This is a genomic window from Photobacterium rosenbergii (assembly GCF_003026455.1).
GTDB lineage: Bacteria > Pseudomonadota > Gammaproteobacteria > Enterobacterales > Vibrionaceae > Photobacterium > Photobacterium rosenbergii.
The window spans coordinates 1,324,960-1,382,630 of sequence record NZ_PYMB01000001.1 but is presented as its reverse complement, the minus strand read 5'-3'; the positions used below and the strand labels follow the sequence as shown (position 1 = coordinate 1,382,630).

Annotated in this window: 42 protein-coding genes and 1 pseudogene (2 of these 43 only partly in view); 22 read left to right on the top strand and 21 right to left on the bottom strand. The window is 44.8% G+C overall.

Going from position 1 to position 57,671, the window contains the following annotated elements; all coding sequences use genetic code 11:
- The 11 genes from C9J01_RS06460 to C9J01_RS06410 form a co-directional block, all read right to left on the bottom strand.
- Nucleotides 1–1,393 carry the 5' portion of a CehA/McbA family metallohydrolase domain-containing protein gene (locus tag C9J01_RS06460; protein WP_107297255.1) on the bottom strand. It extends 26 nt beyond the left edge of the window, so 1,393 of the gene's 1,419 nt are visible here — the first part of the coding sequence; its start codon is at nucleotides 1,391–1,393; the stop codon falls past the left edge of the window.
- Nucleotides 1,394–1,411: 18 nt separating this feature from the next.
- Complete coding sequence (locus C9J01_RS06455; RefSeq protein ID WP_107297254.1) at nucleotides 1,412–2,620, bottom strand: serine hydrolase domain-containing protein; 1,209 nt, start codon at nucleotides 2,618–2,620, stop codon at nucleotides 1,412–1,414.
- Nucleotides 2,610–5,768, bottom strand: a complete 3,159-nt coding sequence (locus tag C9J01_RS06450; RefSeq protein WP_107297253.1) for an efflux RND transporter permease subunit — start codon at nucleotides 5,766–5,768, stop codon at nucleotides 2,610–2,612. Before C9J01_RS06450 ends, C9J01_RS06455 begins: the two co-directional genes overlap by 11 nt.
- Nucleotides 5,768–7,066, bottom strand: a complete 1,299-nt coding sequence (locus C9J01_RS06445; protein ID WP_107297252.1) for an efflux RND transporter periplasmic adaptor subunit — start codon at nucleotides 7,064–7,066, stop codon at nucleotides 5,768–5,770. The genes C9J01_RS06450 and C9J01_RS06445 overlap by 1 nt, the downstream gene beginning before the upstream one ends.
- Before the next feature lie 2 nt (nucleotides 7,067–7,068).
- Nucleotides 7,069–8,490, bottom strand: a complete 1,422-nt coding sequence (locus C9J01_RS06440; RefSeq protein ID WP_107297251.1) for an efflux transporter outer membrane subunit — start codon at nucleotides 8,488–8,490, stop codon at nucleotides 7,069–7,071.
- A gap of 94 nt (nucleotides 8,491–8,584) precedes the next feature.
- On the bottom strand, nucleotides 8,585–10,081 hold the full coding sequence (locus C9J01_RS06435) for a sulfatase family protein (protein ID WP_158264497.1): 1,497 nt from the start codon (nucleotides 10,079–10,081) through the stop codon (nucleotides 8,585–8,587).
- A 49-nt stretch (nucleotides 10,082–10,130) separates the two neighbouring features.
- Nucleotides 10,131–11,441 (bottom strand): anaerobic sulfatase maturase, encoded by a 1,311-nt coding sequence (locus C9J01_RS06430; protein ID WP_107297249.1) that lies wholly within the window; start codon nucleotides 11,439–11,441, stop codon nucleotides 10,131–10,133.
- Between the two features lie 307 nt (nucleotides 11,442–11,748).
- Nucleotides 11,749–13,158 (bottom strand): sulfatase, encoded by a 1,410-nt coding sequence (locus C9J01_RS06425; RefSeq protein ID WP_158264496.1) that lies wholly within the window; start codon nucleotides 13,156–13,158, stop codon nucleotides 11,749–11,751.
- 56 nt (nucleotides 13,159–13,214) lie between these two features.
- Nucleotides 13,215–14,630, bottom strand: coding sequence for a sulfatase-like hydrolase/transferase (locus C9J01_RS06420; protein WP_107297247.1), 1,416 nt, complete (start codon nucleotides 14,628–14,630; stop codon nucleotides 13,215–13,217).
- A 70-nt stretch (nucleotides 14,631–14,700) separates the two neighbouring features.
- Nucleotides 14,701–16,167 (bottom strand): putative glycoside hydrolase, encoded by a 1,467-nt coding sequence (locus C9J01_RS06415; RefSeq protein ID WP_107297246.1) that lies wholly within the window; start codon nucleotides 16,165–16,167, stop codon nucleotides 14,701–14,703.
- A 43-nt stretch (nucleotides 16,168–16,210) separates the two neighbouring features.
- Complete coding sequence (locus C9J01_RS06410; protein WP_107297245.1) at nucleotides 16,211–16,552, bottom strand: hypothetical protein; 342 nt, start codon at nucleotides 16,550–16,552, stop codon at nucleotides 16,211–16,213.
- 588 nt (nucleotides 16,553–17,140) lie between these two features.
- On the opposite strand from C9J01_RS06410, the gene C9J01_RS06405 reads away from it, so the two are divergent.
- From C9J01_RS06405 to C9J01_RS06385, 5 genes are all read left to right on the top strand, one after another.
- Nucleotides 17,141–18,115: a hypothetical protein gene (locus C9J01_RS06405; RefSeq protein WP_146157064.1), complete on the top strand. Its 975-nt coding sequence runs from the start codon at nucleotides 17,141–17,143 to the stop codon at nucleotides 18,113–18,115.
- A gap of 462 nt (nucleotides 18,116–18,577) precedes the next feature.
- Nucleotides 18,578–20,317: a sulfatase family protein gene (locus C9J01_RS06400; protein ID WP_107297243.1), complete on the top strand. Its 1,740-nt coding sequence runs from the start codon at nucleotides 18,578–18,580 to the stop codon at nucleotides 20,315–20,317.
- A gap of 199 nt (nucleotides 20,318–20,516) precedes the next feature.
- Nucleotides 20,517–21,839, top strand: coding sequence for a hypothetical protein (locus C9J01_RS06395; protein WP_107297242.1), 1,323 nt, complete (start codon nucleotides 20,517–20,519; stop codon nucleotides 21,837–21,839).
- Between the two features lie 416 nt (nucleotides 21,840–22,255).
- Nucleotides 22,256–23,971, top strand: coding sequence for a sulfatase family protein (locus C9J01_RS06390; RefSeq protein WP_107297241.1), 1,716 nt, complete (start codon nucleotides 22,256–22,258; stop codon nucleotides 23,969–23,971).
- Between the two features lie 144 nt (nucleotides 23,972–24,115).
- On the top strand, nucleotides 24,116–25,486 hold the full coding sequence (locus C9J01_RS06385; RefSeq protein WP_237156885.1) for a hypothetical protein: 1,371 nt from the start codon (nucleotides 24,116–24,118) through the stop codon (nucleotides 25,484–25,486).
- Nucleotides 25,487–25,538: 52 nt separating this feature from the next.
- On the opposite strand, the gene C9J01_RS06380 is transcribed toward C9J01_RS06385, so the two are convergent.
- Nucleotides 25,539–26,108, bottom strand: a complete 570-nt coding sequence (locus C9J01_RS06380; RefSeq protein WP_107297240.1) for a TetR/AcrR family transcriptional regulator — start codon at nucleotides 26,106–26,108, stop codon at nucleotides 25,539–25,541.
- Nucleotides 26,109–26,258: 150 nt separating this feature from the next.
- On the opposite strand from C9J01_RS06380, the gene C9J01_RS06375 reads away from it, so the two are divergent.
- Both C9J01_RS06375 and C9J01_RS06370 read left to right on the top strand, forming a co-directional pair.
- Nucleotides 26,259–26,570, top strand: coding sequence for a hypothetical protein (locus C9J01_RS06375; protein WP_107297239.1), 312 nt, complete (start codon nucleotides 26,259–26,261; stop codon nucleotides 26,568–26,570).
- Between the two features lie 81 nt (nucleotides 26,571–26,651).
- On the top strand, nucleotides 26,652–26,963 hold the full coding sequence (locus tag C9J01_RS06370; protein WP_107297238.1) for a hypothetical protein: 312 nt from the start codon (nucleotides 26,652–26,654) through the stop codon (nucleotides 26,961–26,963).
- 77 nt (nucleotides 26,964–27,040) lie between these two features.
- Here the strand turns inward: C9J01_RS06370 and C9J01_RS06365 are convergent, their stop codons facing one another.
- Nucleotides 27,041–27,532 carry a VOC family protein gene (locus C9J01_RS06365; protein ID WP_107297237.1) on the bottom strand — a complete coding sequence of 164 codons (492 nt, stop codon included), beginning with the start codon at nucleotides 27,530–27,532 and terminating at the stop codon, nucleotides 27,041–27,043.
- 361 nt (nucleotides 27,533–27,893) lie between these two features.
- Complete coding sequence (locus C9J01_RS06360; RefSeq protein ID WP_107297236.1) at nucleotides 27,894–28,634, bottom strand: PAS domain-containing protein; 741 nt, start codon at nucleotides 28,632–28,634, stop codon at nucleotides 27,894–27,896.
- 208 nt (nucleotides 28,635–28,842) lie between these two features.
- On the opposite strand from C9J01_RS06360, the pseudogene C9J01_RS30150 reads away from it, so the two are divergent.
- Nucleotides 28,843–28,989: pseudogene (locus C9J01_RS30150) on the top strand (DapH/DapD/GlmU-related protein); the annotation flags it as partial.
- Nucleotides 28,990–29,216: 227 nt separating this feature from the next.
- Here the strand turns inward: C9J01_RS30150 and C9J01_RS06350 are convergent.
- Together C9J01_RS06350 and C9J01_RS06345 are read right to left on the bottom strand one after the other, a co-directional pair.
- The gene (locus tag C9J01_RS06350; RefSeq protein WP_107297234.1) at nucleotides 29,217–30,029 is read right to left on the bottom strand and encodes an enoyl-CoA hydratase/isomerase family protein; all 813 of its coding nucleotides are present in this window, start codon (nucleotides 30,027–30,029) and stop codon (nucleotides 29,217–29,219) included.
- Nucleotides 30,030–30,547: 518 nt separating this feature from the next.
- Nucleotides 30,548–31,795 (bottom strand): dipeptidase, encoded by a 1,248-nt coding sequence (locus C9J01_RS06345; RefSeq protein ID WP_107297233.1) that lies wholly within the window; start codon nucleotides 31,793–31,795, stop codon nucleotides 30,548–30,550.
- Nucleotides 31,796–32,264: 469 nt separating this feature from the next.
- Between C9J01_RS06345 and C9J01_RS06340 the strand changes: the two genes are divergently transcribed.
- Nucleotides 32,265–33,260, top strand: coding sequence for a helix-turn-helix transcriptional regulator (locus C9J01_RS06340; RefSeq protein WP_107297232.1), 996 nt, complete (start codon nucleotides 32,265–32,267; stop codon nucleotides 33,258–33,260).
- Nucleotides 33,261–33,933: 673 nt separating this feature from the next.
- Here the strand turns inward: C9J01_RS06340 and C9J01_RS06335 are convergent.
- Together C9J01_RS06335 and C9J01_RS06330 are read right to left on the bottom strand one after the other, a co-directional pair.
- A complete protein-coding gene (locus C9J01_RS06335) occupies nucleotides 33,934–35,655 on the bottom strand; it encodes a sulfatase family protein (RefSeq protein WP_107297231.1) in 1,722 nt (573 codons plus the stop codon).
- Between the two features lie 125 nt (nucleotides 35,656–35,780).
- On the bottom strand, nucleotides 35,781–37,499 hold the full coding sequence (locus tag C9J01_RS06330) for a sulfatase family protein (RefSeq protein ID WP_107297230.1): 1,719 nt from the start codon (nucleotides 37,497–37,499) through the stop codon (nucleotides 35,781–35,783).
- Nucleotides 37,500–38,082: 583 nt separating this feature from the next.
- Here C9J01_RS06330 and C9J01_RS06325 point away from each other — a divergent pair.
- The 10 genes from C9J01_RS06325 (at nucleotide 38,083) to C9J01_RS06280 (ending at nucleotide 50,368) form a co-directional block, all read left to right on the top strand.
- Nucleotides 38,083–39,606, top strand: a complete 1,524-nt coding sequence (locus tag C9J01_RS06325) for a sulfatase family protein (protein WP_158264495.1) — start codon at nucleotides 38,083–38,085, stop codon at nucleotides 39,604–39,606.
- 458 nt (nucleotides 39,607–40,064) lie between these two features.
- On the top strand, nucleotides 40,065–41,183 hold the full coding sequence (locus C9J01_RS06320) for an ABC transporter ATP-binding protein (RefSeq protein ID WP_107297228.1): 1,119 nt from the start codon (nucleotides 40,065–40,067) through the stop codon (nucleotides 41,181–41,183).
- 41 nt (nucleotides 41,184–41,224) lie between these two features.
- The gene (locus tag C9J01_RS06315; RefSeq protein WP_107297227.1) at nucleotides 41,225–44,605 is read left to right on the top strand and encodes a GH36-type glycosyl hydrolase domain-containing protein; all 3,381 of its coding nucleotides are present in this window, start codon (nucleotides 41,225–41,227) and stop codon (nucleotides 44,603–44,605) included.
- A 151-nt stretch (nucleotides 44,606–44,756) separates the two neighbouring features.
- Nucleotides 44,757–45,743, top strand: a complete 987-nt coding sequence (locus C9J01_RS06310) for a LacI family DNA-binding transcriptional regulator (RefSeq protein ID WP_107297226.1) — start codon at nucleotides 44,757–44,759, stop codon at nucleotides 45,741–45,743.
- A 75-nt stretch (nucleotides 45,744–45,818) separates the two neighbouring features.
- Nucleotides 45,819–47,060: an extracellular solute-binding protein gene (locus C9J01_RS06305; RefSeq protein ID WP_107297225.1), complete on the top strand. Its 1,242-nt coding sequence runs from the start codon at nucleotides 45,819–45,821 to the stop codon at nucleotides 47,058–47,060.
- 75 nt (nucleotides 47,061–47,135) lie between these two features.
- A complete protein-coding gene (locus C9J01_RS06300) occupies nucleotides 47,136–48,017 on the top strand; it encodes a carbohydrate ABC transporter permease (RefSeq protein WP_107297224.1) in 882 nt (293 codons plus the stop codon).
- On the top strand, nucleotides 48,014–48,835 hold the full coding sequence (locus C9J01_RS06295; RefSeq protein WP_107297223.1) for a carbohydrate ABC transporter permease: 822 nt from the start codon (nucleotides 48,014–48,016) through the stop codon (nucleotides 48,833–48,835). Before C9J01_RS06300 ends, C9J01_RS06295 begins: the two co-directional genes overlap by 4 nt.
- Nucleotides 48,835–49,302, top strand: a complete 468-nt coding sequence (locus tag C9J01_RS06290; protein WP_107297222.1) for a hypothetical protein — start codon at nucleotides 48,835–48,837, stop codon at nucleotides 49,300–49,302. The genes C9J01_RS06295 and C9J01_RS06290 overlap by 1 nt, the downstream gene beginning before the upstream one ends.
- 249 nt (nucleotides 49,303–49,551) lie before the next feature.
- On the top strand, nucleotides 49,552–49,911 hold the full coding sequence (locus C9J01_RS06285; RefSeq protein ID WP_107297221.1) for a cell envelope integrity TolA family protein: 360 nt from the start codon (nucleotides 49,552–49,554) through the stop codon (nucleotides 49,909–49,911).
- A 121-nt stretch (nucleotides 49,912–50,032) separates the two neighbouring features.
- Complete coding sequence (locus C9J01_RS06280) at nucleotides 50,033–50,368, top strand: hypothetical protein (RefSeq protein ID WP_107297220.1); 336 nt, start codon at nucleotides 50,033–50,035, stop codon at nucleotides 50,366–50,368.
- A gap of 385 nt (nucleotides 50,369–50,753) precedes the next feature.
- Here the strand turns inward: C9J01_RS06280 and C9J01_RS06275 are convergent, their stop codons facing one another.
- The 3 genes from C9J01_RS06275 to C9J01_RS06265 all read right to left on the bottom strand — a co-directional run bounded on the left by C9J01_RS06275 (nucleotide 50,754) and on the right by C9J01_RS06265 (nucleotide 54,170).
- Nucleotides 50,754–52,190 carry a sulfatase-like hydrolase/transferase gene (locus C9J01_RS06275; RefSeq protein ID WP_107297219.1) on the bottom strand — a complete coding sequence of 479 codons (1,437 nt, stop codon included), beginning with the start codon at nucleotides 52,188–52,190 and terminating at the stop codon, nucleotides 50,754–50,756.
- A 76-nt stretch (nucleotides 52,191–52,266) separates the two neighbouring features.
- Nucleotides 52,267–53,799 carry a putative glycoside hydrolase gene (locus tag C9J01_RS06270; protein ID WP_107297218.1) on the bottom strand — a complete coding sequence of 511 codons (1,533 nt, stop codon included), beginning with the start codon at nucleotides 53,797–53,799 and terminating at the stop codon, nucleotides 52,267–52,269.
- A gap of 29 nt (nucleotides 53,800–53,828) precedes the next feature.
- Nucleotides 53,829–54,170, bottom strand: coding sequence for a hypothetical protein (locus tag C9J01_RS06265; RefSeq protein WP_146157063.1), 342 nt, complete (start codon nucleotides 54,168–54,170; stop codon nucleotides 53,829–53,831).
- 530 nt (nucleotides 54,171–54,700) lie between these two features.
- Between C9J01_RS06265 and C9J01_RS06260 the strand changes: the two genes are divergently transcribed.
- The 3 genes from C9J01_RS06260 to C9J01_RS06250 form a co-directional block, all read left to right on the top strand.
- Complete coding sequence (locus tag C9J01_RS06260; RefSeq protein WP_146157062.1) at nucleotides 54,701–55,729, top strand: hypothetical protein; 1,029 nt, start codon at nucleotides 54,701–54,703, stop codon at nucleotides 55,727–55,729.
- 149 nt (nucleotides 55,730–55,878) lie between these two features.
- A complete protein-coding gene (locus C9J01_RS06255; RefSeq protein ID WP_107297215.1) occupies nucleotides 55,879–57,177 on the top strand; it encodes a hypothetical protein in 1,299 nt (432 codons plus the stop codon).
- A gap of 146 nt (nucleotides 57,178–57,323) precedes the next feature.
- Nucleotides 57,324–57,671, top strand: the 5' end (the start) of a protein-coding gene (locus tag C9J01_RS06250) for a putative glycoside hydrolase (RefSeq protein WP_107297214.1). Its footprint extends 996 nt past the window's final position; only the first 348 of its 1,344 coding nucleotides appear in the window; its start codon is at nucleotides 57,324–57,326; its stop codon lies off the right edge, out of view.

The window sequence follows — 57,671 nt, the reverse complement described above, 5'->3', positions numbered from 1 at the left end:
TGGAGTAGAACCACAAGTCTTGCCAAGGGTATTGGTTACCTTGCTGCCTTGTTGGCTCCAAGATGTCGGTACTGGTACCCCGCAGGCGTAGGTAACCGTTCTGATGTTCCCGTGGGATATCGATAGTCAATGCAATGGTGTTGTCTTTCACCTGCCACTGAGACTGGTCAATTCGCTGGATGACTTTAGTGGTGCCGTTGGCGTTGGGCTCATTGGCGATGGAAGGATCAACAGCTCCGGTAATCACATCGATACGGTTTAATACCGGAATATCACCGTTGGCATTTTTTCCTTCGCTAAGATTGAGTTCTAGCTTCAGTGATAGTTTGTCTTCGTCACTGCTTACAACCAGAGTCTCACTAAGAGAAGCGCTATTATTTGTTTGCTTATCGGTATTTCCGTCAGTCAACTCGGCATTAAGACCGCTTATTAAGTCGCCGAAAACGATAAAGCTTCGACCATGACGAAGCCCATCCATGATGTCAGCGGGTTCGTTACGGGCGTACACATAGGTTTTGTTATACTCGCCAGGCCAGAAATCTCTTCCACCGACACTGGTATGTGTATGTGAATCTGCCGAGGAGGTGATCCAAAAGCGCATGCCACTGCCAAGGATATGATCCCATACCCCACCTACAACGGCTGTCATTTGGTCGGCCCCCCTAAAGGTGCCATATTTGAAATAGCTACCACGTGCGCCCCTTGCTGCCTGATGGCCCGGTGTTCCAACCATACCGATAAAAACTTCCGGATCGGTTTGATGCCAGAGCATGAGTTTCTCAGGGGTTACCCTTGCCCACTCATTGAGACCGGTTGCCTGACGGCTAGGGTGGTTTTTGATAATGATCGGCTTTTCAGTTTGGCTGGCGAGATAAGCAATCCCTTTTTGCATGTGCTCGACATTGTTCCGGTTACGGGTTTCTTTGCGGTATTCGCGAATAGAGTAATCGCGTTGGAAATTGACCAACACTTCGCGCTCATCGTTGTTGATTGGCATCATGACAGTGGCGTGTTCTCCCGCAGGAACGTCAAGTTCTATCCCGAAAAATTGATGGACATCTGGCACGGACTCGCGGGCGGCCAATAATTCTGGGTAGGCTTTTTTGTCGAGTAATTTTGAGTGCTCCGGGCCGCCGTGGTCAGTGTTGACTAACCAGCTCAGACCGTATTTCTGGGCGGCTTGAGCATTTTCGAGATAGGTATGCTCGCTGTCTCCACCTTTAATTGGGGACCAAGGCGAGGTGGATTTATCCCACTTCACGCTCCAGTGAGTATGGGCATGGTGCTCACCGGCTAGCCATTGCCTTTGTTGTGTGCTGTCGGTTATTTGTGTATCGGCAATCCCTTGCGCTGATAGGGTGCTGATGAGTAGGGCTAATGCCAATTTACGCATTGCTGTTACCTTAGATTATTATTCTATAAAAGCTGGGATGATGTACTCAGGGACAAACTGCAATGGCACACGGCGCTGGGGGCCTCGATTGCTGCTGGTGACTGCGACGATAAGGTCGATCTCTGGCATGACGAACAGGAATTGCCCCCGGGCTCCTCTGGCTGAGATAGTCTTGATTTCCTTCCCGTTGTATCGGAAATTCTCGGTCCACCAAAAATAACCATACTTCCCACTTTTTGTTTTCGGGGTCGTTGCAGTATGTAACCACTCACTATTGAGCAGTTGCTTGTTCATGTATTGGCCTTCGCCAATAACTAGCTTGCCGAATTTGATCAAATCCCTTGAGGTGAAATGGAGCCCTGAACTGGCTTTGGTGAGGCCGCTGACAGAGGTTTCCCACTGGGCATTGGTTATGGCCATGGGTTGGAAGAAATGCTCATCAGTAAAGGCCGCAAGATCTTTGCCGGTGGTGTTGTACAGCACATGGTTGAGGATATCGGGATCGGCCCCTTGGTATTTGAAGGTCTGCCCAGGATTCACCTTATCGGTGAGGGACAGGTACAGCGAGGCATGATTCTCACGGGTTATCACCGGCAAAGCATTCCCTGTTTTGCTGTTCGGAATCGAAATTCCCGATTGCATGCTCAGTAAGTCATGGAGGGTGATTTCGTCAGTCCCCGGAGCAAGCTGTTTCTTGTTGGCAATAGTCAGGTATTTGATTGCGGGGTCGTTAACACTGTCTATGTATCCGAGTTCGATGGCCTTGCCAATAGCGTTGGACAGCATGTTTTTGGTGATAGAAAACATGAAGTGCGGCTTATCTATTGCCCCGTCACGCCAGTAATCTTCAGCAATGAGTTGCCCTTTGTAATGGATCAGTAGGCTATCGATTTCGCCATAATTACCGCCCGCAATGTCTTGGCGAAGCTGAGTGATCTGCTTGGTATCGATACCTAGCTCATTGATGTTGGTAGTGATTAGGCCATCATTTCGCTGCAATGGCGTGCGGTATTCACTGGCGGCTAGCTGCGCGTTGTGAGTGATTAGATACGCCGAAGGTTGGTCGACCTCGGCGGCAACATGATTGAGGGTAACCTCTTCATCGCCTAGTCCGTCTTGGGCGTTTAGAGGCATAGCCATAATGCACAAGCTGGCAAGGGTCACTATTTGATAGTTTTTTTTGTAGATGCGAGACAGTTTTCGATTCAGGCTTTGCTTAGGCTGCATGGGAAATATCCTCTATCGCAGGAGTATCGTGATCGGTGCGCTGCTCTGTCTCTTGTGGCTCGGAGCCAAATTGGAAAAAGGCCTTAATATCTTCAAGCGCATGGTATAGGCAGGGCAGCAGTACCAAGGTAATGAGAGTAGCGAACAGGATGCCGAACCCTAATGAAATAGCCATTGGGATCATCAGCTGGGCCTGATTGGAGGTTTCCAAAATCATTGGTGCAAGTCCGCCGAAGGTAGTCAGAGTGGTCAACATGATTGGCCTAAAGCGTCGGGCACTGCCGTTAATAATCGCTTCTGCCAATGGTTTGCCAGCGTCACGGTTACGGTTAACTTCTGTCACCAGAATCAGACTATCGTTGATCACGACACCACTGAGTGCCAGGATTCCGAGTAGGCTGACTATACTCATCACATAGCCGAGCAGAACGTGGCCGAGCACAGCACCAATCAAACCAAACGGGATTATGGTCATGATGATAAGGGGCTGGGTATAGCTCTTAAATGGGATAGCCAATAGGCAGTAAAGCGCCAGCATGACCAAAGCCCCATTGATAGCTAGGCTTTCCAGGCTCTCTTTTTGCTCTGCTTGATCACCACGGAATCCGATATCGAGGCCGGGATATTTTTCTTCAAGAACCGGTAGTACCTCGCGTCGCAGCGTCTGGGTAAGGTTCATGGCCTCCGATGACGGCGTAATATCGGCACTGACACTGATCCGGCGTTGTCCATCACGGCGATGAATTGCCGAGGCCGAGTATTCACGGTAAACGTCTGCGATTTGCGATAGCGGAATGAACTGGTCGCCAACTTTGATCGGCAGTTGCTCGAGATGATAAACACTGGCTCGTTGCCAATCTGGTAGCTGTACTTTTACGTCGACCTCATCGCTGCCGCGTTGCTGGCGAATTGCTCGCACCCCACTAAATGCATGGCGGATCTGGCGGATCAAGCTTTGTTCTGTCAGTCCCATGCTTTTTCCTTCTGGACGAAGGGCAAGACGGATCTGCTGACTACCTGACATGAAACTATTTTCAATATCAACGATGCCGGCATAATTGCCGAGGATCTCGGTTAATTCTTCACTGGCGGCACGTAGCGCATGGGTATTGCGGTGGGTAAGCTCTAAGGTCACACCTGCAACATCAGCGCCCGGGCCATTGCCTGTCGCCGAGAAACGCACTGCATTTGCTGCGGGGACTTCCCCGGTGAGTTCCCGCCATTGAGCTGATACCTGACGGGTGCTCAGGGCGCGGTCTTCACCGGGCTGCAAAAAGATCCGAGTCATGACGACATATTCGCCATCCCGGCTCCAGATCCGGCTCGAGATCCCCTTTGCCAGTTCTTTGCCACCATTACTGGCGACGACTTCCTTTGCAGCGTTTTCGAGTTGCTCTTTGACCATTTCGGCTTCTTCTGCAGAACTCCCCACAGGCATAAAGGCGCGAGCGACAGAAAATTCGGCCTCGACCCTAGGCATAGTGGTAAAGCCCATATGACCGCCCGAAATATAGGCAATGGAGCTGATCAGCATGGCAAACCCTGTTGCGACTACAATGTAGCGGCCGGCGAGTAAGTGCTTCAAGGCAGGCTTGTAGATACGCCGTATAAACCATTGCAGTCCGACATCTACCTTGCTTTGAACAGCATTGAATGGTCTTGTCCAGCGAGGAGGGTGCCGGTAGTCGATATGAGCAACGTGGGCCGGAAGAATAAACAATGCCTCGACCCAGGATATGATGAATACTGCCGCAACCACGATTGGGACGACTTTGAAGGTCAGCCCAAGGGTACCTGGCAAAAACCAGATAGGAATAAAGGCTACGATATTGGTCAGGATACTAAACGTGAGCGGGGTAGCGATATCCTTTGCCCCTTCAATCGCGGCGTCGGTAAAGCGCATCCCCTGACTCATTTTCTCATGGATGTTTTCACCGGCGATAATGGCATCATCAACCACTATGCCAAGGGCAATAATGAAGGCGAACATGGATATCATATTTATCGATACATCCATGCTTGGTAGGAAAAGTACCGCGCCCAAGAATGCTGTCGGGATACCCACCGTTACCCAGAATGCCAGCCTCACATCGAGGAACAATGCCAACACCAACAGCACCAATAACAGGCCACTAAACGCATTTTTCAGCAATAGCGACATGCGCTGTTGGTAAATAACCGCATCGTCATCGACGACTTCCAGCGAAATGCCCGGTTGCAGGCTGGCTTCAAGCTCTGGCATCAGGGCGTATACCGATTCAGAAATCGAGACTGGGGTCTGATCGGCAATACGATAGATCCGGATACTGGCTGAAGGGTAACCGTTATAGAAATTGCGGTTGTGGCGGTTGGCAAAACCATCGCGGATAGTGGCAATATCTTCCAGGTAACGCTTGCTGCCGGTAGGGGTTTGCATAACAACGATATCGCTAAAATCTTCGGCCCAACCACGGCTCTCGTCAATCTGCAATAAGATATCACCGCCAGCAGTTTCCAACCGTCCGCCTGATTGGTTAATGGCGTGACGGCTAATACTGTTAGCAATATCGTCGAGTCCCAAGCCATATTGCTGCAGGGTCAGACTATCGACTTGGACCTGCACTTCATATTTTGAAAAGCCGCCAATCTCTACCTGGGTTATCCCTGGCGAGCTCAATAAGATATTACGTATCTCGGTACTGGTTTCTTTCAGGGCTATGAGGTCGGCATCACCATAGAGCACTAGCTCAAAGGATTGATCGCGTGTTTCGTTGCGAAATATCCGTGGCTTTTCGGCCCCGGCGGGCAAGGGGGCACGGTTGACGGCACTTTCGACCTCGCGTAATACCCGCTCGGCATCCACGCCATTCATCAGTTCAGCGGTGAGGTTGCTCCCTGCGGAGTTTGCCCAACCGTGGATCTCCTTAATGCCTTCGATACCATTGATGGCATTTTCGATCGGCAGGGTCACCCCTTGTTCCATCTCAGCTGGGGTGGAACCGGGGTAATGTACCCAGATCCGAATAGAGTTGTGCTGGTAGTTAGGGTAGACCTCTTTTTTGATTTGCCACGCCATTAACAGGCCGCCAATAATAAAGAAAAGCATCAGCAAGTTAGGAGTCACTCCATTGCCTGCCATCCAAGCGATAGCTCCGCGACGGTTTTTCATCAGCTTGGCTCCCCTTGTAGGCTAACCTGCGAGTCAGTGGATGGGCTATCCGCTGTTGATAGGTCAAATTCGAGTGGGACCCGACGAACTTCCAAATGGATACCCTCAACAGCCCCAGGCAGTGGGGTCGTGACCAACTGATCGCCATCATTTAGGCCGTCATCAATCAATACATAGTCTTGGGCACGGAAGGTAACTGAGACTGGCTGGGCAACAAGGGTACCGTCTTCGGCCATTAGCCAGACGAATCTTTCCTGCTGCAGGTGGCGACGTGGGATACGTGCGACATTTTCAAACGGGTTGGTGTCGATCTCCGCTTGTAAAAATGCATTGAGCAAGACCTTGGGCTTACCGCTGTTTTGCGGTTTCATCGCCAGCGGATCTTGAATTTCAATCAACAGGTGGGCTAGTTTGACCTTGTTGTCGAGGGTTGGCAGCAAACTGACCACACAGCCTTGGCGGTTAGCCCTCGCACCCCATTCATGAGGGTTGCGGATGGTGACGGCAGAGCCTCGGCATTGTCCTTGCGAGTCGGTTGCACGGCCATTATCCGGTACGGTGATCCATTGCAGCTGGTGGGCGGGAACACTGACTCTTAGCCAAAACGTATCGGTTGCGACAAGCTCGGCAATCGATGAGTTATCACGAAGTAAACTGCCTTTTGCAACATCCAGGGACACAATCTGTGCATCAAAAGGAACGGTGATGCGTGTGCGCTCATAATTCAATTCGGCACGTTGCAAAGCAGCTTGGCTACGAGCGATATCAGCCTCTATTTGAGCCAGTTGCGGACCACGCAGTACCAAATCAAGGTCATCAGCGGCCAATGACTGTCCCGAAAGCGCATACTCCAGCTCAGCAGCACGTCGGCGGCCATATTCAACCTGATATAGAGCTTGGTGGCGATCCAAAGTGGCCTGAGCTTCTTTAACGGCAAGGGCATGGTCGCGAAGGTCAATATTGAGGAGGGTTTCTCCGGCTTTGACATAGCCACCCGGCACCAGATCTTCTGCCATGGTGGTAACCAAGCCTCGAAGCTGCGAGCGCAGGCTGATTGTGCGCTTGGGTTCGACCGCACCTTGTACCACTATCTGTGGAATGTCACGACTAAGCATGATGGTTTCGACATCAACGGTTCGGCTTGGTGGTTGGCCGGGGCGGGCAGGGCGGTGAGGCTTACCTTCCATAAACTGATGGCTGGCATAGATCCCGCCTGCCAAGATTAGACACGGAAGTAATAGTTTGAGCGTTTTCGCCAGGTATTTTTGTTTGGTCGATTTGTGAGTAGGACTGGTCATGCTCAGGATTCCATTCTTGGTTGCAGTTCAACTGCACCGTCTGCTGATAGAGAAATAAGTTGCCCACCTAAAGACTGATAGGTGGCAATGCGGCGCAGAAATAGTTGCCGCTGGGCACTCAGGGATTGTTTTTGCAGTGTGAACAGCTTTTCCTGAGCATTCAGGACATCGAGGTAGCCCTGCATGCCACGGCTGTAGCGAATAGATTCGACCTCGAGAATATTCTCAGCCTGACGGGTTTGGCGGCGTAAGGAGTCGAGCTGCTCTTGCTGGCTTAGTTCGGAGAGAACATTGATTTCTACTTCTTCAATCGCATTGAGCACACCCTGGGTGTAGTTGTAGAAGGCTAAATCTGACGCTGCTTCAGCGACCTTTTGTTCGGCTTCTAGCTTTCCTGCGTTAAAAATCGGTACGTTCAACTGGGCACCCAGATCCAAGCGCCAAATATCAAAGGCATTTGACCAGTCGCTGCTGGCTGCTGAGCTGTTGATGGAGATGTTTGGCAGTCGGGCCGCAGCTGCAGCCGAGACATCTTGTTGGCTGGACTCATATTGGTACCAGAGTGCTCGGACATCGGGTCTTCTATCCAACAAAGCGGCCGGTAAACCTGTTTCCGGTAATAATGGCAACAAAGGGAACGTAGAATAGGTCCAGTCAACGTCTGTTGTTGGCGAGCGCCCGAGCAGGACATTCATCTGCCTCTCTAGGATTAGCAGACTTTTACGGGCTTGCTTTTCCTGTGCTTCTAAGCTTTCCAGCAACTGTTCCTGCCGCCACAAGGCACTGATACTGCCTTGGCCTGTTCGGTAACGGTGACCAGTAATCTCAGCAATGATTTTGGTATTGCTGATTTGTTTTTCGAGTATGGCTAGGGACTGGTGCTGTTCTAGCAACTGATACCAGCGCCTTGCGATATCTCCGGCAAGGGTTTGGGCGGCTGCCTGCATCTGTTCTTCGCTGGCAAGGTAGCTGAAATAAGCCGCTGAGGCCCTAGCCTGGTTCTTGCCCCATAAATCAAGCTCCCAGCTCGCGTTGAGCCTGAGGTTTTCAGTCGTTTCCTGCGTAATATCGCCGCCGATTGATTCGCGTTCACGGCGGACATTGCTGCCAACCACACCCGTGACGGTTGGGTATCGACCTGCGTCTCTGACATCAGCTGTTGCAGCTGCCCGTTGTACTCTGGCAATACTCGATTGCAGGCTGAAGTTTGACTTCAGGGCTGTGCTGACCAGTTGATTGAGTTGCGGGTCGTTAAACTCCCGCCACCAGAACTCATCGGCTTGAGCATCTCCGGTAATACTAAATGACGGTGCAACAACAGGCGCAATATCAGTGTGTTCCAGAGGCGTTTGGACACAACCGTTGAGAAACAACGTAATTACAGAAGCGCGGAGAAAAAGTGTCGCGCGCGAACTTGAAGGCATGAACAGGCTCCCACAAACCTTATCGGGTGGTTATTAGATATTTAATATTGTTGGATGCCGCTAACAATCCATTAAGCGGCAGGGTATCGAGTTATTATTTCATTTGTTGATTAAACTCTTTTACGTTTATTCTTTTGCCACCGATAAAACCAATATTTCGGTTGGTTGGTTTCTCACTGAGTTTATTAATAGGCAGCGTTGCTTCCCAAGCATCAAACTTATCTTTTAAAGCTTGGGCAATATCGGGCTTGTCGTTAGCTAGGTCGTGCCATTCACCCGGGTCGTTTTCCATATCAAACAGGCGGATGGTGCGTGGCCCATTGTCATCATTGACTGCTAGCTTCCAGTGGCCATCACGGATTGCGTAGTCGTTATCCCTGCGCCAGTACAGAGTTTGATGAGGCTCTCCATCTTTTTCCCCTAATAAATAAGGGAAAAGATCAACACCATCAAAGGGGATGGCTTCAGCGTCAGTGGTTGCTTCTATTTTATTAATACCAAAACGGGCTGCAATGGTCGGAAATATATCTAATGCGCTAACCATAGGTTCATATTTCATTCCTGCTTTTATTTGTGCTGGGTAATGAATAATAAATGGAACCCTTATTCCGCCTTCATACGTATCCCCTTTGAAACCATTAAATGGCCCCGGACTGGACATAGTTGTTTCCCCCCGCTTTTTCTTGCGGGGTTCTTCAAAACCTTGTCCGGAAGGCGTGCCGTTATCACTCATGAAAAAGACCAGCGTGTCTTTTTCAAGCTGGTGGGATTTCAGCGTATCCATGATAGCGCCAATGCCATCATCTAATACTAATGTTTGGGCAGCAAAGAAACGCCGCTCTTCATGATGAACATCGAGATGGTCCAGTCGCTCGATATATCCGTCAGGTACTTGCCATGGATGGTGGACGGCAAAATGGGCGACATGGAGGAAGAAAGGTTTGTCAGCATTGTTTTCAATAAAGGTAACAGCTTCGTCGGTAAATAACTCGGTCAAGTAGCCGTTACTTTCTTGGATCGGCGGCTCTGTTTCGGTGTTGCGGTAAAGAGGGGACAGCCACGGCTTGCCCCCTTCCTCGGCATCAGAAAGCATATAGTTGTGCGAACCGCCATGGAAACCATAGAAGAAGTCCGCCCCGCGCTCATTCGGTCTGCCGGTAGGCTCACCCATGTGCCATTTGCCAATGACGCCAGTGGTGTAGCCAAGATCCTGCATCATTTCCATCATCAGAGGCTGGCTTCTTGGCACATGGTTTTGGGCAAAGTTACCATATACCCCGAAACGCTGCTGGTAGACGCCGGTCAACAACCCGGCACGCGATGGACCACACACAGAGGCGCTGACATATGCCTGGGGAAAGTAGACACCTCCGGCAGCTAGCGCGTCAATATTCGGGGTATGGATATCATCGAAGCCGTGGTAACCCACATCGCCCCAGCCTTGATCATCGGTGTAAATCACGATGACGTTCGGCTGGCTGTCCAGGTTATCGCGTGGCGGTTCAACCTGTTGGCCTGCCAGGCTATGGCCAGAGTAAATCAAGCCTGCAATCGCAAAAGCTAATGAGGTCCGTTTCTTTTTTCCTTGCATGTTTAACTTCATTGAATACAGGCTCGTTTATGAGTGAGTGATTACCGACTTACACAATCTGGCAGCAACGTTTAACTTTCTTTCCGCTACCGCATGGGCAAGGGGAGTTACGGCCACCGGTAAAGGTGTTTGCCACCATCTTCTTCTGCAGGTCGAGATAGATAATGTCCGAAGCGGGGCGGCCGCGCATTAGTAGGTCGCGCATCTGCTTCATCTTAGTCTCGGTATGTTTGAAGAAGGCATAGTATCCGGCACAGAAGTAGCTATGGCCTTCCTGACCAGCTTCTGAGCGGGCAAAGCGGTGCTTAGGACAACCACCATGGCATTGCATGCGGTAAGGGCAACGGCGGCATTGCAGGGTGAGCTTGTCTTTCTTATCCATACCGAACTTAACTGCTTTGTCGGTCTGGTTCAGATCGCGGATAGGGTCGCTGTGAATATTCCCTAGCTTGTGCTCCGGGTAAACAAAGTGGTCACAGTTATACATGTCACCGTTTGATTCCAGAATAAAGGCATGGCCACAGGTTTCAGACTGGACACAGATACCGGAAGGCTCGTTGCACCATGTTGCCAATGTCGAATCAATGGTATTAACGAAGATACGACCGACATCTTTCTTGACCCAGCGGTCGAAGACACGGTTGAGGAACTCGCCGTAGGCTAGGGAAGGGACTGACCACTCGGTTACGTCTGCTTCGGCCTGGTATTCAGGGCTGACTAGGAAAAGTCCTTCTTCGGTTTCTTGCTTCGCTTCACGCTCTACGATTGGGATGAACTGCAAGAAGGTCGAACCGATTCCGATCAGGAAGTCGTAAACCTCTTCAGGATATTTGACGTTTTCACTGTTGAGTACGGTCAAGGTGTTGAAATCGACACCGTGTTTTTTCATCTTGCTGATGGCCGCCATGACTTTTTCGTGGCTAGCCTTGCCAGCACGTGTTACACGGAAGTGGTCGTGTAGGCGGGCTGGACCGTCAATGGAAATACCAATAAGGAAGTTGTTCTGTTTGAAGAACTCACACCATTCATCATCAATCAACAAACCGTTGGTTTGGAAGGCATTAGTAATGCGGTGGTTCTGCTGGTATTTGTGCTGAAATTCCACTGCCTTGCGGAAGAAGTCGAGCCCCATTAGGGTTGGCTCACCGCCTTGCCATGAAAACTCAATGCTTTCGCTACCGCTGTTTGCATCGATATATTGCTTAACATAAGCCTCGAGCGTCTCTTCTGACATCTGCCAGCGGCTTTTTCGCTCAGGGTAAAGGTTTTCTTTCTCAAGGTAAAAGCAGTAGGTGCAGTCAAGGTTACAAACTGAGCTGCTTGGTTTCGCCATGACATGGCATTGTTTGAATGTAGACATTGCTTACCTTTCACGTTATTTGCATAGGTTTAGGGTTTACCCAGAACGTGCCTTAGCATCTTTTCAAGGGTTAGAACGCGAAACATCAACCTATGATTTGACTACCAGTTGAGAGCGTTTATTTATTATTCTGTATAAACGTTTCGAATTGGTTTGAGATTACCGCAAAGCCTATCGAGCCACAAATTTTGCGTGGTTTACATCCCTGGGAATGTGAGCTGAATCTAGAATGTAGTCGAAATGATAAAACCGGGTAAAAAAAGACAGCGCATTGCGCTGTCTTTGTCTTTGGTGGATTGGGTATCGATTAAAGGCTATCTAGATTTCGCCAGTTTGTTTCGACAGGGAACATATTGCGGTTCCAACCCCACATCGCATCTTCGTTCTGGGCATCCCAAGCATTCCATGCCTCTTGTAGGCGTTTCACTTGCTCTGGGTGCTCTTTGGCCAAGTCTTTCGACTCGGAGATATCGTTGCTGATATTGAACAGCTGCACGCGAGGACGTTTATTGCGGATATTTGGCATCACCAATTTCCAGTCGTGGTCACGGATAGCGCCGGCCATGCTGGTATTCCAGAACAGGAAGCGGTTTTCTAGCTCTTTCTCTTCGCCAGTTAGTAGCGGCAGTAGGTTAACACCATCAAGTTGCCACTCTGCCTGAACCTCGATATTAGCTGCAGCCGCCATCGTCGGCAGGATATCCAGTGAAATGATTGGATCTTCGATAGTCTGTCCTGCAGGGATAGTGCCCGGCCAAGAAACAGCAAACGGAATCCGGATCCCGCCATCCCACAAGGTGCCTTTCTGGGCGCGAAGTGGCAGGTTGTAAGATGCATTGCCTTTTGGCTTACCGCCATTGTCCGACAGGAAGAAAACAATGGTATTTTCAGTTAGGTCATTTTCTTCCAGCGTATCGAGAATACGGCCAATATTGCGGTCGACATTGTAATTCATTGCCAACAGCTTGCGACGCTTTTCATCCTCGATATGCTCGTATCGCTTAAGATCTTCTTCTGTTGCTTGAAGCGGGCCATGAACACCATTGAACGGAACATACAAGAAGAACGGCGAGTCTTTATGGCGTTCGATGAAGCTGATGGCTTCAGAGCCGAAGCGGTCAGTCAGGTACTCATCGAAGTTATCGTCGACTTTGTCATTGCGGTACATCACAGAGAACGGCTTGCGTGCTGCTGTCTCTTGGTTCTGTGGGCCTACAAAGTAGTTAGCTGCACCATTGTTGAAGCCATAGAACTCGTCGAAACCACGGTGGTGGGGCCAGAATTTACGTTGTTTGCCGTCATGGTGCTTGCCGACCATACCGGTGACATAACCAGCCTGCTGGAAGTAGTAACCAAAGTTATTGTTCAGCATTTCATCTGGCGTGCCCTGAACGATCCCTTCTTCACGGACAAATGGCCCAGTGTTGTTGTGGAAACCAAAGCGCTGTTGGTAACGGCCAGAGGTTAATCCTGCACGAGATGGCCCACAGACCGGCGCGGTAACATAGCCTGCTGTTAATGCTGCGCCACTAGCGGCAAGGCGGTCCATGTTCGGAGTTTCGACATCTTGGCTCGAGTTGTGATAACCCACATCGGCATAACCAAGATCATCGGCAAAAAGGATCACCACATTTGGTTGTGAAGGAGTTTCAGCCTGCACGGCAGCGCCACTGCCCAGCGCTGCGAGAACGGTCATGCTAAGAGCGGTTTTTTTCATTATGTGTTTCATAGTGAATATCCACGTTATTCATTTTAATTTTAAGGTTCGGAGAACTAGTTGCGGCCACGCCAGCCATTGGCATGTGGGAACAGGTTGCGGTTCCAGCCCCACTTAGCTTCTTGGTTGTCGGCGTCCCAGCGTTCGAAGGCAGCTAGCAGACGCTCGACTTGCTCCGGATGCTTGGCTGCAAGATCATTGCTTTCGCTGATATCTTCAGAAATTTTGTACAGCCCAGGTTTCGGGTGTTTCACCAGCGTGTTATGGATCACCAGCTTCCAGTCGTTATCACGAATGGCGCTCTTGTTGATGGTTTTCCAATACAGGAAGCGATCATCCATTTCGGTCACTTCGCCGGTTAGCAACGGCAGTAAGTTCTCACCTTCCAGTTGCCACTCTTCTTGTTGTTCAATACCGGCCATAGCCAGGGTAGTTGGCAAGATATCAAGGGAAATCATCGGAGTGTCAATCACTTGCTTAGCCGGAATAGTGCCACGCCAGGTGATAGTTGTCGGTACTCGGATACCCCCTTCCCAATAGGTGTTCTTCGCACCGTTTAGTGGGGTATTGAACGAGCCGTTGCCGTTTGGTTTACCGCCATTGTCCGACATGAAGATGATCATGGTGTTGTCCATCAGGTCATGTTCTTCGAGCTTGTCGACCATCTTGCCGATATTGAGGTCCATGTTGTATGTCATGGCGACCATCTTGCGGCGCAGTTCGTCGTCGATATAGGCAAATTTTTCCAAGTCTTCTTCTTTTGCCTGCATTGGGCCGTGGGAGGCATTAAGAGGCACATAAAGGAAGAATGGTTTGTCATGGTGGCGGTCAATAAACTCAACCGCTTCATTGCCGAAGATATCCGTTAGGTAGCCGTCAAAGTCTTCGACCAGTTCATCGTTTCGGTGAATGGAGGAATAGGCTCTCTCTTCGGCATTCATGTTATTAAAACCACTGACAAAATAATCGGCGGCACCATTGTTAAAGCCGTAGAACTCGTCCCAGCCACGGTTATGCGGCCAGTATTCCTTGGCATCGCCATCATGAGACTTGCCGATAAAACCAGTGACATAGCCTGCGTCTTGGAAATAGTTACCGATAGTTTTGGCATTCAGGTCGAGGCCCTGAACAATGCCAGGCTCTTTGATAAATGGTGCCGTGTTGTCATGGTAGCCGTAGCGTTGCTGGTAGCGGCCGGTCAATAAGCCTGCACGTGATGGCCCGCAGACAGAAGCCGTGACATAACCAGCGGAAAAAATCGCACCTTCAGCGGCAATTTTGTCCATATGTGGCGTCACAATATCTTGGCTTTGGTTCTGAAAGCCCATGTCGGCATAACCGATGTCGTCGACAAATATAAACAGTACGTTGGGTTGTTGTGGGGTAGTAGGTGCTTCTTGTGCTAAAGCCGGACCACTGAGAGCAGCTGCCACAGCAAGCGTGATCCCATGCTTTTTCAGAGCTGAGTTCATGTTATTGGTTTCCTAACCGAAATGAGAAAACGGCCATTTGGGAATGGCCGTTGGTGATTATTGTTTGTTGTTATTTCGCGACTGGAGCAGGTTCATCATCGGATGGGTTCATGACAATTTTGATGTCAGCAAGTCCGTACTTGAAGCCTGCAAGATTAGAGAAGTCAGCATCGCCATTAGCATCAGTCTGCTCAATGTGAGTTACGATTTTTTCAACGTATTGTAATGCGTTGAGTGAAACAGTTTCAGCACCGGTATTGGCGTTAGTTTTAGTGAATAGTTCGCGTAGTGGAATACTTACATGATGCACAGTTGCATCAGTCACACCAGCTTCTGTCAAGTTGTAGCTAACCGTTTCAGAGTTACCGTAGCCGCCAGCTGGGAGTCCAGGAGTTGGTTCACCGCCAGTATTAACAGAAGGGGAATCCATTGAAACGACGAGCTTAAGGTCTCCACTTGGGATAGGTGTCCCTCCTGGAATGAAGAACGCCATTTGTAGTTCACCTTTATCGTAATAATGGCTCATATCAAGTCGTGGCTGGTTCATATCACCAAGCTCACCATCAATGACAAAGGTTAATGTGCTGCGACGTTTGGTATCAAATTTTTCGTCATATTCAATTCCACGGAATCGAATCGCTCCCTCATGACTGCCACCATTTTCCCAACTGCCTGGGTTTGGCTGAATTGAGGTTCCACGCATTATGCGAACATCATCTGTTTTACCCTGGATAACCCAGTTACCATCTGTACGAGTATCTCTATTAAGAACGGTAATGTTATCAGTTAAGATTTCACTGTTATTATTATTCAAACAACCTTGAATATTGTTGGTACCAATGACCTCAGGAACTGAGTTAGAAGCCAAACGTGCTTGGCTGATCTTATACTCAATCGCGCCTTCGCTCTCTATACCCATTGCGTGGTCAACGGTTGTAAGATCAAGGCCTTGATCAATGAAGCAACTCATAGGTACGCGGATCCACTGAGCTGTACCTGTTTCAGTTACCGCAGCTGCCGCCATAGCACTTGAAATATCGATGCCATAACTTTGCTCGCCATTCCCCATGGTTAGCATTACTTTGTTGCGCTCTGGGCCTTCACCAATCTCATAGTGGCTAGTTTCAACATAGAACTGAACAGTACCGCCTTGATCATCTGCACTGTTGTTAGCTGCAGTGATGTCATATTCTTTGTTAGCTTTAAAGATTAACGATGCTTTATCTTCGCTGATTTCAACAGTCAGAGGTTCTACATCCAAGAAGTTACCAGTGACTTGGATGTTTTCTAGCGAGGCATTCTCTTGGCCATCAACATCACCTTCCATACCGTTAACATCAACTGCTGTCATAATATATGGGCTGGTATGGGTTTTAGGGTCATCATGATATAGCGGTACTTGCGCTGTCAGTTTATTACTACCAGTGCCAGAGTTGCCGCCACCACCACTGCTGTAGTCGTAGTTATCATCCAAACAACCTGTCAAAGCGACGGTAGATGCAATCAATAAAGCTAGAGAGGATTTCTTATAAGTCATTGTAGGGAACCTTTATGTAAATCTTTGGGGAATCTAATCAGGTTTAGCCTTTCTTGGAGGCATTGAAGCGACGAAGGTCTTCGCGGCTGATGACGTCGTGCAAACCTGACTGGTAAGTCCTCCAATATGGCTTACGTGCTTCGCGGAAAGCATCAGTACCACGTCCGTGCTCTTGGATTAGCTTGACATTAGCTTTTGCCATATCAGCCTTTAGCTGTTTGATTTTGTCTGCATCACCTTGGCTAAGCTCCAAGAACACTTGCATCTCGTGGACTTCGGTAGAGATACGCTTTTGATCTCTTGGAGATAGGTCATTGTAAGCAAGGGCCTGGCTTGAAATAAGCATTAGCAGTGCAGTAGAGCAGGTAGCAATCATTTTTTTCATAGCGGGAATCTCCAAGAAGACCTGTTTCATAAAAACGTTTCAATTAAATGTTGAGTGAAACATACATAAGTTATTTAAACGGTTCAATCATCAGCCCCTCAACAAGAAAAATTTATGGTGGTTTTTAATTAATTTTGTGACCTGACGCTAATTAAAGCCTTATTTCTATCAATTAAAGATGGTTTATTTAACTTGAAAGCGGTGGTTTGCTTTTAATGGGTTGTTAAGGGTAAGTGTCAAATTGCGTACAAATACATTAAAAATTAACATGCTATAAGCTATTGATTTTTAAGTGTAAATTAAATAAATGCAAGATATTGCATGTGATTTGGTTCATATTGTGAAAAATTAGAATTAATATGAAAATTCATGTTTTTTATGAATATCTCAATCAAACCAAGGGTTTATATATTAGTTTAGCAAATAAGTGCTTTCTTTGACTTCTTAGTCGAAACGTTTATCTTTGTGCGTATCAAATCGATGACTGCCAGATTAAGATATTTTTTGTTACTTATTACCACTCCCCAGTCATCTATTACGAAATTAAAGCGAGTTATAATTTATCCGATACGTGAGAGCAGGGTTACAATGAATAAAAAATTGATGTTAAGCATAGGGACAATAATGCTTTCTGGTGGCGCGATGGCTTCCCAACCGGATTCTAGTTCATTCCAGATTGATATGGACGGTGACGTCGATACAATTCAGGTTCGTTCAGATTCAAGTCCAAACCAGAGAAGAACAAACTTTTTTACCGGTCTAGTTTATAACGAGACTGTTTTTGATAATGCACCTAAACGCTCTTCGTATCGACTTGTATATTTAGATGGTTCTACCCGAATTAATGAAAACTTCAGATTCCGCCACGTATTATCTGAATCTTGGGTAGATGTTAAAGGTGCGAATGGTTATAGCAATGACGGACGTGTGAGTTTTACTCTCGCTCCTCGCTATGAGCAGTGGGTAAGCCCTCGTTTTAGTTGGTTTGCCGAACCTGTATACATCCGTCAAGTAGAGGCACAAGGCACTGCCACCCAAGAGCTTAAGCTAAAGCCTGGTGTACAGTTAACCTATGGCCAGCACTTTATCTCAACCACTGCTGATTACCAGTTTAAGTGGCGTGAACGCTATGACAGAACGGAAAATAGAGATAATGACAACTGGCAAGCCTACTCTGCAGATGTGAACTATGTATATCGCCAGAGTCGTCAAATCAACTATGGTGCTAGCCTGTCATACAACGGTACAACCGACAATTCTGACTATGAATTCCGTCGTAAAAACTACAATGTGAAGCCGTTTGTGCGTTTCAACCACTACTATGGAATTACCACAGAACTCAATACCGTTATTGGCCGTGAAGAAAGTGGTAGGTACTGGAATGGTTACGACTATGTTAGGGTAAACGTCAATAACAACAAGCGAATAAATAATAACTTACGTGTAGTTGCAAACTTCCAATACGGTGATAACCAACGCCATTCACCGGCTCACGCACCTGACTACAGTGGTGGCGACAAGCAAGAAATGCAAGTTCGTGTCGGTCTAAATATTACTATCTAATTTTAAATAATAAAAAGGAGGGAAACCTCCTTTTTATTTATATCTATTATAAGCGTGAATTATAAATCCTTGTTATGACCTCACATTGAAATAGCGATATTTTACTTGTCCAATATTATTGGCTTTTAAACTTTGCAATATTGTCACGAGTTGATCTTTGCTCGTAAAATACATTTCTAATTGTTTCTGACACTCACTCTCTATTTGCGTACTTCGCAATTTAACTGGATTTTTTCTCCCTCTAACTGCTTGTTTCCTTTTTTGTCTTGATTACATAGTTTTATGTGCTTCACAAAAATGAAATCGTGGTTTGAATGAGGCTGTTGAAACGTTTATATTGCAAGTGTTCACTCATCACGCATACATTGATTGTTGTCCTTAGCCAATGGTTGACCGGGAAATCTTTGCTGGACGTCAATGCCTGATGTTAGTTCATGATAAATAAAAGGTTTTCTTCTTCCTATGGATTTCAAATACTCTAAATTAGTTAAGGGGATGGCGGTGCTGATGGCAGCTAATGTTGCCATGCCTGAAACTGTCGAAGCTGCACCTGTTTCGACAGAGCAGCCAAATATTGTCTTTATCTTCTCTGACGACCATGCCAACCGCGCAATTAGTGCCTATGGCTCTGATCTGGTAAAAACGCCGAATATCGACCGTATTGCCAATGAAGGGGCGATCTTTGACAACACCTTTGTCGGTAACTCTATTTGTCAGCCTAGCCGCGCATCGGTAATGACGGGGAAACATTCGCACAAGAACGGAGTGACTGATAACACAGCACGCTGGAACCCCAATCAGGTTGCTTTTCCTAAGTTGTTAGAGCAAGCCGGTTACGAGACAGCTTTGATTGGTAAATGGCACATGAGGCCAACCCCTGTGAATGAGTTTGGTTATTCCATCGTTCTTAGCGGATCTGGCCGTCAGGGCACGTACTACCAGCCTGAGTTTGTCGATCAGAAGGGCAAAAAAACGGTTGTGGAAGGGTACTCGGCAGATGTTATTACTGACATGTCGCTGGATTGGATGAAGCAACAAGCAGACTCTGATAAACCATTCTTGGTCAAAATCCAGTACAAGGCGCCACATACGCCGCGCCGACCTGCGCTGAGACACCTCACCACGTTTAAAGATCATGTTTTCCCTGAGCCTGCAACCCTGCATGACGATTACAGCACCCGTGGTGATCATGCCCAGCGTGCTTGGATGCAGCTTTACGGCATGGGACCGGTTGGTATCAATGCTTTCCCACCTGCAGCGACTACGCCAGAGCGAAAGCAGGTGCGTGAAGAGTGGTTGGCGAGTATGAACCAGCGTGAGCGTCAGAAGCATGAAGAGTGGATGAATCGAATGAATCAGGAGCAGCGTGATGCATGGCACGCGGCTTACGATGATATTAATGTTCAATACTGGGAGATGCAAAAAGATCCTAAGTACGCTCGGCAGAGAGGCAACCTGACGACGGAGCAAAAAGCGCACCGTCTAAGTTACATGTACCAGCGCTTCATGCGTGATTACGCTGCAACAGTATTGGGCATTGACGAGAACGTCGGCCGCGTACTGGATTACATTGATGAAGCGGGCATCGCTGATAACACCATTGTGGTTTACAGCTCGGATCAAAGCTTCTTCATTGGTGAGCACGGTTGGGCTGAAAAGCGCTATATGTACGAGGAAGGGATGAAAATGCCGTTCCTGATCCGCTGGCCAGGGCATATTGAAGCAGGGCTGCGTCCGGACGCTATGATTCAAAATATCGACTTCGCGCCTACATTCCTTGACTCTGCGGGTGTCGCTATCCCAGAGGAGATGCAAGGTAAATCATTCAAAGATTTGCTAGAAGGTAAAGTGTCTGATGAGCAATGGCATAAAGAACGTCCTGCAGTGTACTACCACTACTACATGCATGGTGCCCATAACGTACCAAGACATGATGGTGTCAGAACAGAGCGATACAAGCTTATTGACTTCTATTCGCAGAACGGCGGCAAAGGGGAATTCGAGCTTTACGATCTGGAGAAAGATCCTTTTGAGGTCAATAATGTCTACGCCGATCCTAATTACGCAGACGTTCGCGAAATGATGCATGGCCAGTTGAAAGAAGCTCGAAATAAATACGAGGTTTCTGACGATGTGTTTGAAGTGCCATATGTATATATGAACCGCAAGGAACGCCGGGAATTGGGCCTAATCAAGAACTAAATTGTTGTTTTTAAAGTGTTTAAATAAGGCTTGCCATGGGTGCTGTGGCAAGCCTTTTTAAATTTACAAACTGCAACAATTAATTCGCGTGACCTATCGCACACTCTATCTCGGTTTGATTTGAATAGTTAGTCGAAACGTTTATATTTGAAGTCAGAGATTACTTTAGCGTATCCCTTTTTAAGTTGAAGGAATAGAAATGAAAAAGAAGTTAGCTGCGCTGCTGATTGGTACTATGTTACTGCCAGGCATGGCTTTCGCTGAAACGGCAGCGAATGAAACGGTCATCAGCGAATCAGTGAAAAGCGATCAAGAGATCATTGATAGCCTTTATCGTGGTGGCTATGCCTACTGGCAACAACTGCGAAACGAGAATGGTACCTATGAAGATAAGCTATTCCTCAATGGTGACCGTAGTTACGTCGGTTCTATCGCCAACTCTGGTATGGGCTTGGTCGCATTAACCATCGGTCATGCCAACGGTTGGGAACCAGAAGCAGAAGAGCTGGCGTTGATAACACTGCGCAAGCTTGCAGGTCGTGATCCGAACTTCACGGTTCCGCAGAATGCAACTAACACCTTTATTCATTTCTACAATACGCAAACCGGTGAAGCGGTTGGGGATGACTGGAGCCCGGTTGACAGTGCCATCATGATTTATGGTGCTTTGTTCGTTAAGAACTACTTCAGCGAAAACAAGGAAATTGCAGAACTTGCCGATTTCTTGTACCGCAATACAGATTTAACCCAGTATATTGCCGATGTCCGCACTGGCCGCATTTACCTGGCCCAGCATACCGACGGTACGTTTAAGCCGCACCGTACTAAAGCATTCAATGAATATATGCTGGTAGCAGGTATTGCAAACCAACAAGCGAAAGATTTAGACAACGCGATTAATGGCAGTGATGCGAAGAAGTTCTGGGATATTTGGTATGCATCAACCAAATACTTACCGGTTGCTGAATATAATGGTATTCCAGTACTTTCAGAAGGTAAAACATGGTTTACTTCGCAATTTAATTTCTTGTTTAATAATTACTTGATGCATGACTTCTCTAATCATCCAGAGTTTGTTACTGCGCTTGAAAATTCAGCTAAAGCAGATTTCGCTTTCTGGCGAGATGTCGATGTTGAAGGTGTTGAATTAAAAGAATACGAGTGGGGGAGTGGCGCTGGTTCATGTCCGAATGGTTACTGTGTTGACCGTTTCCATTTCGAAGGCGATCGCCAGTTTAACCATAACCTAGTTGTTTCTCCTCATATTCTTGCTGGTTATATTCCATTTAATGATAGGGCGAAAGCTGATTTGATTTCGACTTATCGTGATAACACTATTAATGCTAAACACGAGCTTGATGGTGGGTATGAAATTTTGTGGCGCTATAGTCATGATCAGCCGGAATGGAAGGCTGAATTTATTGAAGGTGTTGATTTCTCAACGTTTTTGTTCGGGATTGCAGCAATGCCTGAACACTTGGGTATGGAGTTCTTCAATAAATACAACAACTACTTTGAGTAGTTAAAGTATTTAGCTGTTTCTTAGGGTAATTTTCACAATTTGCATCATTGTTGTTTGCTCCCAGCTTTATAGTTGGGAGCTTTTTTATTTAAGCAATATTAATTTCGACAGCTTTTTTTATTACTGGTTAACAGCCATAAACAATTTATTACAGGTAACGGGTGTTGATATTAGTAGTACTTAACCCTGATCACACTTTAAGTCTGTTTAATTGACGTGATTAGTCGAAACGTTTATATTTTGTGTTGTGAAAAGGACATGATTCACTCGATGCGATTAACTTGTCAGTTTGGCCTGTTATTTTACTGAGTCGTCTGTGCATGGAAAAGCACTTACCGTTGTTTTATCGCTATGCGTAAAGTAAAAAATAGCTTGGTGATATCAAGTTGTTTAATCTTATATTAGGCAAGGACAATATGAATATTAAACGCTCAACCCTTTCGAAGGGGATTGGCTTATTATTAGCATCGTCTGCAATGACCAGTGTTGCAGCCGAGCAAGAAAGACCAAACATTCTATTTATTTTTTCTGATGACCATGCCAACCAGGCTATCAGTGCATACAACCCGACTTTAGGTCAAACGCCGAACATTGATCGTATTGCCAATGAAGGGGCAATTTTCGAACGCGCTTTCGTTACCAACTCTATCTGCCAGCCAAGCCGCGCATCGGTTATGTCTGGTAAGCATTCTCACAAGAATGGCGTGCTTGATAATACCTCTCGCTGGAACCCGAATCAGGTTATCTTCCCTAAACTTTTGGAAGAAAGTGGTTATGATACTGCCCTGATCGGTAAGTGGCACATGCACCCGACACCGGTTAATGAGTTTGGTTACTCTCTAGTACTGAATGGTGCTGGTGGTCAGGGTACTTACTACAATCCGGAGTTTATTGATCAGGACGGTAAAACCCGCGTTATTGAAGGTTACTCGACAGACTTGATCACGGATATGTCTCTGGATTGGCTTGAAGAGTCTTGGGATGAAGATAAGCCGTTCTTGCTGAAAGTTCAGTACAAAGCGCCACATACACCTCGACGTCCGCCACCGCGCCATATGGCAACCTTCATGGATCATAATTTCCCGATCCCTGATACGTTGTTCGACGACTACAAGACCCGTGGCGAGCACGCTGAAAATGCGTGGATGCAGCTATACGGTATGACGCCGGTAGGTATCAATGCCTTCCCACCTGCACCTACTACGCCTGAGAAAGCCCGTGTTCGTGAAGAGTGGATCAAGAGCATGGACGGTGATCAGCGCTGGCACTTCGATCAGTGGATGAACCGCCTGACAGACGAGCAGAAAGCCGCGTTCCACGAAGCGTACGATGACGTCAATGTCGATTACTGGGAGAAGATGAAAGACCCAATGTACAAGCGTCGTTGGGGTAACGTTCCTCGTGATCTTAAAGTGGCCCGAACAGAATACATGTACCAGCGTTTCATGCGTGATTACATGGGTACGGTAATGACTATCGATGAAAACGTTGGCCGTATTCTTGATTACCTAGACGAAAGTGGTCTGGCAGAAAACACCATTGTTGTGTACAGCTCGGATCAGAGCTTCTTCATCGGTGAGCATGGTTGGGCTGAGAAGCGCTACATGTACGAAGAAGGCTTCAAGATGCCATTTATGATCCGCTGGCCGGGTCAGATCGCTCCTAACCAACGTCCACAGGCAATGATCCAGAATATGGACTTTGGCCCAACGTTCCTAGATGCAGCGGGTTTGCCAACTCCAGAAGAGATGCAGGGTAAGTCATTCCTGAAAGTGCTCAAGGGCCAGACGTCTGATGCCGAGTGGCAAGAAGAGCGCCCAGTGGTTTACTACCACTACTACATGGAAGGTGCACATAACGTACCTCGCCATGACGGTGTTCGCAGCGATCGCTACAAGCTGATTGACTTCTACTCGCAGAATGAAGGTAAAGGCTTCTTCGAATTGTACGATTTGGTGAAGGATCCAAACGAAGTAAACAATGTTTACGAAGATCCTGAGTACGCAGAAGTACGTGCCATGATGACGACTGAGCTTGAGAATGCACGTGAGCGTTATGATGTACCAGAAGATTACTTCGAAGCACCATATCCGTTCATGAACCGCCAAGAACGTGAAAAATTGGGCTTCTAATTTTCTGCAAAGTCAGGAAAAGTAGAAAAGCCGATTAGTCTAATAGAAATCGCCCCTCATACGCTATGTATGAGGGGCTTTTTTTTAAGGACTGTTGGCATAGGCACAAATCATAAACTGGGTTGGATGAGTTAGGGGAAGCCTATGGTATGTTCAAGCCAATATCTGATTGACCCTGCACAGCATTTTTACCCTATGTCACAAAACACCCGAGCTTCTACTTCATCCCACCTACTTCGTACCTCAGGCGCAAAAGTTACCGAGTTGGCTTTGCGCAGGCAATTCTATCCACCGGGCTTTGAGCAAGAGCTGCAAACCAATTTGGACTTCTTTTTAGATGGAGTCGGCGTCGATGAGCAGGCAAAGGTGCCTTACGATACCTTGTTTGTTACAGGCTCTGATATTGATCCGCAAAATTACGTCAATACCACTGAAATTGGCTTGTACCTCAATATTCTGACAGAAGCCCATATAAACGGTTATGAAGCCGCATTGGTTAGGATCGACGAGACATTGGATGCCTTGCTAGGCGCTCCGAACTGGAATGGTCTTTTCTATTGGCCATACGATATTGTTGAAGGCCAACTTCAGCCACAGGAGGAGGGCATAATTCCTGCTGTCGACAACGCCAACTTGGCCTTCGCGCTGGCAGCAGTATCTGGGGCTTACCTTGATTCTGACGATGAGTTAGCGGTTAATGTTGTCGCTAAAATCAGTGATATTTTGCAAAGGCAAGTGACAGGTTGGCAACAACTTTATGATCCCCAAAAGGATCTTTTGTATGCCGGTTGGTCAGCAAAAGACAGTGCTCCACTGGGGTATTATATTGACCGCAAAGCCAATGAAAGCCGCTTGGCCCCGCTTTGGGCACATTTGATAACCAAAGACACCAGTCACCCTGTACCTCAGTCAGCTTTCAATAATATGGAGCTATATACTGGCTCGTTCGAAACAAGCCAGCAGATATTCAAGCCTATGCTGACTTGGGATGGGGCGTATTTCCAAGGTATGTTGCCGGCTATCTGGCTCAACGAAAAGCAGCTTATTCCGGATTACTCAATTATCGAAGATATGACGGCGCTGCAGCAATGCCACTCTGAGCGACACAACATTCCATTTGTTTCTTCAGCTGCAACAACGGATGACAGTTATGCTGCCTTTGGTGTACCTGAACTTTCCGAAGCCGCGGTGCGTTTTAGTTTGGCAATTGCCGGTGGTGATACTGGCACGCCCCATGCGACAGCGTTGTCCTATATCGTCAATCCAGCCGATGCAGTAAAACAGCTTAAATTAATCAAACAGCAGCATCCTGACATTGAGTCACCCTATGGCTGGTTTGATGCCGTAGATACTACGGGCAAGATGTCGACAAAGTTGATCTCTCTTGATCAGGGAATGTTTGTCTGTGCTTTCCTTGCAACGAGTATCAACCAGCAGGTCGAAACTTACCTCAAGCGAACTGGCAACTATCAGGATGTCATTGATATGTACCAGTCTTTTACGCCTGATAACTAAGTTAGGGCTATCCGGAATAAGGCCCAGCATAAGCTGGGCTATAGGCCTGATATCAAGTCAGCTTGATTTGTAATTGCTCGAAATACATTTGTTTAGCCAGAGGCAATAAACCGGGATCTGCCCCCATTTCCAGTGAGGCTAGCAGGCCGTTAAATACCAATTCGGCCCGCGTTGCCTTTTCTTTGGCTTGTTTGATGTCGTGAGCAAGTAACAACTCGCTGACCAGTCGAATTCGCTCTTGTTTATACGAAACACACACATCGGCAATGCGCTCATCTTCGTGGCGGTATTCGTTAAATGCCTGCTGATAGATACAGCCATTGAAATCACAGGCTTCGACCAGCGCCTCGAGTGTCGTAAAGCGTGCTGTTAATTTCTCTTCCAGTGACAAGTCTGGATCATGAAATAATTGTGTTAGCTGGGATATGGTTTGCTCACTGTAAAGCGCCAGAGCTTCAGCAATCAAAGCTTCTTTAGAGCCAAAATGGCGGTAAATCGTTGCTTTGGACATTCCTGTTGCAGCCGTGATGGTATCCATGCTGGTACCGTGGTAACTGTGCTTCACACATAGCGCCAACGTAGCTTCAATCGCCCGGCGCTTTTTCTCTTCTTGACGGCTCATACTCTTCAACCTCCAAACCAGAAAACAAAAAAACGAAACTAATTAGTTTTATACCCTTGACAGCTTCAATATTCAATTCTAGATTTAAAAACAACAAAACGAAACAGTTTAGTTTCGAAATTAAAAGGTCAGTCACAGAAGGAATACAACATGCTTAAGTCAATTGCACTTTCAACATTACTTGTCGCGTCAATGTCAGCATCAGCTGTTGAGCTTAATACTTCCAATACAAACTCTGGCATCCATGTCAAAGCAACAGACCAATCTTCACCTGCAGCAGGGCTGACTGTGAGCGTGACGAATGTACCGCAGCTTAATGGCGCATCTTTTACTACTGACGAGCGTGGTCGTGTCTTTATTCCGCTGTCACTCAATGCAAGCCGCTCGGTCAATATTGTTGCTTCGGATGATATGGACATGTCAGTGGCGTCAACAACGGTTTTCCATAGTCACTCGCGTTAAATACTGGTTACGTCCATCACAGAATCTAATAACACAGAATAAAGGCTGCCATTGGCGACCTGGTTAAAGAAGGAATACAACATGCTTAAATCAATTGCACTTTCAACACTACTTGTCGCGTCAATGTCAGCATCAGCTGTTGAGCTTAATACTGCCAATACAAACTCTGGCATCCATGTCAAAGCAACAGACCAATCTTCACCTGCAGCAGGGCTGATTGTGAGTGTGACGAATGTACCGCAGCTTAATGGCGCATCTTTTACTACTGACGAACGTGGTCGTGTCTTTATTCCGCTGTCATTGAATGCAAGTCGCTCGGTCAATATTGTTGCTTCGGATGATATGGATATGTCAGTGGCATCAACCACGGTCTTCCGTAGCCACTCGCGCTAAATACAGATTATTCATTTCAACTAAAAGAGCCCTGCAACTGGTTAAGGTTGCAGGGCTCTTTTGGTACCTGATAACTATTACTCGTAATCAGAGGCGTAAGTTTCTTCGTAAGTGTGCGAGTAAAGCTCAAATAGATTACCAAACGGGTCTTCCATGTAGATCATTTGTGCTTGCTTAGTCTCGTCTTCTGGGTGGTAACGCATGATGTCCATGCGAGCTTTACCGCCAAGCTCTTCAATACGTGCGATTGTCTGTGGGAATTGCTCTTTAGCAACTTGCAGACAGAAGTGGAAGATACCCAAACGAGAGAAATCGACTTCATGACGTTCCTGGCGCTCTTTCATTTCGAACAGTTCAACGCCGATACCGTCTGACGTTACTAGGTGCGCAATGTTAAAGCCTTTGAAGCCTTCACCGAAGACGGCAATACACATACGGCCGATTGCAGTTTCACGCTCTTCGATAACTTTAGTGTTGTTCATTACAACGCGAAGACCTAGCGCTTTAGTGTAGAACTCAACTGCTTTGTCCATGTCGCCAACCATGATACCAACGTGATTCATCTTCATAACTTTCTCCAAATACTTTTTAATTTGTTTCGTGTGTCGCTTCGATGGAGAGAAGTATAGGGGGAACTCTTGATTAACAAAAATTATCAAAAATTATAATTTTAATAATTTAATGTTATTTGGATAAGTTTCTGCTTGCTCTGCTAGGCTATGACCCAAAAGCGGATGCTTTTGATATTTGGGCGACAAAGTTCCCGGCCGAAAGTAAACCAAAATTGAAAAATGAGGAGGAAACTGGACAGTTATTCTTGAAGCACTTGAGGGGCCTTTATGGCGTCAAAATATAAAATTGGAAACTTCTAGCTAAATGCTATTAACCCTGCAACTGGTTAAGGTTGTAGGGTATGAAAATGTAATCAATTTACTTTTCGTTCTCTTCAAAAAGGAATGGAGAGACTGATATCGTTTGAACTGTTGAACTCATTATTCCTGCTGGAGACAAGTTGGTAATGTTATTATTAATCATGTATTCCCGGAAACTTCTTCTGTTAAATATTTTACCACAGTAAACCGTTTGGGCCTTATCTATTAATCGTGAAATATTGTTTTCAACTGTTTTAACTGATTTGTTTAAAATTTTACTAATGAAATCATTGGAAAATCCACATAGAATAAAGTAAGAATATGTTTCTTGAAGTGGTGTGAAAAGGCTATTTATTTTATTTGCAATTTTTAAATCTTTTAAACTTTGACTCAATGTATCGTTTAGGCTTGCTGAGAAAGTATGTATTAATCCAGACTCGTATAAATTGACATCTATTCCAATGACATCACCACGTTCATTAATCAATGGCAGCTTTGAAACGTAAAAAGCTGTGCAAGATAAATTTGTCTTTATAATATGTAATGAAAATAACTGAGCCTTATTCTCCATTACTATACTGTTTTGTTTACTGATTATATTAGCGTGCTCTGCGAGATTATGTTCTAGATTAAGAATGGACTTGCCAATAATATCTTTATTTTCAAGACCAAAGATGCTCTTGAAAGCTTTGTTCACCGCAAAAAAATTACCCTGCTTATCATAAACAGCACAAGGGTTTGAACAATGTTTATATCTTAGCCCTACTGTGTATAGATATTGTTGATCCGTTATATTCATAAGTTTGTGTAGTGACAGTATTTTGCGTTTTCTTTGCTTTCTTATATTATAAATAAGTTATTTATAATAACCAATTGCTATTTACACATCTTTAGGGTGAATAACGTCTATCCAATTATTCAAGCTCTGCAAGGACGCGTATCTGAGTAGAGTTTCTTGCTGAACGCTTCCAAGTTTTGTCAATGAAGTTATAAGTCGACTACAGGAGGCAGGGGACACTGTCATCGGGAATGATGTTTGGATTGGCAGCGACGCAATGATCATGCACGGGGTTCAAATAGATGACGGCGCCGTGATCGGTACGAGGGCTGTCATTACCAAAAACGTTGAGCCTTATTCTATCGTGGCCGGTAATAACCATTCATTAAAAAACGCTTTGATGAAGCGTCCTATTCAGTCGCTATCAGACATTAAGTGGTGGTATTGTTCGCTGGAACATGTCGAGTGCGCTATGGCCTGCAATGCAGTGGGGAAATTAGCCTGTTGGGAAAATACTTCTTTGAGAGTGTGGCTAAGTAATTCGCACATCTCTATGGCGTTAAGGGGCCAAGCCAGATAAGAGGCCTGGCTTGGCCTCTGTTTTTATTGATTCATCTGTGCAGCAGTATCGACAAATATCCCTTGGATGTCTTTTGCTTCACGCTCTGTTTGGCCACCGTGCGTGAGGAACGCATCGATAATAGCTGCGGTTTTGTGTTCTTTGGCGCGCTCTAGGAAGTAGCGCAACTCTAGCTCAGCTCCTGCCTCTTCATCTTTGATAGAGGAGGTGATAATCGCTTTGTACATCTCGATATCACGCAATTCTAATTGGCTTATTACCCCGAGCGTTGTCGCCAAGAAAGTATCCATTTCAGCTTTTGGTACAAATTGGGTGATGATGTTCAACTGCTCTGCTTGTTGTGCTGTAAAGTCATTGCCCAGCAGTAATGCTTGAAGCGCTTTGTTTTTCCCCATACGCCGAGCAAATTGCACCGCTCCCTGACCACCAGTAGGAATGTTGACGTGGATTTCAGGCTGAGCAAAAGCGGCGTTCTCGGTACCGTAAGCCAAATCACACGCCATCACAAATTCATTGCCGCCGCCACGAGCTACGCCATCAACGACCGCAACCGATAGTTGTTTCATCGCTTTGATATTAGCAATCATATGGTTGAACTCTATTGAAGCAGCCTGGCCACCTTGTGTGCCGTTGATAACGTTCAAATCTAGATGCGCCAGGAAAAATGTATTGTGCAGTGATTCGAATACGACGATTTTTGTCTCACCGTCATTTTTCAGTGAAAGCACAAATTCATTGATTTCATTGATCAAATCGATAGTGAGTACGTTTACCGGCGGATTGCTGATTTCCACTTTTGCAATGCCATTTTGGTGAGTGATCGATAGCGTTTTCATGGTTACTTCCTCAGCGTTATAAATGACACCAATTGCCGTTCAGTGGCGATGGTGTTGTTAGAAACGAATGACTTGTAGTTGATGGGTGCACTATAAAAAGTATGAGAGTGTAGTTCTTACCATTTTGCGCCGTCATAAAATTAGGCTGAGGAAGAAATCGCCTAATTCGAGTGAACCATAGGAATATATGCAGTGCCTTCAGCACAAGCTGGCTAAAATATTTCTGCCCCAAAGTTTGTTAGCAATATGCACTCGAAGTAAATTGGCTTACATTTAAGTTGCCATTAGAGCCACTTTAAAGACATGAAGACAAGACTACTTCGTGCTGGGTAAGAATGCGAAGAGCGGGTAAGACTAATTATTAGAATTGTCAGTTTGACTCTGCTTTGGAGATTTAGGCTTGGCAGGGGAAGCAACCAGCTTCCCCTGCCAAGCTACATTGAATAGTGGTGGCCAGCTTAAACTTCTATGCAATAGCCCATATTTTCCTCAATGCTTTTATGAATAATGTGAAATCTTTATTTCCAATTGGCAGAGTAAACTCGCATTAGGTTCTCGCCTAGAAAACCAACAATTTCATCATGGTTCCAATTGTATTTATCCTCCAGTACAGCAACAACATCCCAAATATGTTTAGCGTGTAGGTTTTCAATAGGAGCTGCCATACCTAATTCAGGTGGGTATACATCGGTATTTGGTACAGCTATTTCATAAAAGTCCATAACATTATGAACGGCATCGGTTGAGTAGCAGACTTTGTCTTTGCCAATTAAGTTTGCAACGTATACAACATGCTCTGCAAAGACTTCCGGTGTCGCTGAACCATCTGCACTTAAGAATCCTCCAGCCCCCGTGGGACAAACAGCGCCGCCTTTTCTTCCAATCGCGAGAATTGCATTATCCGATAAATTGCGCGAGTGATTATACAGCTCATAAACGTTTGAGTGGGAGGCAACTATTGGCTTGGATGAGGCTTCAGCCGTATCGATACAGGTTTGATTCGAGGCATGTGAACAATCCAAGACAATACCTTGCTCATTTGCGTATTTGACGAATTTCAAGCCCTTCTTAGTAAGACCTGACGTTCCTTTTGAACCACCACCGGCTAAGTCGTTATCGTTATTGTAAGTGGTATTCATTACTCGAATACCGTTAGCTGCAGACCACTTCATGTTGTCTTCCATATTCCCATCGAGGACGTAATCAGCTCCCTGGGTATTGTACATAACAGCAAGTCTTCCAGACTCTTTTGCCGCTCGTATATCTTCTGCGCTTTTTACCTTTAATGCCCCAAATTCATCCGATGCTAAATCCGTATTCTTAATTATGCTGGGTAAGGTATCTCCAAAGATAGATTTGGTGTTGTAAACCGAAGCAGAGGTAAGAGTTATACCAGCTTCATGGTTTTCACGCAGGCCTTTATGGAAATGCTCAACGCCCATAGCCATAGCTGGGGCAACAGCGGCAGGCATAACAGAGTTAATTGCAATATATTCTGCATACTTTTCTTTTGCTTCAGCGGCACGCTTCTCTTGTTCAGGGGTTCGACTTGGAACATAGGCTTCGGCAAGAAATGCAACTCGCTGTGCTATTTCCTCTTTAGATTTCCCTCGAGAATTCCAGAGGTGCGCGGTGTGATCGGTATTAGAAACAAAGCCTGCTTCAGAGTCCCACCCTCCTTCAACGTGTGTATGCTCATGGCCGATATCGTGGGCAAATGCACCTATTGATGTAGCTAAAGCAATAATAAAAAATAACTTTTTCATGTTTTCTCTGTATATTAATGTGAGTCACAATCAAGGATTAATTCCAGCAATATCTCTAACTCATAACGTTGATGATGTTGTGTAAGATAACGGGAGTGGAAAAATAAAACTGTACAATTCACGCCATTCGCTCCATGTGAGAGTATGCTCATGGCCGATATCGAAGGCAAATGCACCTATTGATGTTGCTAAAGCAATAATAGACAATAACTTTTTCATGTTTTCTCTCTGTATATTAATGTGAGTCACAATCAAGGATGCATTCCAGCAATATCTCTAACTCATAACGTTGATGATGCTGTGTAAGATAACGGGAGTGGAATAATAAAACTGTACAATTCACGCCACTCGCTTCATGTGAGAGTTTGTAATTAACCTTGTTCTATCAGCAACCGGCTAAGCACGACCTAGTTTAAAACCATGTTTGCCGCTAGATTTAGATAAATAGTTTGATGATTTGACGAGAAAAATGGCGAACAAACTGAATGTAGAATTAGTGATTGAAGAGCAGTGGCAAGTCATTCGAGAAGCTTTATCTACTGCGAAAGTAGAGTATTCAGTAGAGCTTACCGCATCTATGCTTGATAACTTTTCAAGTGATTTAGCAACCCCTACAAGCATTACATCACTTTTTTCGTTTATGGATCTTATCGTTCCCAAGTTGACGAAGGAGCAATATCATTATATTTCTCAAATATCGGCACAAAAGAATGCGGCCAACGCCATCAAATATATGGATTTTCCAGAGTGTCATACAGTACGAGATGCTCTAGAGTCATATTGTAGCCAGTCGACTCAAATAATGACTGATACATTGTTATGTATTGAACCATTTCTAGGGGAGATTTGGTTCAAGTGTCATAGAAGCTATATTGAAAAACCTAGGTTTAAGTTTATCGAGAGTTACGGCCTTTACTTTTTTAGAGAGCTCGTTTCTCAGTTCAGCGGTACAAGTTGGAAACCGGCGAAGTTGGCTTTAAGAAGCCCCAATTCAGATCACATAGATACTGAAATGTGTTTAGCTACACCAGTCATATTGATAGGTAGAGATTTCTATGGGTTAGCTGTTGAGAAGGAAGTATTGCAACTTCCGATGCAGCTTCGCTCGTATTCATCCATCGAATCCATTTTTAGACATGCAGATATTAACTTTGCGGTAGCTTTAAGGTACGTGATGATATCTCACCTCGGAGATGGTGTGATAACGCTTGATAGGTTGAGCAAAGCCACCCAACTAAGCAACCGCACTATCCAGCGGCGACTAGAAGAGATAGGCACTAATTTCCATGAATTTTACGGAGATATCATTATCAATGAAGCAAAACGATTACTATCAAATTCCGCTAACAGCGTTACCGATATAAGTTACAGGCTCGGCTATTCATCTCCTCCAAGCTTTATTCGTTATTTTAAAAACAAAGTTGGAGTTACTCCTAAGCAGTTCCAGAAACAATTTTTAGACTGAGCAGTGATTTAATTCCTGTCAAAGCAATTTCAGAAAGGTCTAGCATGTTTAATTCCATCGTGGATTATGATTATCACTTTATCTTTGATTTTTTCTAAAACATCAAGTATTTCTTGGAGGGAAATATCAAATTGATAAGAAAATAAACCCTAAGTATGTTTATTGCTTTTTGATATCGGGTAGTCAAATAGGTCTTTTTTGCGAGACATCTACTAATCCATATTTTACTCAAATAGCAAATTGCCTCTAACTCGAAAGTGTCCAAAACCAAGTTACACTCCCTCTAAATCAAACTAAAAGGGGCCTTGCTCCAGCAAGGCCGGGAGCTTGTCCGTTAACAATATCTTCCTTAATGAATTTCCACGATGGGTCAAAGTTCAGTGTTTCTGCTTTTACGGCAAAGGCACTAAGCATACTTTCTGCCAGAGTGACTTGAGTAAAATGATTTCGTCGAATTATGTCCAATTGTATGTATAAAGGGATCAGAGGGCCCTACAACTCATTTAATTGCTTTGTTTGCAGTGACTAGTGCAGGCCAGATGCCGATAAGCGACGCTGGTATTCGAGCGCCGCTTCAAAGCGTTGATGGCAAAAAGAAAAATACCCCGCTGAAAACGTTGCTGTTAAAACCTCGGCTTTCATTGGGGTATTCTTTTGGGGGTATTTGTTTAACTTAGAAGCCTAGCGCTTTACGCTCCTTGCGGTTCATGTACGGGTAAGGTGCCTCAAAGACATCGTTTGGTACTTTGTAGTCCGCACGGGCTTTTTTCAGTTCAGCCATCATGTTGTCGCGCACAGCTTTGTACTTGGGATCTTCGTACACGTTGTTCACTTCGTTTGGATCCGCCTTCAAATCATAAAGCTCGAACCAGCCTTTACCGCTATTTTGCGAATAGAAGTCGATCAGTTTGTATTGATCACTCCTTACTCCATCATGGCGCGGAACGTTGTGGCCGCCTTCCATGTAGTAGTGGTAGTACACGATCGGACGTTCTTGCTGCCATTGCGCATCGCTTTCTTTGCCGGTAAGTACATCAAGGAATGATTTACCCTGCATTTCGCCCGGTACTTTTGCACCGGCTGCCGTGAGGAATGTCGGCGCAAAATCGATATTCTGGATCATTGCCTCAGGCTTTGAATGGGCAGGGATCTTCCCTGGCCAACGGATAACGAATGGCATCTTCATACCCGGCTCATACATGTAGCGTTTTTCTGCCCAGCCGTGTTCACCAATGAAGAAACTCTGATCTGAGCTATAAACCACAATGGTGTTCTTGGCGAGATCGTTTTCATCCAACCAGTCAAGGATACGGCCAACGTTCTCGTCAACAGCCGTGACCGACGCCATGTAATCTCTCATGAAGCGTTGGTAAATGTACTCGGCACGGATCCGCTTCTCGTCTTCTGGCACATTACCGTACCGGACTTTGTATGGTGGAGATTGGATTTTCTTCCAGTAATCCACATTGATGTCATCGTAGGCTTTGTGCCACGCCTCGCGCTGCTCATCGGTCATACGTGCCATCCAGCCTTCGAAGGCTTTACGCTTTTGCTTAGTCAGGCTGTTAATCCATTCTTCTCGGATTTCAGCACGCTCCGGTGTTGTTGGTGCTGGTGGGAAAGCGTTGATACCTTCACCGGACATACCGTACAACTTCATCCAAGCCTTGTTGGCATGCTCACCACGGGTTTCATAATTGTCGAACAGTGTCTCAGGTAGCGGGAAAGTTTTGTCTTTAAACAGTTCCAAGTGGCGTAATGGTGGCCGGCGCGGTGTATGCGGCGACTTAAATTGGACTTTTAGCAAGAAGGGCTTGTCGGCGTCTCGCTGTTGCTCCAACCACTCGATAGACTGATCGGTAATTACGTCGGTCGAGTAGCCTTGGACAGTGGTGATATTGCCCTTGTTATCGATAAATTCCGGTTGGTAATAGGTTCCTTGGCGGCCATGTCCGTTTAGGACATTTGAGTAACCAAACTCATTAACAGGGGCAGGGTTCATGTGCCATTTACCAATCAGTGCAGTCTGGTAGCCGACATCTTCCAGCAGATGGGTGTAAATAGTCTGGTTTGGGTTCCAACGTGACGTATTGTCGATAACACCATTTAGGTGAGAGTGCTTACCCGTAAGGATGGTTGCACGGCTTGGTTGGCAGATGGAGTTGCCGACAAAGGTGTTTTCGAAAATAGCCCCTTCGTTGGCGATACGGTCAATATTGGGGGTGTTCACAAACTGATCATTGTAGGCACTGATGGCTTGTGTTGAGTGGTCATCGGAAAAAATAAACAGAATGTTGGGTTGTTCGTAGGTGGCAGCAACACTCTGAGAAGAAATGGCACCAGCAGCTAGCAGCACACCTATTCCTTTGGATAAAGTCGAGCGCTTCATTTTCATATTATCCTGCTTTGATTTTGTTAATAGTAAAGGGGTATTCCAACGAGTTGGTTTCAGGCATTGTTCGATGTATCAGCCAATGAGGAGTACCTCGACACCCTGCAAGGTGCCGAGGTTCAGGGCTATTAATACCCGAGCGATTTGCGTTCTTGAGCCGTCATGAATGGGAATGGCGCTTCGTACACATCAGAAGGAACCTCATATTCCTTGCGGGCATCGTGAAGCTCTTTCATCATGGTTTCACGAACTTTGGAGTATTTCGGATCGTTGTATACGTTATTCAACTCATTAGGATCGGCTTGAAGGTCATACATTTCGAACTCGCCCTTACCGTTATTTTCTGAATAGAAGTTAATCAGCTTGTAACGATCGCTGCGCACTCCATCATGGCGAGGTACGTTGTGAGCACCTTCCATGTAGTAGTGGTAGTAAAGGTATGGGCGCTCTTTTTGCCATTGGGCAAGAGTTTGCTTTCCGGTCAAAACATCAAGGAAAGACTTGCCTTGCATTTCATCAGGCGCTTCAAGACCCACAGCATCGAGGAAGGTAGGGCCGAAGTCGATATTCTGGATCATCGCCTGCGGACGTTGATTCGGTGCAATATGGCCAGGCCAGCGGATGATAAATGGCATTTTCATCCCTTCTTCATACATGTAACGCTTCTCCGCCCAACCATGTTCACCGATGTAGAAGCTTTGGTCAGAGCTATATACCACGATGGTATTCTCTGCGAGGCCTGTGTCATTTAGGTAATCAAGGATACGGCCAATGTTTTCATCGACAGTGACTGCCGCTGCAGCGTACTCTTTCATGAAGCGCTGGTAGTTATACTCGGTGCGAGCTTTTTTCTCAGCTGGTGGCACATAGCCGTATCGCATCTTGTATTCAGGCGTTTGAATTTTCTTCCAGTAATCGACATTGATATCGTCATAGGCGGCATGGAATGCAATGCGCTGCTCTTCTGTCAGGCGATCCATCCATTTATCAAACGCTTCTCGCTCTGGCTTACTCATACTGGCGAGCCAATCCTCACGGATCTTTTTCTTTTCTGCCGTAGTCGGTGCAGGAGGGAAGGCATTAATGCCTTCTGCCGTCATACCATACAATTCCATCCACGCTTCGCTCGCATGCTTGCCGCGAGTTTTGTAGTCATCATGAAGCGTGGCTGGAATTGGGAATTTAGTGTCTTTAAACAACTCCAGGTTTCGTAGTGGCGGTCGGCGTGGTGTATGCGGTGACTTGAATTGAACTTGAAGTAAGAATGGCTTGGCAGGATCACGGTTTGTCTCTAACCATTTAATGGATTGATCGGTGATGATATCGGTCGAATAGCCTTCAACGGTCGTTTTCTTGCCGTAGTTATCAATGAATTCTGGCTGATAATAAGTCCCTTGGCCGCCAGCGCCACTCAATACGTTCGAATAGCCAAATTCTTTGACTGGCGTCGGGTGCATGTGCCATTTACCGATAAGTGCAGTCTGGTAGCCGGCATTTTCCATTAATTTCGGATAGATGGTTTGGTTTGGGTTCCAAGCCGAGGAGTTGTCGATTACGCCATTTAGGTGTGAATGTTTACCGGTGATGATGGATGCGCGGCTTGGCTGGCAAATTGAGTTCCCTACGAAGGCGTTTTCGAAAATGGCCCCTTCTTCTGCAATACGGTCGATGTTGGGCGTTTGCACCAAATCATCACTGTAAGCACTGATGGCATTATTTGAGTGGTCATCAGAGAAAATGAAGAGGATATTGGGTTGGTCGCTAGCTTGGCTGGCGTGGGCTGCGCAAGAACTTGCTGCAAGCAAGAGCCCAATCCCCTTTGCGAGAGTGGAATGTGAAGTTTTCATAAGATCCTTGATTACATATCAGTTTTAAGAAGACAAATGGTTCGTGTAGAAGACGATACTGAACTTGAATTCGGCCATATTTGCTTCATCAAAGATGAGTGTCTCAACTAAAAATTGTTAATACTTCTAGAGTGTTGAGGAATGATTGCTTACTGGCATAGCTTGGGAATGCTTTGAATATAAACGTTTCGAGTTGGTGGATCAATTCTGCATGTATATAAGAGAGGGGTTTATTTCAGTAACATGACGAACGTCTGATTTTTTTAGCTGATTTTATTGAATATCGCTAATTCATAACTTTTTTTGTGGACCATCTTCAACTTTCTAGCAATTTTCAGCTAGTAATCACACTAAGTACAAGTAAATGTTAACTCTGTCACACGGTGTTTTGTAGAAACGTTTATACTTCACTCATTGTTGATGCTAAGTACGGTTTGATTTGTTTGCTCTTTATCGTTTTCAGTTGAAATTGACAAAGCTTGGTGAAGATAAATCAGGAAGTTATCCGAATAACTGGGAAAAATTATGGGGACAGTTATTCATGGATAGCAATAATTCTAAGGATAAATAACGAATGGTTACCATGAAAAAGAATGTTTTAACCACTGCGATGTTGATGCTGTTTTCGGCAACAGCTGCGCTGTCACTGGCTGCTGAGCCGGCAAAAAGTGAGCAGACCGCACCTAATATTTTGCTAATTACTGCGGATGATATGGATTATGGCTCGTTGGGAGTCACAGGCTCGACTGTCCCTGAGATTTCGCCAAACCTTGATCGTCTAGCCAACCAGGGGATCCGTTTCAACAACGCTTTTGTTACTGTTTCGGTATGTGAGCCATCACGCGGGGTCATGGCGACAGGTCGCTATATCCAGAATAGCGGCATTTGGGGTTTTTATCCGACAACTCAGAATATTCCGACTCTGGCAGAAGAGCTCAAGGATGGTGGTTACACCGTTGGTATCCTAGGCAAAGTGAATCACTCAACACCGAAGTATGTTGATGATTATGTGTGGGATTACAGCAAAGACAAAGCGGACATTGGCAGTGGGCGAGGTCCTAAGCTTTACCGTAAACACTTAGAAGCTTTTATCGATTCGGCACAGGCAAACGACAAGCCTTTCTTCATGATGGCTAATTCCCATGACCCGCATCGCCCATACTTTGTCGATAGTCCTAATTATGAAAGAGGCGGAAAGCAAAGGCCTTCGAGGATCTACAAGCCAGAAGAGATCCAGGTACCAAGCTTCTTACCTGATATTCCAGGAGCACGCAAAGAACTCGCCCAGTATTACAGTTCGGTCAAGCGTTTGGATGACACTGTGGGCGAGATGATGTCAGTGCTTGAAGAGAAAGGAGTGAGTGACAACACCATCGTTCTGTTCTTGTCTGATAATGGTATTGCTGCCCCGTTTGCAAAATCGAATGTTTACCGTAACAGTAACCACACGCCATTCTTTGTTCGCTGGCCAGAGAAAATCAATGCGTCAGTTGACGATGAGCACTTTGTTTCTATGGTCGACTTGATGCCAACCTTGCTTGAAGCAGCAGACCTTGAGGTGCCTGACTCATTGGATGGCCGCAGCTTTTTACCGGTTCTAAAAGGGGAATCGCAGGCCGAACGTGATTATGTTTTCACCCAGTATCATGAGAATGCTGGTGGCCGTATTTTCCCAATGGCAGCGGTACAGAATTCTGATTGGCTATATATCTTCAACCCTTGGGCTGTCGGTGGTCGGGTATATAAAACATCGGCTAACAATAGCGGCACCTTCAAAGCGATGAAGAAGTTAGCTGACGAAAACCCAGAAATTAAAGAGCGGGTTGAATTCTTCCTAAACCGCACCGTTACTGAGTTTTATGACCTACGTAAAGATCCGGATGCGAAGGTAAATCTTGCAGATAAAAAAGAGTTCAAAGAGCAACAAATGAAAATGGTGGAGCTGATGCGTCAACATATGGAGCAATATAATGACCCAATGTTGGAGCTACTCCTTAAGCGCGATGATAATGATTTCCTAGTAAGCCGAACAGCAGAGCTACAGATGGAAACAAGGGAGAGAAAGAAAATCCACCGCCAACTGAGTGGTGGTAAAAAAGGACATTAAAATCCAACCTAAGTCGTAGCAATCAGAGCAGCAGTTATTTACTGCTGCTTTTTTCTATCTAGCCCAAAATTGAGGGAGAAGCTATTCAATGATCTTAGTGAACAAGAAGTAATTAGTGTGTTTTTGTAGAATCATTTCTATTATTTGTGATAGAGATGCTGATTTCTTTCTAGTATGCTTTCAAATCAGCCTTCAATTTCCCCGTTAACTTCATTTCTTTATTATTTGTACTTTAAATACAATAAATTATATTAAGTGCGTCAGTAGGGATTGATAAACTCAGTCCACAGTCAGTTCCTATTTCTGTAAGTCTTCACTGAAAGTTATGAAATACAACTATATAAATTGTGATCTTAATCAGCATAATGAGAGCATTTAATTGACATGGTTATACATGGTTCATATTATCTGTAGAAACGTTTCTACAGTAGATGCGATGATTCACAAAGAGAATTCATATGGCCCAAGTCAAACTAAAAAATATTAATAAGGTATATAAGAACGGCTTCCATGCTGTTCACGATGTCTGCCTAGATATTGAAGATGGGGAGTTCATGGTCTTGGTCGGTCCTTCAGGCTGCGCGAAGTCCACGACTTTGAGAATGATGGCTGGTTTGGAAAGTGTCACAAGCGGCGATTTGTTTATTGGTGATAAGCGTTGTAATGATGCGCCACCGAAAGATCGCGGTATCGCAATGGTGTTTCAGAACTATGCTCTTTATCCACATATGACGGTGAAGCAAAACTTGGCTTTTGGCTTGGAAACGGCAAGAAAACCAAAGCATGAAATAGAATCACGCGTCAAAGAGGCAGCTGATCTGTTAGAGATCACGGAATTGTTGGACCGTAAACCGGGTCAATTGTCAGGTGGTCAATGCCAACGGGTTGCATTGGGGCGAGCCATGGTTCGAAAACCAGAGGTATTTCTGTTTGATGAGCCGCTATCTAATTTAGATGCAAAACTACGTGTTTCGATGAGAAGACGTATTTGCCGCTTGCATGAGGAACTTAAACAGAGTGATCGTCCTGCAACCATGGTTTACGTTACCCATGATCAGGTTGAAGCGTTAACCATGGGCGATCGCATTTGTGTCCTTAACAAAGGGAAAATCATGCAAGTTGATACCCCAATGAATGTCTACCACAAACCTAACAATAAGTTTGTGGCTGAGTTCATTGGTTCCCCTGCGATGAATATGTTAGAGGCTAAATTGGCCCTTCATGATAGTAAATTGAAGTTAAAGATTAAGGATAAATACTTCCCCCTTCCTTACTCCGAACAAAAAATTGAGAAATTACAATTTTGGCAAAACAAAGAACTCTACCTTGGGTTGAGGCCTGAAGATATTTTGGTTGTGGACGGAGACGGTGATCTACAAGCCTTTGTCACAGACATAGAAGAAATGGGTTCTGAATCATTCATTCATTTTGATTTGATTGGTAAGAAATTGATTAGTAAGCATACCAATCCATTTTTTGCCATCCAGAGGAATGAGGTCCAAGCCGTTAAGTTAAACCTAGAAAAATGCCACCTTTTCGATAAAGAGACGGGTGAAAATATCTTGTTGCTCAAATGAGTGATCGTTAAATACAATCAATAAACACGGAAATAGTTTATATGAATTTCTCGCTTTCAACTTCAACTCATACTATGACTAACGGGCAACTGGAACTGCTTTTCAATGAGCATAATGTCCTGCAGTCAATCAATGCCAAAGATGTCATGCTCAACCTTTATGAGCCAACAGAGTTCGAAATCGCTCTTTCGAATATTTATCTTCGAATTAAAGAAGGGAAGGCAATATCATTTACTCCGTTGATGTATTTCAACGACAATATTCGCACTTTCCGCACCTCTGACGGAAAAGTGGGTTGGGAAACGACAACCGATACTTTTAAAGCTAGTGTCGTGCTCGCCCTTGCGACAGATACCAATACACTTTTCTATACGGCGGAAGTCACCAACTTAACTTCTGCACCCATAACTTATGACTTGGTCTTTGGCCAAGATCTTGCTCTTGCTGATCGCGGTGCTGTTAAGAGTAATGAGTGTTATGTCAGCCAGTACTTGGACCACCAGATATTTGACGATGAAAACACCGGTTATGTAGTGTGCTCTCGCCAGAACCTACCGCAGAGTACTGGTAATCCTTGGGCGCAAATAGGTTCATTTTCGATGGTTGTTGGCTTTTCTACTGACGGCTATCAGTTCTTTGGCAAAGACTACCGTTTCGACAGTACGCCTAGCGTATTGAGCCAACCCCAGCTTAAAAATGAGCGCTTGCAATTTGAAATGGGGTATATCGCGCTGCAAACTGAGGATGTTGAACTGGCTGCTGGGCATACCAACGATAGCGTGTTTTACTTGCATTTCCGAGCTGACCAGCCAAGTTCAAATGTGTTTGAAGCCTGCGATTTAAATCCGATCAGAGCGTCATATCCTTCAGTGGATAATAAAGCAGAGACTGAGATTGATCTTCCTTTCTTCCTATTCAAAGCCGATTCAACGTTGGAGGGGGAAGCATTATCAAAAGATGAAATCGCAGAGTTCTTTGAAGGCGCCCATCGCTTCAAAGAAGTGAAACAAGGGCAATTATTGTCATTTTTCTACAGTAAAAACCCTAGTGATAGCCGCTATGTCACCATGCCAGCCAAGGAACGGGTATTGGAACGCTCGACGGGCCACATGATTAGTTCGGGTAACAACCAAGACTTCAACAACCATGTGATGAGTTCGACGCATTGTATCTACGGTGTTTTCAACTCTCATGTTGTGTTGGGGAATACGTCATTTAACAAGCTCATTGGTGTCGACCGTACTTCATTAAACTTGTTTAAGTTCAGCGGGCAGCGGATCTGGGTGCTTGATGACGGGGAGTACCGTGTACTGGGCATGCCTTCAGCTTACGAGACGGGGGCCAACCACTCACGTTGGATTTACAAATACCAGGGTGGTTATATCCAAATAACCAGCTTTAGTTCGCAGAACACCACAACAATCCAGCTTGATATCGAACTGATTAATCTAGAACAACCTTTAGATATCAGTATTTCTAGCCAGTTGGTGATGGGCAATAGCGAGAACGATAGCGTTGTTTCTGTTGCCCGTGAAGGCCGGTATATTGTCGTGACGGGTGATAATGCCCTTATTTCACAAACCTACCCGGATCTTAAGTACACATGGCTTGCGAGCCCTGAAATTGATGAGCTGTCGGTTGTCGAGCAGGATGGAACGGTCAAATACCTGTTGTTGAAAGGACAAGTGACGGGTAAGTCGAGCTTGCTCATTACAGGGGCAGTGGACAAAACAGCTCCGGCTAATTTGCAGATGATGGATTTTGAGTTTGAATCAAAGTTGTATCAGCGCGCGCAAAACAAGCTATTGCAAAATTTCAATATCGAGTTTGAAAAGGATAAATACAATTCCGAAAAGCTCAACGATACGATGCAATGGTTTACCCATAATGCCTTGGTTCACTATTCCACGCCTCATGGGCTAGAACAATATTCAGGCGCGGCCTGGGGAACCCGTGATGTGTCGCAAGGGCCTTTTGAGTTCTTTATCGCGACGCAGCATTTTGATAAAGCAGCAGATTTACTGCGCAATATCTACAGCCATCAGCATCTGGAAACCGGTACTTGGCCACAATGGTTCATGTTTGATAAGTACCATAAGATTCAACAAGAAGATTGCCATGGCGACATTGTTGTATGGCCGCTCAAAGCCGTTGCGGACTACCTGACAGCAACTGGCGATCTCGATATTTTGAACGAGAACCTACCTTATACCTCTATCGAGGCTGGATTCGACTTCACAGATGAAAAGGTGTCGCTGTTTGCCCATATCCAACGTCAGCTTGAACATATTATTGACAATTTGATCCCCGGAACCCACTTGTCTTGTTACGGAGACGGTGACTGGGATGATACGCTGCAACCTGCCAATCAGGCGCTGCGTGAAAACATGGTGAGTGGCTGGACAATTCCCCTGACATTACAGGCGATGAAAACGCTAACGGCAGCACTTGCGGGGGAAGAAGCCTACTGTGAGTTTGTGGCGCAAGTGGCCGAGTTGACGGAAAAGATGGAAGCTGACTATCACCGTTATCTGGTGAAAGATGAGGTTATCGCGGGCTTTGTCCATTTCCCAAATAAAGCCTTGGATAAGGTCGAGTACTTATTGCATCCCTCGGATGTGAAAACGGGTATCCAGCATCGCTTATTACCGGCATCACGCTCGATTATTTCTGAAACCTTCGACAAGGAAATGGCTGAATCACACATGGCAACCATTATGGATAAGCTAGTATTCCCTGATGGTGTTCGGCTCATGGAGCGAATGGCTGAGTACAATGCTGGTAAGCAGAGCTACTTCAAGCGTGCGGAGTTGGCCGCAAACCTAGGCCGTGAAGTGGGGCTACAATACTGCCACGCCCATATTCGCTTTATAGAAGCGCTTTGTAAAATGGGTAAAGCGGACGATGTATTCGCCAATCTTTATAAAATTGTCCCTGTTGGTATCGACAAAGCGGTTCCCAATGCAGACGTACGACAAGCCAATGCGTATTTCTCCAGCTCTGACGGTAAGTTTAATGACCGTTATCAGGCCTACGATAACTTCGATAAGCTGCGAACAGGCGAGGTTGAAGTTAAAGGTGGTTGGCGCATTTACTCAAGTGGCCCCGGTATTTATATCAATCAGGTCATCAGCAGCGTGTTGGGCATTCGCTACCAAAATCAGGCATTGCTACTAGACCCTGTTATTGCTCAATCACTAGGTAAAGTGAAACTCAACTTTAGCCTGTACGGCATGCCTTGTCAGATTACCATCCATCCGCAAGACGGTTGCCACACACCTAAGCGGGTAGTGCTTAATGGTGAAAGTTTATCTTTGCAGTCTCAACCCAACCCATACCGGTCGGGTGGTGTTGTCATCGAAAAAGAAACGGTTAAGAGCAAGCTAAGTGCTGTTCAAAATACACTCGAGATTTGGCTGTAACAGCCGGATGCACACCTCGGAGCCCACTTAAGTTATGACGTGCGCTCTGGGGAGCCGTTACTCAGAGGATGATAAATCCCAGTTTGTGACTGGATGACAAGTCATTAAGTCACAAGCAACTTGGGAATAGATTAAATAGGGAGAGCTGCCATTGAAACCAACGATTAAGGATGTCGCGAGAGAGGCAAATGTCTCCATCTCGACGGTCTCGTACGCAGTCAATAATAGTGACCGTATTAGTGATAAGACCCGGCAACATGTATTAGATGTTGTCAGAAGACTCAACTATTCCGCCAATAGCAATGCCAAACAGTTAAGGCAGAGGAACAATGGCGCAATAGGGATTTTCTTCAATTCCTGGTTTGGTCCTATCTACAGCGAGATCGTAAAAGGGGTCGAGAAGAAAGTACAAGAGATGGGATACGATCTTATCGCTTGTAGCGGGTTCGGGGGAGCAGACTCCACGGCTCATCGATACCTGAAGGATAAAATGGTCGATGGGGCGATTATTCTGAGTAACGCGTTGAGTGACGATTTGCTTCGAAGCACTGCAGACAAAAACCTGCCCTTTATTTTGCTCGACCGTGAGATCAATGCACCGCATATTTACAATGTTTTGATTGATAACTTTGGCGGTGCTTTTTCGGCCACCAAAACATTGATCAAAAGCGGTTGTAATGAAGTTTATTACTTCAGTGGGCCAGAAAAATCTTTTGATAATCAAAAGCGGCAGGACGGTTATATTGCTGCATTAGGGTTCTATAACATACCTTTTACCCAGAATCTGATTGTTCATTGTGACTTTACCGAAAAAGGGGGTTACCGTGAAATGGTCAAACTTATCAAGCGAGGGTTGAGACCTAAAGCCATTTTTGCCGGTAACGATGAAATGGCGATTGGTATTTTAAGGGCCGCACGCGAGTATCAAATATCAGTCCCTTCTGAGCTAAAAATCATCGGCTTTGATGATATTAGAGAGTCTGAAATGACAATGCCGGCATTAACGACAGTGAGCCATTTGAAATTTAATAAAGGTGAGTTGGCAGCAACTATTCTTTTTGATGCCATCAACAGGAAAAGTGATATTGATCCTATCACCATGTTACCGACGACTTTAGTCGAGAGAAATACAATGTAGATAATATAAATAAACAACAAGTTGAAGTGTATCAAAATTAGAGTTTCCCTTTTTCCTGTTTTCAAGGATGATTAGATGTACAAGTGGTTATTGGTTGTACTTATTGCTGTTACGCCATTTGCTCAAGCAAAAGAAAAGCTTGAATTTATGGTCTCCTCCGGTGATCAAATCGAATTCGTTAAAAACATTATTAAGCCAGATTTCGAAAAGCGATATCCAGACATTGAGTTGGTGTTAACGAACGACAGTAATTTAGAAACTCGCATGGCTGCCGGAGATTATCCCAATGTTTATGCTGGCGTCTTTGGCTATATGGTCGCGCGGTATGCTGAACTTGGTCGTTTGACGTATCTCGATAGGTTTGATGGCTTTGATGACATGAAATCACGCATTGCTCCGCAGTTTATGAGTAAAAACTTTGGCCGTCATTATTATATTCCCTGGCACGCCACGACCCAGATGATGATTTATAACAAAGACTTGTTTAGAAAGGCAGGGCTAGACCCAGAAACACCACCAGAAACGTGGGACGAGCTTTTGTATGCGGCAGAGAAAATCAATGAATTGCCACCCCAGGACAATGGCGCAAAAGTACATGGCGTAGCCTTGTGGAACGATGCATTAGCTGGGGGGAGTTGGTATTGGAACATGCTTTCGCAGATCTATTACAACTTCAATGGTGGTCAATATCAGTTGCTGAATAAATACGGCACTCACCCGATTTTCGATAAGAAAGAGGCCGGGATGGTCGATTTCCTAAATACCATGAAGGAAGTGCAGAAGTATGCGCCGTTAACCATGGAGCAAAACTTCTTTTCGCGAACAATCGGGATGTGGCCTCAATACGGCATTGCATGGCGAGTGAACTTGCAGGACGCAGCGGGACATCCGATGGAGATAGGTAAGGATGTCGGTATTGCCCCCATTCCAACCCAGCACAAGGGCCAAACCCATTATTCGAACCTTGATGGTCGGGCCTTGATGGTCTTTAAAAACACCCGGCATATCGAGATGCGCAGTTGGCAACTGATTGAAATGCTGATGGAAGATGATTACAACTTGAAAGCCAACATGGTACTGCAAAACCTACCGACCTTGAAATCGTTACAGGGTAATCCTTACTTCCAAACACCGGATGTCAAACCGTTTGTTGACCAATTACAACATGCGGTCATGAATGAATCTTCTGTCCATGTGGGGGAAGTCTCTAACATCATTTTGAAATACTACTCAAAGGTCGTGGTGATGGATGAGTTGTCTGCAGAAGACGCAGTGACTCAAGCTAGCAAGGAAGCAAAATTCGTTTTACGACATTGATAGTGAGTTTGTTCACTGTTTTATGGCTTAACAATTTTGCTTCAAATTGATTTTATTTACATGGGACGTTTTATCATGAACTTTAAACGCCACTGGATATCCTATGTGTTTATCACACCTTGGGTCCTCTACTTTGCTATTTTCATGCTTTATCCATTCTTTTTGTCATTTGAAAATAGCTTTCTCGATATCAATATATTAAATCCTGAAAATACCAGATTTGTTGGTATCGGAAACTGGATTAATGTCGCCGTTGATTTTAGGTTTTGGCAATCGATTCTCAACGTGTTCTTTAACCAGATCATTTTTATTTCCCTCAGTTTTGTGATTTCGTTGGGTGCAGCACTTATGCTCAATGAAATTACTTTTCTATCCAGCTTGTTTCGGACGATTTTGTTTATCCCTGTGGTGACATCGGTGACCGTTGCGATGCTGATCTTTGATTTTTTGGCGGGCCCAACCGGCCCAATCCAGAATGCCATGATGGGCATGGATATATTGAGTCAGCCGGTTTTCTGGAAGTTTGAACAATGGTTACCTATGCCGGTTCTCGCGGTGTTCAGTTCCTGGAAATGGTTTGGGGTACAGATGATTATCTTCCTCGGTGGGATTGCCAGTATCAACAAATCATTGTTTGAGGCGGCAGAAATTGATGGAGCAAGCTGGTGGCGAAAAGTGTCTCGGATCACTCTGCCACTGCTGAAGCCGCAAATTGTCTTTGTGTTAACGATCAATGTGATCAATGGCCTGCAGATGTTTACCGAAGTCTTTATGAACTTTGACCTACAGGGCGGTCCACATCATGCGGCACTGACCCCGGTATTGTATCTGTATCAGATAGGCTTTGAGCAAATGAAAATGGGCCAAGCGTCAACGGCTGGGCTTTTGTTAGCCATGGTTATTTTTGTGCTGACAACGCTGCAAATAAAACTCACCAATGGCGGAGATAAACAATGATCAGCTCTAAAAAGAATCAGTGGCTAATCTACTTGGGGTTAATTGCCGCTAGTTTTATCGTGCTATATCCGTTTTTCTTTATGATCATCAACTCGTTTAAATCTGGTGCGGAAATTATGCACACACCTATCGCCTTGCCGAAAGAATGGTCGTGGAAAGGGTATGTGGATGTTTTCGAAAGTACGAACTTATTACGTATTTTCTTCAATACTATCTTTGTCTCTGTATCTGTCATGGTGTTGAATTGCCTATTGTCGGCTATGGTGGCTTTTGCGATTGCCAAAACCAAAATGCCGGGTCGAGATGTTTGGCTTCGGTTGATCCTTTCATCAATGATGGTGCCTGCCATCCTGTTTACTATTCCCGTCTATATGATGATGTACGATTGGGGGTGGGTGAATACTTATCGGGTGCTGATTATCCCAGGCGCGATCAGTGCTTATAACATCTTTTTGCTCTATCAGTTCATGACCCAAGTCGACGAGGCATATTTGGAGGCTGCCAGAATTGATGGGGCAAGCGAATTTAGGATTTTCTTTAAAGTTGTACTGCCAATGATGCGGCCTGCAATGGCAACGGTCGGTATCTTGACCTTTATGGGGGCTTGGAATGATTTCATGGGGCCACTTTTGTATATCCGTGACGACTCAATGCTGACATTACAAATGGCGCTATTTAAATTCCAGCAGGATATTCCAGCCGGTAACCTCGAGCAGGTATGGGCTATGACCACTATGATTGCGGTGCCTGTCGTCTTTGCCTTTTTCTTTATGCAGAAAAACTTTATCAAAGCATTTACCGGAGTAGGGGTGAAGTAATGAATATGGCCAAAAAGCTATCTTTCATAGTGGTGTTTCTTGCTTTTACCTATGTAATGGCATGGGTAAAGGCATATAACCAGTCAAGTGAATACTTTGAGTATGCTCGCCAGCAGCGTGACAACGGAAATTTGACTTATGCCTTGAAAGGCATGAATAAACTTGAGCTCAGAATCGAAGAGAAATATCTCGGGGGATACCAACAGGTGATTGAAACATGGGAGTCCAGCATCCTTGGCCCTCGACCTGGTTTTTATGACCAAGCAGTTAAGGAAGCTGAAGAGATCATCCCGCAATTGTCCGAGCAAGAGTTGGAGTCATTTATTGAAATCTATGTTCAGCTCGATACTCGGTACGTCCCTGAAGCCGCACAAGAGTTACTGAAAAAATCCAAGCTAACGGGAAATACAATCATGGCCAATGAAATGAGTGAGTTCTTGGATGAGGCCTTTCCCGAACAAGCTTAACTGACCAAAACTATTGATGTAGCCGGGTGCCGTGCCATTTCTAGTGGATGGGCGGCACTTTCGGTCTCAGGTGAACGACAGGGTATAAACTGTGAAGAATAACAAATATCGATTAAGGCGTAGTGGACTCATTTTTCGTTTGGCATCATCCCAGCCTCAATATTGGAAGCAAAACTCACATAAAACATCAAAACTGTCCAAGCACAGAAGAATAAAAATTTAGGTTGTTATTATTTAAGGGTAGTGAAATTGAAAAATGTCATTTTCGCTTTTGGAGTTGTTATTAATTTATTAGGTTGTGTATCAAATAATGATGAATGTATATCAGCGTTGGATTGTGCAGAACAGCTATCTTACAGAATTCAAAATAATTTACATCTAAATAAAAATCATATAGGCAAGAAGGCCGTAGTAAAAATTAGTTTAGATGACCGTGCCAATATAGAGCAGGTTACGATTGTAGAAAATAGTGCAGATGAACAATTCGAGCGCGCAGTAATCGATGCCGTAACTATGACTTTTCCTTATGAGGCATTATTAGAGCTTCCAGAAAGTGAATATAAGAAAATAAAAACAATCAAACTAACGGTTATCCCCCAGAGTGATTAAGACAGAATGACTAGGAGACCAAAATGAAATACGTCAGGAGTGATCACTGCCTGAGAGATTTTGATCTAACCATGATTGGAGCGTGGATAGGTTTAAGTATTGATGATGCACAGGAACCATTATGAAAAAAACTATATTGCAAACATTGGCACTATCTATTCTACTCTCAGGTTGCGCGATGGAACCGACGCTCAGTAAAGATGAAATGAAAATAGTCACACACCATTTACAAACCAAAACTGCGATTGAAAGTTATATGATCAATTATGTGGACGGTGATTTTCATAAAGCATGGGCTCGAACTAAAAAGGGAAGGTGGGCTTGGGCAGTAAATCGGTATACTCAAGAAGATGCTATCGATCACGCGCTCCAGTCATGTCGAAGTATCAATCAAAAACGAGAAAAGAAAGACCCATGTAAAATCATTAACCTTGATGGTGAATGGATAGAAAGGTAATGCAGCGCCAATCAGTGTATCACTGAAGACGCACTCTCTTGGCTTCATTGTTTTATGAAGCCAAGAGAAATTAAAACTCAACGGTTGACTGCAAGGTCTCGTTGTTTTTTTGATATTAAAGAAAACGTGGGCTTGGTCTGGATAAAGGTGTAACTCACAATGGCCACTCTGCTCTACAACATAATTTGATGCTGACACTTCGAGCATTTCCAAATAGAACGATAAACCACTTTTTGCCACCAGTTTCTTTTTTGCCGTACTAATTGCGAACCACATACCACACACATAATGTCCCCCTTTGTTTTTGTAACAAGAGATATCTAATATTTGCTATCTATAGAATCAAGCCAGAGCTAAGTGACTCTGGCTTGATGGACTGATTTAGTTAATACTGTTGACCACGGAAGACCGTTTTATGCGGGAATTTCTTCTTGTTCCATCCCCATTTAGCCGGCTCGTTTTTAGCTTGCCATTGTTTGAACTCTTTCATCAAACGTTCGACTTGCTCTGGGTGCTTGTCGGCGAGGTTGTTGGACTCACTGATATCTTCGCTGATCTTAAATAGCTGGATCTCTGTTTTTCGTGGTGTGATGTTTGGCATAACAAGCTTCCAGTCATCATCACGAATAGCGGCTTTGATCACTCTGTCCCAATATAGGAAGCGATTATCGAGTTTCTCTGATTGGCCAGTTAGACGTGGCATGATATCTACACCGTCGATATCCCAATCAGAAGTATCAGCGCCTGCGGCCTTTAATACGGTTGGTAATATATCGAGTGAGATCACTGGATCATCGATGGTCTGCCCGGCTGATATTTTCCCTTGCCATGTAACGGTAAATGGTACGCGGATGCCACCATCCCAAAGTTCGTTTTTCTGCCCACGCAAAGGGTGGTTATACGAGGCATTGCCCTTGGGTTTACCGCCATTGTCAGACAAGAAGATAATAATGGTATCTTCCATCAACTCATGCTCTTGGAGTTTGTTGATGATATTACCGACGTTCTTATCCATGTTGTAATTCATCGCGACCGACAGGCGACGTTTAGGATCTTTTATATGTTTGAAGCGTTCGATATCTTCATCCAGTGCCTGTAATGGGCCGTGAATAGCGTTGAACGGAACATAAAGGAAAAACGGCTCGTCTTTGTGGTTCTCGATAAAATTGACAGCCTCGTTACCAAAACGGTCGGTCAGGTAGTCATCAAAAGGCGGTACCAACTGGTCATTATGGTAGATAGAGGAGTTAGGCTTTTCCTCGGCGTTCTTATCGTTGATAGGTCCGACGAAGTAATTGGCAGCGCCGTTGTTGAAACCAAAGAATTCGTCAAACCCACGGTTGTGTGGCCAGTACTCCTTCGGGTCACCATCATGGTATTTGCCAATCATTGCCGTGGTATAGCCGATGTCCTGGAAGCGATTACCGATAGTAGGGATATCAAGCGGCAAGCCCTGCACAATGCCTTCTTCACGAACATAAGGGGCCGTGTTGTCGTGGTAGCCGAAACTCTCTTGATACCGCCCCGATAGCATACCAGCACGAGAAGGGCCGCATACCGGCGCAGTGACATAACCGGTAGTAAGAATTGCACCGGCTTTGGCCAGTTTATCCAAATTAGGCGTAACCACATCTTTGCTGCTGTTCTGGAAGCCTGTATCGGCATAGCCAAGATCATCAGCAAATAGTAAAACGACATTAGGGGCGCGATGGCCATCAACCATAGGCATGGGTTGAGAGTCGGCTAAAGTGGGTTGGCTTAGGCATAGTGCCGAGCTGAGTGCGCTAGCGAGGGCGCATTTATTTAGCGATGGAAGAGTCATAATATTCCTTTAACTCAGATTTGAAAAAGCCAACCCAAATAATGAGTTGGCTTTGAGAACGAATAGCTATCGAGTATTACTCCGCAGGTGCTTCTGGTTCAGGCACTTCAGGAACTTCAGGTTCATCAGTTGGCATTACAAGTTTGATGTCGGCCAGACCATAGCGGAATTTATCGAGCTGGGAGTAATCAGCATTACCTTCGCTATCAGTTTGCTGGATATGTGTTACCAGTTTCTGGACGTATTGAATGCCGTTTAAACTCACTGCACCTGTATCTGCTTTAGTGAAGAAGTCCTTGATTGGAATCTCAATATCTAGAACTTTCCCTTTTTCGTAATTAGCTTGATTTAGGCTGTAAGATATAAGCTCAGATTGAGGGTAGCCTCCAGGTGCAACATCAGTCGTTTTGCTATCTGGTGTGTCAAATTGCAAGACAAGGAATGTATCGTCACCTTGTGGTAAATCAATACTGGCCGCAGGCATGAAAAATTTCATTTGTAATGTTCCGCCCATATATCGGCTAATATCTAGACGCTCCTTCTTCATATCTTTAAGATTTGCTGCTTTATCAATTGAGAAGGTTAAAACACTGCGCTTCGTCGGATCGAAAGCGCCTGTTTCTGCAGTACTATCATAACCAATGCCTACATAACGAGTTGCGCCATTTTCATTGCCATTAGGTGTTGGATTAACACTTTGGCCTCGGGTACGAAGTATTTCTGTTGCAAGTCCCTGTTCAACCCAGCCAGCATCCGTTTTGATACTTTCAGTAATTACAGAACTTTCCCCGACAATGACCTGGCTATTATTGTTATTTAAACAACCTTGAACATTATTCGAGCCTGATTGTTCAGGAACAGAGTTAGCAATAATCCGGGCATCGCTAAACTGGTATTCAATAGGGCCTATTGACTCTAGGGTCATAGCAACGTCGACTTTGCTAATGTCTATACCATTTTCTTGTTCTTGGAAACAGCGTAAAGGAACACGAATAAGCTGGGGTTGAGTTGCACCGATAGAGGCTGAGACCGCACTAGTGACATCGACAGAGGCTTTATTATCACCAGATGCCATATTGAGTGTGACCGTATTTTCTACATCATCACCGTTAATTACATCAAAACTGTTTGTTATGACTTTAAACTGCAATGTACCGTTTAGGTTGTCATTGCCATTGGCTGTATTTAGGTCATAGGCTTTGTCTTCAGAAGAAAAAACAATAGACGCCTTGTCTTCGGAAACTGTCACGGTTAACGGATCTTTGACAGAAGTTTCCCCTGTCATGGTGATATTAGAGTGAGTAACGCTGTTGTCATTACCAATTGCTAATGCGTCGCCATTTTTATCATAAAGGTACATTCCATACGGGCTATCTTCTTTGTCATCAGCCTTATAATATAAAGTTACTTCCCGAGGCAGTTTCAGATCGTCGCCATCACCACCATTATCACCGCCGCCGTTATCGCCTCCGCCATTGTCGCCACCATCTGGTGGGGTTACTTCACCACTATTTCCACTACCATCAGAATCTTTTGCGTCTTCCACACAACCTGAAAGCCCGATAAATGCGGCAATTAATAGCGCCAAGTGTTTCTTTTTAAGTTCCATTTTCACTTCCTGTTAAATTGCTAATGTTTTTAATTGCCAGCTTTTGCTTGGCGCCATTCTTTGAGTTCTTCTTTGGTAATTATTTCGAAAAGTTCACCTTGGTAACTTTTCATTGCCGTTTTACGGGCTTGTTTGAATTCGCTCGTGCCACGACCGAATTTAGCGACTGCTTCACGGTTGCTTATTGTCAGTTCTTTTTTTAACTCTGTGATTGTCTTCGCTTCAGCTGGGCTTAAGTCCATGAAATCTGTCATAGAACTCACTTCATTTTCAATTCTCTTAATATCCTTCTCATTTAACTCCGCGGCAAAACTAGTGGAGGTGGTAATAATGCTGAAGATGGTAATCATCGATAGAAGAAATTTGTTCACACTGAATTCCTTTTTATTTTTGGATTAATTGAAACGTTTCTATGTTTTAATGGTTGAAACATACTCCAGTTAATAGGGGGATACAACATGGCAAAGCTCAAAACTGTGACTAGTGAACACATTTTATTACATGATGTGACCCAAATCAGGTTATGTACTGGTGTAAGAGAGCGTAGGTATGACTCCAGTGGGCATAGGGGATTAGCAATGTTTTAGGCTGAAATTCAAAGTTTTTGTATAGCTAACCGTACAACTTAAGAAAATTATTGTGATTGGCTTCATAGAACTGAAACTTGATTGTGAGAGGGATTTTGCTCGCAAAGCCAGTATTTACATGGCTTTATGGTGATTTACATTGATTTACATACTGTAATAGGTGGTTGTATGGTGGAGTCGAAACGTTTATCCTTTTTGTGTTTCTTACAAAACTTGATGCAGGTGGTTTCATTTGGGTTTTTAGGGGTGAACATTATTGTGATAAGAATTTAGTTTGTTATGCAATAAATATAATAAAGCCTGGGTAAGACTAAATGAGAGAATCAAGTTTTGATGATAATGCGTTTTTTAATACGGAACAGATACGCACTATAGACGGAATGATTATGAATAAAATAATACCTATATTACTTGGTTCTCTGGCTTTTACCGGATATGCCAACGCAGAGGATGACGGCAAGTTTCTTATCATGGAGGATGATGTAGATATCATTCGAAAAGCGCCTGAGTATTCATCGTACAAAATGCCTAAGCGAACCTCTTTCTTTACCGGCATGGAGTATAATGAGACGGTTTCAGATTACACAGCAAGAACAGAAAATATAAAATATGTTGTTGCGGATGGGTCGACACGGCTTCATGAGAACTGGCGGATACGTTATGTACTCAGCCAGATCCAAAACAAGTCTGGTATTGAACAAGAAACCAGTTATAAGAAAACCAACTTCACCATTGCCCCTCGTTATGAGCAGTGGGTAAACCCTTGGTTTAGCTTTTTCGCTGAGCCTGTCTATGTGCATCAGTCTGACCCTGATGCAGGCCAAACTAATACGGAGATTAAACTTCGTCCTGGTTTGCAGTTTACCAAGGGTAAGCATGGCTTAAATACCGTCTATACCCATAGTTTTGTTGATAAAGAAACTGACAACGAAAACATCAAGAAGACGAAGTTCGAAACTTTTGAAATTAAAGCCAACTATATTTACCGTTATGGCTCTCGAGTCAACTTTGGCCTAGAACTGACGCGAAATGGTTATGTAGATAACTCAGATCCTGAATTCCGTCGTCGTGCCTATGCGGTGAAGCCATCAATGCGTATTAAGCATTGGAAAGGAATTGTGACGGAAATTAGTACTCCTTATAACTACAACGAAGGTGGTTTGAAGTTAAGTGGTTCCGAAACCATTAAAATTAACCTGAACAATAACTATCCAATCAATAGAAATATGAAACTTATTGCTAATGTTGGCTATTCCATGGTTAAACTTCATGAAGCTGGCATAGATAAAGAACAGGATAAGAATGGGTTGAATGCAAAACTAGGTTTCAACTTGTCTTTCTAATTTTAACTTAGCTTAATCAATCAATTTAAAACTTTAAATCATTGTCTCCTGACGATTGATATGTATTCCCTCTGTGAAATGAGTCGCAGGGGCGATTTGATTTGAGCTTTGCTTTGGTGATTTAAGGCAAAGCTCGGAAAGGACTAATCATGAAGCAAAAACTGTTACCAATGTTATTGGCTGCGTTTCTAGCCCCTCAAGCAGTAGCGGTAGAAAATCAAAAGAGTGATGAAGACATCATCCAAGATTTATACCGTGGTGGCTATGCCTATTGGCAGCAGGCGAGGAACGATAACGGCTCCTATGAAGACAAGCTTTTCCTTAATGGTGATCGTAGCTATGTTGGCTCTATTGCCAACTCAGGAATGGGGTTGATCGCCCTTACCATTGGTCATAAAAATGGTTGGGAGCCTGAGGCAGAGAAATTAGCGTTGCAAACGTTAAGGATGATAGCTGGTAAAGATGCAAATATCCGTGTTCCTCAAAATCATTCGAATACGTTCATCCACTTTTATAACACCCAAACAGGTGATGCCGTCGGCGATGATTGGAGTCCTATTGATAGTGCAATCATGCTCAGTGGCGCATTGTTTGCTAAAAACTATTTCAGCGACAATAAAGAGATCGCCCAACTAGCTGATGAGTTATATCGGAAAACGGATTTAACTGCCTATATTGCCAATGTCGAGGAAGGTTTAATCTTTCTCGCGCAGAATAGTGATGGCAGTTTCAAGGAATATGCAACCAAAACCTATAATGAGTACATGCTGGTAGCGGCTTTTGCGAAGCACCAAGCGCTGGACTTTGGTTATGGAGAAGATTCCGCACCTGTCGCTTTCTGGAATAAATGGTATGCAACACCAGATAACTTACCTGTTGCTGAGTATAATGACATTCCTATCCTTTCGGAAAGCAAAAAATATTTCACCTCACAATTTAATTTCTTATTCAATAATTATCTGATCCATGAATATTCAAATTCACCGGCTTACCAGGCTGCGACAGTTAATGCGGCGAGTGTTGACCATGCATGGTGGAATGATTTGAACGTTGATGGCTTAGAAAGCTATGAATGGGGAACCGGTGCAGGGGCTTGCCCTGACGGGTATTGTGTTGACCGTTTCCATTTTGATGCCGACCGTCAGTTTAATAAAAACCTTGTTGTCTCTCCGCATATTATGGCGGGCTTCATGCCTTACTCAAAAAGTGCTCGGAGTGATCTCATTGCGACATATCGTGATAAGTCGGTCAATGCTCGTTATGTATTGCCTGATGGCCATGAAATCCTGTGGCGTTACAGTTATGACCAACCAGAGTGGAAAGCGGGATGGGTGGAAGGTGTAGACTTTTCTACTTTCTTATTTGGCTTGGCAGCAATGCCTGAGAACTTAGGTATGGAGTTCTTTAATACTTACAACAATTACTTTGACAAGGAAAATAAAAGTTAATTTGTGATTGGCGTGCATCGAATGACTGGGTGATACCTATATAAATACTCACCTCATTTTATTTATAAAAATATCACCCAAGTTATCTAAATGGACGTACTGTCAAACTGTATTGAATAACAATTAAACTAGTTTATGAGATGCTTATGAAAACTAATTTTAAAAGAGCAGCAGTACTGACATCTGTGGTAATGGCATTGTCTGGCTGTTTGGAAGATGGCTTTAATTATAACGGGGGAAAGGATGGGCCTGGTCCGGTTCCTGGTGGTGAAGTTACTCAGATATACGGAAAAGACTCTGACGGAGCTTTCATCATGCAAGCCGTCGATAAGGATGGTGTAATTGCAGACGTTGACGGTCAGGAAAATAGCTCGTTGAGTAACATTCAGGTCATTGGTGATTACCAATCTCAAACGGCGCTTAACGTGGAAGTGACACAAGACGCTAAGGCAGGGATTCAGTTTACAGCCAATTCTCCCGTTGATTACTCAAAG

What these genes read in the sequence shown, in the direction of transcription:
- C9J01_RS06455 (WP_107297254.1), bottom strand. Translation starts at nt 2,620, where the DNA reads ATGCAGCCTAAGCAAAGCCTGAATCGAAAACTGTCTCGCATCTACAAA.
- C9J01_RS06450 (WP_107297253.1), bottom strand. Translation starts at nt 5,768, where the DNA reads ATGAAAAACCGTCGCGGAGCTATCGCTTGGATGGCAGGCAATGGAGTG.
- C9J01_RS06445 (WP_107297252.1), bottom strand. Translation starts at nt 7,066, where the DNA reads ATGACCAGTCCTACTCACAAATCGACCAAACAAAAATACCTGGCGAAA.
- C9J01_RS06440 (WP_107297251.1), bottom strand. Translation starts at nt 8,490, where the DNA reads ATGCCTTCAAGTTCGCGCGCGACACTTTTTCTCCGCGCTTCTGTAATT.
- C9J01_RS06435 (WP_158264497.1), bottom strand. Translation starts at nt 10,081, where the DNA reads ATGCAAGGAAAAAAGAAACGGACCTCATTAGCTTTTGCGATTGCAGGC.
- C9J01_RS06430 (WP_107297249.1), bottom strand. Translation starts at nt 11,441, where the DNA reads ATGTCTACATTCAAACAATGCCATGTCATGGCGAAACCAAGCAGCTCA.
- C9J01_RS06425 (WP_158264496.1), bottom strand. Translation starts at nt 13,158, where the DNA reads ATGAAAAAAACCGCTCTTAGCATGACCGTTCTCGCAGCGCTGGGCAGT.
- C9J01_RS06420 (WP_107297247.1), bottom strand. Translation starts at nt 14,630, where the DNA reads ATGAACTCAGCTCTGAAAAAGCATGGGATCACGCTTGCTGTGGCAGCT.
- C9J01_RS06415 (WP_107297246.1), bottom strand. Translation starts at nt 16,167, where the DNA reads ATGACTTATAAGAAATCCTCTCTAGCTTTATTGATTGCATCTACCGTC.
- C9J01_RS06410 (WP_107297245.1), bottom strand. Translation starts at nt 16,552, where the DNA reads ATGAAAAAAATGATTGCTACCTGCTCTACTGCACTGCTAATGCTTATT.
- C9J01_RS06405 (WP_146157064.1), top strand. Translation starts at nt 17,141, where the DNA reads ATGAATAAAAAATTGATGTTAAGCATAGGGACAATAATGCTTTCTGGT.
- C9J01_RS06400 (WP_107297243.1), top strand. Translation starts at nt 18,578, where the DNA reads ATGGATTTCAAATACTCTAAATTAGTTAAGGGGATGGCGGTGCTGATG.
- C9J01_RS06395 (WP_107297242.1), top strand. Translation starts at nt 20,517, where the DNA reads ATGAAAAAGAAGTTAGCTGCGCTGCTGATTGGTACTATGTTACTGCCA.
- C9J01_RS06390 (WP_107297241.1), top strand. Translation starts at nt 22,256, where the DNA reads ATGAATATTAAACGCTCAACCCTTTCGAAGGGGATTGGCTTATTATTA.
- C9J01_RS06385 (WP_237156885.1), top strand. Translation starts at nt 24,116, where the DNA reads ATGGTATGTTCAAGCCAATATCTGATTGACCCTGCACAGCATTTTTAC.
- C9J01_RS06380 (WP_107297240.1), bottom strand. Translation starts at nt 26,108, where the DNA reads ATGAGCCGTCAAGAAGAGAAAAAGCGCCGGGCGATTGAAGCTACGTTG.
- C9J01_RS06375 (WP_107297239.1), top strand. Translation starts at nt 26,259, where the DNA reads ATGCTTAAGTCAATTGCACTTTCAACATTACTTGTCGCGTCAATGTCA.
- C9J01_RS06370 (WP_107297238.1), top strand. Translation starts at nt 26,652, where the DNA reads ATGCTTAAATCAATTGCACTTTCAACACTACTTGTCGCGTCAATGTCA.
- C9J01_RS06365 (WP_107297237.1), bottom strand. Translation starts at nt 27,532, where the DNA reads ATGAAGATGAATCACGTTGGTATCATGGTTGGCGACATGGACAAAGCA.
- C9J01_RS06360 (WP_107297236.1), bottom strand. Translation starts at nt 28,634, where the DNA reads ATGAATATAACGGATCAACAATATCTATACACAGTAGGGCTAAGATAT.
- C9J01_RS06350 (WP_107297234.1), bottom strand. Translation starts at nt 30,029, where the DNA reads ATGAAAACGCTATCGATCACTCACCAAAATGGCATTGCAAAAGTGGAA.
- C9J01_RS06345 (WP_107297233.1), bottom strand. Translation starts at nt 31,795, where the DNA reads ATGAAAAAGTTATTTTTTATTATTGCTTTAGCTACATCAATAGGTGCA.
- C9J01_RS06340 (WP_107297232.1), top strand. Translation starts at nt 32,265, where the DNA reads ATGGCGAACAAACTGAATGTAGAATTAGTGATTGAAGAGCAGTGGCAA.
- C9J01_RS06335 (WP_107297231.1), bottom strand. Translation starts at nt 35,655, where the DNA reads ATGAAAATGAAGCGCTCGACTTTATCCAAAGGAATAGGTGTGCTGCTA.
- C9J01_RS06330 (WP_107297230.1), bottom strand. Translation starts at nt 37,499, where the DNA reads ATGAAAACTTCACATTCCACTCTCGCAAAGGGGATTGGGCTCTTGCTT.
- C9J01_RS06325 (WP_158264495.1), top strand. Translation starts at nt 38,083, where the DNA reads ATGAAAAAGAATGTTTTAACCACTGCGATGTTGATGCTGTTTTCGGCA.
- C9J01_RS06320 (WP_107297228.1), top strand. Translation starts at nt 40,065, where the DNA reads ATGGCCCAAGTCAAACTAAAAAATATTAATAAGGTATATAAGAACGGC.
- C9J01_RS06315 (WP_107297227.1), top strand. Translation starts at nt 41,225, where the DNA reads ATGAATTTCTCGCTTTCAACTTCAACTCATACTATGACTAACGGGCAA.
- C9J01_RS06305 (WP_107297225.1), top strand. Translation starts at nt 45,819, where the DNA reads ATGTACAAGTGGTTATTGGTTGTACTTATTGCTGTTACGCCATTTGCT.
- C9J01_RS06300 (WP_107297224.1), top strand. Translation starts at nt 47,136, where the DNA reads ATGAACTTTAAACGCCACTGGATATCCTATGTGTTTATCACACCTTGG.
- C9J01_RS06295 (WP_107297223.1), top strand. Translation starts at nt 48,014, where the DNA reads ATGATCAGCTCTAAAAAGAATCAGTGGCTAATCTACTTGGGGTTAATT.
- C9J01_RS06290 (WP_107297222.1), top strand. Translation starts at nt 48,835, where the DNA reads ATGAATATGGCCAAAAAGCTATCTTTCATAGTGGTGTTTCTTGCTTTT.
- C9J01_RS06280 (WP_107297220.1), top strand. Translation starts at nt 50,033, where the DNA reads ATGAAAAAAACTATATTGCAAACATTGGCACTATCTATTCTACTCTCA.
- C9J01_RS06275 (WP_107297219.1), bottom strand. Translation starts at nt 52,190, where the DNA reads ATGACTCTTCCATCGCTAAATAAATGCGCCCTCGCTAGCGCACTCAGC.
- C9J01_RS06270 (WP_107297218.1), bottom strand. Translation starts at nt 53,799, where the DNA reads ATGGAACTTAAAAAGAAACACTTGGCGCTATTAATTGCCGCATTTATC.
- C9J01_RS06260 (WP_146157062.1), top strand. Translation starts at nt 54,701, where the DNA reads ATGAGAGAATCAAGTTTTGATGATAATGCGTTTTTTAATACGGAACAG.
- C9J01_RS06255 (WP_107297215.1), top strand. Translation starts at nt 55,879, where the DNA reads ATGAAGCAAAAACTGTTACCAATGTTATTGGCTGCGTTTCTAGCCCCT.